The organism is Croceivirga lutea, from assembly GCF_014235875.1.
GTDB lineage: Bacteria > Bacteroidota > Bacteroidia > Flavobacteriales > Flavobacteriaceae > Croceivirga > Croceivirga lutea.
In genome coordinates this window covers 288358-346028 of sequence record NZ_JACJUK010000004.1, presented here as the reverse complement: position 1 = coordinate 346028, position 57671 = coordinate 288358, and the positions used below count along the sequence as shown (strand labels likewise).

Below are 57671 nucleotides of genomic sequence, written 5' to 3'. Positions count from 1 at the left end.
AATGAAACGGAACAAAAATTAAAAAACAACAAAAAGGAAAACGCTCTAGGTATAATAAGTAAATCACTTTTAAAATAGTTTGAATCAAATGTTTAATCTTAAATTTTTCAATTATGAGTAGTATCAAAAATCATGTACAGTTAATCGGAAATGTTGGACAGGAACCAACCATTACAAACTTGGAAAGCGGCAAAAAAGTAGCCCGTTTTTCACTAGCCACCAATGAGTATTACAAAGACTCAAAGGGGGAGAAACAAACGGAAACCAACTGGCACACCATCGTAGCTTGGGGCAAGACGGCTGAAATTATAGAGAAATATGCCGGAAAAGGCAAAGAAATCGGAGTTGTCGCTATTCTAGAATGACCTAATAATTTTGAAACTGTCTCAATGGGCATACCATTACTCAGCGTTACCGTTGTTGCAAAAGTATGTCTAGCGATATGAAATGTGAGGTTCTTTTGAATACCACATACATCTGCTATTTCCTTTAAATAGGAATTTAGCTTTTGGTTAGTGATTTTAGGGAATATGGTGTCTTGTGAAATAGATTTTTTATTGCTCTTATATTTTTCAACAATTTCAAGTGCTTTTGGTAATAATGGAACTCGAATAGGCTTAGTTGTCTTTTCTCGACGATAATATATCCAAAGTTCGCCATCTATTCCAATACATAGGTTTTCTCCGGTCAGGTTAATTACATCGATATAACTCAAACTCGTATAGCAACTAAAAACAAACAAATCCTTTACCAGCTGAAGTCTAGTTGTGGCAAAGGACTTTTCTTCTATTGCTTGAAGTTCGTCAAGTCTTAAAAAGCCTCTTTCCGTTTTAATATATTTTGATTCGAAGTTGATAAAGGGATCACGATGTATCCATTCCAATTTTAGAGAAAGGTTGATTAATTTTCTGAAATGTGCTATATGTTTCATCACAGTATTGTTACCCATTCTCTGTTGATGGTCTTCAGGTACGTAAGACCTTAGAAATTTTTCAAATTTTATGATAAAGTCATAGTCGAGTTCACTCAATTACATATCCGAGGACTTATAAGTTTTTAGTAGGAATTTGGAAACATATTTTTGTGTGGTGAAATAATTTTTTTGGGTTCCCCATTTTAACTTGCCCCTCATGTCCTCGTTATGGTAAGCAATAATATCCGTAACCGAACGATGGGCATCATCTACCCGAAGGAATCTTGCCTTAACTGCCTGTGCGGTAATTAGCTTATTATCAGTCTTTAAATCTCGGTAGCACTGAAATAAGTGATTATAGGTCTCGTCCAAATAGCTGTTAAGTATTCTCGATTTTTGGCTAGTCCCTTTAGCTCGGTTTTTATGCACATCCCAGCCCGATATTAAAATTTTCCGTTTTAAACTAATGACTGCCCGTTTACCATTTACGGTAATTCTAGCATAAAGTGAGGCCTGATTGTTTTTGACTCTGGAAAAATCTACCCAGAAGAGAATACTGAATGTTGAAGATGTCTTCACGATTTCGTCTTTTAATTAACATTTATTTTGTTATCAGACGAAAGTCAAATCACTTATAAAGATACATTTATTTAGTCAACGCATTTGGCTTTTTAACAAATAGGTCAACACTTTTACAGTTTTAAATTTGTTGACCGATTTGTTGACATTTCTATTAGGATTAAATGATATGTTTTGATATCCCTAAAAACGAAAAAACCTGATAATCATACGATTAACAGGTTTTTGCTATAGATTGATACTATAATTTGTCGGGATGACAGGATTTGAACCTGCGACCACACGGCCCCCAGCCGTGTACGCTAACCGGACTGCGCCACATCCCGAATTTTGGGATGCAAAAATAGCACTTAATTATGGATTTTTTAAAACTATCTGATTATCGATATAATGTAAAATGACCTACAAAACGTTGATTTCTGTCATCATTAGCATTTACTACATACCAATAGTCACCTGTTGGTAACGGTAGACCCTCATAGGTACCATCCCATTTTACTACCTCTCTTAAATGTGCAATTACACGACCGTAACGGTCATAAATCTTTACTTCAATATTGGGGAATAATTCGGCATTTTCTACACCCCAAAATTCGTTCAACACATCACCATCAGGCGTAAAAAAGTCGGGCAGTTCGGGCATTTCGTTAAATTCAAAAGGTACCATTAGCATAGCTACACAACCCATGCTATCTCTAACCTCAACTTCTACATCTTGTGTAATTATTGACTCAAATACATTATTAGAACCGTACGATTCACCATTGAAGAAATACTCATAATCTCCAAAACCTCCAGATGCAATTACGGTTATTGAAGTTGGGTCAATTTGGCCAAACTCTACCATTAATGGTTCATAAGCATCTATTTCAAATTCTGTAAATGTGGTACATCCATTTTTATGATAGACATATACGGTGTGTTTACCTGGTTCTAAATCACCAAATACCTTTTTATCACTTGCAATTGTAATATCATCTACATCTAAAGAATATAGAACATCGGCATACATACTTTCATCTGTGAGCGCTACTGTGGCCGTGTTATTTGGAAAAATTCCCTCGCACCCGTACGCTACTGTAGATTCTGCAACTAGGTCAACGCCAACCGGAATTTCTACCGTTATATTGGTATCACAACCTGCTTCATCTCTGATAAATATAACATAGGTTTCTCCTGCCTGCATAGTATCAAAAACGAGTTCTGTATTTTGCACAAAATCTGCTTCATCTACCGAGTTTACACTGGTGTAATATGGTGGTGTTCCGCCTATTACGTTAAGGGTAAATCCACCATCCATATCATTTAAACAGGTTTCTGGTGTCACCGAAGCAATTGAGGCTACTAGTTCTTCTGGCTGTTCTACGGTTACTGTTCTGGTAATGGTACAACCCAATTCATCTTGAATAATAATATCATACTGTCTTGGTGATAATCCATCAAAGGTTTTTCTATTCGGATTAGTAGCGTCATCACCTTCAAAAAACTCACTCAACGTATCAGAAATAGAATACCGTATTCTACCTGTTCCACCACTTGCTTCTAACACTATTTGACCGTTGGTTTCACCATAACAAGTTGGGGATTGCACATCTAAATACTCTAATACTAATGGTGGTTTTGGCTCTATAATGATTGGTGGTGAGATGGCTTCGCATCCTCCACTACGGGCATACACGTAATAGGTTCCTGGATTAAGATTTCTAAAGATTCCAGAATCTTGTTCTTCCCTAATTACGTTAGTTGCTGAAGGATTAGGTGGTGTGTCAGAATTTAACAAGGTATATCTGTAGTTACCAATTCCTCCAAAAGCCTCAGAACGAATAATTCCCGTTGCTTCACCTGCACAATTAATTGTAGCATTAGTTAAGTCTAAATCGATTACCAAAGGTGCTGCAGCATCCAGCGATATTTGATTTGAACGTTCGAACGGACAACCGTTAGAATTCTGAATATCATACTGAAATGGCCCCGCATCAACATTAATATCTGCCGTAATTTCTACACTTACATTACCTACCCCAAAAGGTTGAAAAGCATCTGTTGTACCAGAACGACGATAAAAATATTCTAAACCTGGTTCTGGATTGGCAATGGTGAGTTGCATTCTACCTATATCACCACATCCTGGAGGTTGTAATTCCACCAATTCTGCTTCAACAATTTCAGGGTCTTGAATTGTAATTGGCACTGTCGTATAACTACAATTCCATCCATCAAACACTGTAATGGTGTAATCACCGGCTGATAAATTACCAAATTGTGGTGTGGTTTGTAATCCGCTCGTAGAACCGTCTTCTAACCTAGTTAATTGGAATAAATAGTTACCTACGCCCTGACCACCAGAAATAGTAAAGGCTTCAATTACCCCGTCATTATCATTATTACAACGTAAAGGGCTTACTACCTGAATATCAGCATAGATTGCTGTTGGCAAGGATAACGTTATGGTTTCAGCATAAACACATCCGTTAATATCTCTTGTATTTATAGTATATGTTCCTTCTGATAAATCAGAAAAGATAGGATTGGTATTAGGAAAATCTACCAAAACGGTTACTCCATCTGGTGCTACTAGCTGATATTCATAGGTACCCCAACCACCGTCACCGGCTGCAGTAATTTCTCCTAATCCTGGCGTGTTACATGTAACTGCTGCGGTTTGTACCAAATTGGAAGTCAAAGGCCTATCTGGACTTCTAATAGTGGCAACGTTACTAAACACATCACAAAACGGAGCGTCTGTGGCTTCAATACGAACTACCATATTACCTGCTGGTAAGCCTGTGATAATTTCTGGAGAACTAATTGGGTTATTGGTATCAAAGCTTCCTACCACTCCTGTGCTCGTTTCTACGCCACTGTTGTCTCTTGAGAATACTTCGTAATTGTATTGACCTGAATAATTTGCGATTTCAATACTAATCTCACCATCATTACCCCCAAAACATGAAATGGGTTTTACTTCTGCTATGGTAGCTGCTATAGTATTATATTCTGGCATTGCTACAATTGAAGTTAAATACGTACAACCACCAGAATCTAAATTGGTAACGGCAAAAATATAATCACCAGGCGTTGATACGGGCCAATTTATAGTAGCCGTTCCGCCTGAACTTCTTGCTGGTTCTGAGCCCAAAGGCAGAATTTCAACTTCATAATTACCTGGACCTTGGTCAATGGTTATATCAATTGAACCAGGGGCTACACCAAAACCGCTCGCATCGCAATTAATAGGATTCACAGCAAAACTAAATGTCAAATCTGTTGGCGGCACCAAATTCACTGTTGATGTGCTTTCACAACCGTTTTGGTCTCTTGCTGTAATTAGTATCGTTTGAGGGGTTCCATTGTCTATTACCGTAAACTGATTACTGGTTTGAAAGTTGGTACCGTCAAATGCCGCGGTACCGTCATTCATACTAAAGGTGTAAGGTCCTGTACCTGTTGGTGTTCCACTACCATCTCCATTACTATCTACAAATGCTGTCAGCGTTGCAGTAGTGAATTGATTGCTAGACGGATTACAAACAAAATCTGTACTAATTACCGTTAAATCTAAAGCTGTTGGTTCTGTGATAATAATATCTGCTGAACGAACGGCACAACCACGGTAGGATACTACTTCAACCTGGTAAGTATTTGCACCTAGATTATCAAAAAATGAAGATGCTTGAGGTCCGGCAATGACTGTTGCGGTTGACCCATCATATAAATAATATTCTAAAGGCGTATCGGTAGCTGTTCCAGGTGCTAATTCTACGCTAATGGAACCATCGTTTGCTCCAGAACAGCTCACATCTGTTGAAGGAGTTGCCGAGATTACCGGATTGGTAACTGTAGAAACATTTACCACAGCAACATCTGAACACAACGGTAAAGTGTTAGAATTTAAATCGGTTACTAAAATGTTATAATCGCCAGGGGCAATATTGGTAAAGGTATTGGTATTCTGAGGTGGCCCAATAGGAAGCATTGTAGCATCGTCTCGTAACTGATACTCAAAATTTCCACTACCACCGGTGGTAGTTACGGTAATAATACCATCACCAGCATTACATGTTGGCTCTGAACTTGCTTGAGCTGATATGGCAAAGAAATCATACACCCTAGCAGTTACCGTTAGTGTACAACCATTACCATCACGAACAGTTATTCTATACACTCCTGCGTTAGGCACTACAAAATTTGGACTGTCTTGATAACCGCCTCCAATATCATATTGAAAGGTTTCTTCGGGTAAACCTGAACCCGTAGATAATGGTGCAGTAATATTAATTTGAAAACCGCTTGTTGCTACACATTGATTAATAACATCAATAGTTGGCGTAGGCATTCCTGGTTCTTCAGTCACGGTTACTGTGCTAAAGCTTATACAGCCATTGGCATCTTCAACATAAAAATCATAATCTCTCGGAAACGGACCCGAAAGCGTATAGGTTGTTTCCGAAGTAAATGCAGATGGTGCGGGGTCACCGTTTGGTACATAGGCAAAACCATAGGCTGGTGAACCTCCTGCACCACGTACCGTTACAATAGCACCTGAATTGCAGGTTGCTGGAACATTAGCTACCAATACTAATGAGGGTGAATTAACTTCAATTGCTGTTAAACTACTATCTGTACAACCACTTGCGGTATCATTAACAGTTACTTGATAATTACCTGGTGTAAGCCCGGTAACGGCTGCAAAAGGTCCAGAAGCGGACTCAGTACTTGGTCCGAAGACAACGGCGCCAGTATCGGTGTTGGTTACTGTTATTTCTACAGTGGCTCCTGTTGCTCCTGAAACTGTATAACTTAATTCTCCGCTACCTGCAACGCCACAAGTAGCATCGTTAGCAGTTACTTGTACATCTAAAGCGGATGGACCAGCGTATGGTGGAATATATTCTAAGTACAAACATCCTGTACCGGTATCTTCAACCTCAACAATATATTCTGTTCCAAAATCTAAACCTGTAAAAGTATGTGTTCTCGGAGGCGAATTTGGTGTGTATCTTGGTCCACTCTCCCCTACTAAACGAATTAAAAAAGGCCCTACACCACCATTTATGGTGATGGTTTCAGTTAAACCTGAAGTACATATAGACAAGGGGTCTGGCAACGGGGTTATAGTAACGGTATCCTCAGTTAATCTTAACGTATCTCTATCTTCACAGCCCGTAGCATCAGTGGTAACCACGGTGTAGTCACCTTGGGGCAAATTGGTGAAGTTCACCGTGGCACTTGGGGTGGGGCCAATAGTTGACACCACATTTCCACTGATATCCAAAAGTGTAAATTCATAAGGTGCAGAACCGTTACTTACAGTTACGGCTAATTCCCCTTCAACGTTTCCGGTTGAACAAACTGCTGGAGTAGGCGTTACCGTAGCGTCTATAGGGCTGCTTGATGCTATAGTTGCAGTCAAGGGTATACTCACACAACCTCTACTATCTCGTATAACAAAATCTGTATAGGTTCCTGGTGCGTAACCAGAAAATACATTTTGTGAACCAAAGGTTAATCCACCATCGTTACTATAACTAAATGGCGGTACACCTTGAGAGGTATCTGGAGTTAAGTACACAATACCGCTATTGAAATCACCACATTGGGTATCTGTTACGGTTACAAATCCGGCGATATTTTCCTGAGGAACTATACTAACTTCATTAGAAACATTGGTGCAGCCTTGACTATCGCTAACCATAAAACGATAGGTTGTTGGTGTGGTTATAGAACCATCATTTGGTACGGTGTAGGTAAAAGAATTTCCTGTAATCGGATTGCTATCTGAAGTAAAAGGTCCGCCATTAATACTTACTTCATAAGAATCGTAATTACTTCCGGCAGGGTACCCATCAGAAATGGTAACTTCAATCTGACCATCTGGCCCAGAACACTCTAATTCTTGAGTAATCTCTGCGGCCGCATTAATTTGTGGAGCAATTGTTATGGTTATAGAATCTCTACAATCATTAGCGTCTGCAACATCAATAGTATAAGTACCTGGTGTAAGATTTGAAAAACTCGAAGTTGCACTAAAAACCCCATTGTTTATTCTATACTCGTAAGGCGCTAATCCGCCGGTTGTGTTGAAGACTAGGGAAGCAGCGTCGAAAGCATCGTAACAAAAGTCCGACGCTGCATTGTCCACAGTCAAAATTGGTGCCCCTAGGGCATTAAGTGTAAAAGTATCGGTTTGGCTACATCCGTTTAAATCTGTAGCAATAACTGTATAGGTACCAGATTGTGAAAGCCCTGAAAAGTTTCGGCCACTTTTTGGCCCTCTTCGAGTTCCATCTGGTTGAATAAGTTCATAAGTTGTGCCACCCCAACCCCCAGAAGTATTTACCCGAACTGCGCCAATATTACCATTCTGACAATTCATGGGGTCAACATCTAAACTATCTAGATTAAATGCAGAAGCTGGTCCATCAATAATTAAAGTTGACGTGTCTGTACAATTGGTATCTTCGTCTGTAACAGTAATGGTATAGCTGCCAGCAGCTAAATTGTTAACTGTTATTACTCCATTAGTTTGCCCTGTTACAGCACTACCACCATCAATAGCATAGCTAAAGGTGTTACTAAAACTGTCAACTATAAAACGCCCCACTCCATTGGTATCTCCAAAACAAGTAATTGGACTTACTTGCTGGGCTTGCACACGTATTGAACTAATATCTGTAATAGCATAGCTTTCGTCATATGAACAGCCTGCGGCATCTGTAACTCTAAATATGTAGGAACCTAAACCCAAACCGCTAAAAACCGTATTGTTTCCGTTATTGATTGCAGCTGAGGCTGGAGAAATTATTTCATAGGTATACGGTCCAACGCCTCCAGTTTCACTAACTGTTACCGAAGCTGTTGTAGTTATACAGTCTAAACTAGAAATAGTAAATGATAAGTTTGTAGGTTTATCTAAGGCAGTAAAAATGATGTCTGAAAGTGTTTGCACACATCCATTGGCATCTCTTATTTGAGGGGTGTATGTTCCTATACCCAAATTGGTGAAGGTAGCTGTACTGCTAAAACCAGCTCCAATGCTAAACTCATAAGGTGCACTACCACCAGATACACCAGCTATTGAAATTTGACCTCCGTTTTCATTACCACAACTAGGGGTAGCATCTGCATTAGCTGTTGCAATGATATTTGAAGGTGTACCTACTGTTGCTGTCTGAGCAGGTGTTGTACAAGTAAACGAATCTTGTGTATAGCGCAACATTACATCATAACTACCGGGTGCTAAACCCGAAAAAATATTACTTACCTGATAAGATGCTCCATTATCAATACTGAATTCAATATTGTAACCGTATCCGTTAGTTACATTGACCGCAACTTGACCGTTATTAGTTCCACCGCAACTTGCATCTTGAGCCGTAACATTAAAAACAGGAGGTGGAATATTTTCAACGGTAACTGAGGCATCTCTTTGACATCCGTTAGCATCTTCCACTGTTATCGCATATGTGCCCGCACTTGCTACAGAAAAGGTAGAGCTATTGGTATATGTAGAACCAAAAGCCCCGCCATCAACACTAAATCTGTAAGGCGCCGTTCCACCCGTTGTATTCACAGTTACATCAACAGATGATGCGCCACAACCAAAACTATCACTAGCAGCCGTGGATACGTTTAACGGACTAATTCCACTACCAATCTCAATAGGGTCGCCATTTACATCTGTATCAATGGTGATATCACAATCGTTAGTTTGTACTCTTACCGAATACGTGCCCGTTACCACGCTTGCAAATGTGTACGAATCTGCATTATTAGGGCCAAAGGTATCTACCGTAACCCCGTTTTTAATTAAGCGATACGTATAAAATCCTGGAACACCACTTACGTTTACGGTTACGCTTCCTTGCTCACCGCTACATAAAATATCAGTTTTAGCAACACTTACAGCTATATCTAAATCTTGTATATTAACTGTGTTCGATGGGAAAAGACAAGCCGTAGAAGACACATCTTTCAAACGCACATAAACGGTATAATCTCCGGCTGATGTAATGTCAAAAAATGGGTCGTCTTGAAAAGGACCCGAAGCACTGTTTAAACTATATTCATATCCGTTTGGTACGTTGGTCACTTCTACCCTTCCCGGATTTCCACAAATAATATCCTCATAAACTAATTGTGGATTTAACGGATTCTGAGTTACTTTAAAATAATAAAACTGACCAGAATTAACTCTTACACGATATTCACCAGGCGAATCTAAATTATAAGTAGGGTCACTACCAACTGTATTCCATGTACAAGTAGTATTGATAGTAGGGCAATCATCAACCACCGTAGGTGCACAAGTATTGGGGTCTAATTTCTGCCAATCATATGAGCTACCTGTTTGGTTTAGGGTAAGCGTTCGTACATCACTGGTTCCACATAGAAAATACTTAGCCAAGGTACTACCGTCATTTGGGCACACCGCCTCCTCATTAGCACCTTGTAAAATTGTTGTAAAATATGGCGCACTTTCAAAACCAACCTCAGCTGTTTTTGAGACAGTACTCGCCATTTCCATGGGCTTATCGACTTTTGGTGTTTTAGCGATTTCTTTATTTTCAAGAAAAACACCTAAAACAACATTTGTTGCGACCGCCGAATAACTAAATACTGATGTTACTACCACCAATAGCAAGGCAATTACGAACTGCCTGGTTTTTCGTGAGGACATAGGTTAAGTCTGGTTTTTTGAAAAATATGGAGATTTGGGAGCCCTATATTCTTCTGATTGTAATTTTGTTACTTATAATTTCTATTTACCTTTAAACTTCAATTCAACTATAAAAAGTATCATTTCATCGTTAAAATTATGAAAAACTGTGCGATTTATCTTTATTTTTTCGTTGTACTGCTTAGTACAGCTTGTGGTCAATCTGTTGACAAAAACATTAAATCGCCTGTAAAACCCCTAGTTTCAGAGGAATTAGTGGTGTCAGGACTACAAAATCCATGGGGGTTCGATTTTCTTCCTGATAACTCCATTTTGGTTACCGAAAAGTCAGGAAAGCTATTTCTTGTTAAAAATGGAAAAAAAACAGAAGTTAGTGGATTACCTGAAATTAAAGTACAAGGTCAAGGCGGGCTTTTAGATGTTACCGTGCATCCAAAATTTAGTCAGAATAACTTCATTTACATCTCTTTTGCTTCGCCTGAAGGTGAAGGTCGTGGCGCGAATACAGCTATTGTGAGGGCAAAATTAGAAGGATATGCACTTACCGATAAAAAAGTACTTTATAAAGCAAGCCCCAATACCGGAAAAGGGCAGCATTTTGGGTCACGTATTATTTTTGATAAAGAAGGCTATCTGTACTTTTCGGTAGGTGACAGAGGAAACAGAGATGAAAACCCGCAAGATATTACGAGAGACTGCGGTAAAATTTACCGTTTACATGACGATGGTAGTATACCAAAAGATAATCCGTTTATAAATGAAGTTAATGCCAAAAAAGCCATATGGAGTTACGGTCATCGAAATCCGCAGGGCTTAACTATAAACCCGTTTACTAACGAAATATGGGAACACGAACACGGACCCAGAGGTGGAGACGAATTAAATATTATTGAAAAAGGAAAAAATTACGGCTGGCCTGTAATTACCTATGGTATTAATTATAGTGGTACTTCTATCACCGATGAAACGTCTAGACCTGGAATGGAACAACCTATACATTATTGGGTGCCTTCTATTGCCCCATCTGGTATGGCGTTTATAACATCAGATAAATATCCCGGCTGGAAAGGGAATCTTCTGGTGGGCTCTTTAGCTTTTCAATATTTGGAACGTCTAGAATTGGAAAAAGGAACCACAGTTAGCTATCGTGAAAAGGTGCTCGATGGTATTGGTAGGGTACGTAGCGTTAAACAAGGACCAGATGGTTTTATTTATGTTGAGGTAGAAGGTAAAGGTATTTATAAGCTATTGCCGAAGTAAGAATTACCTTCTTTAGCACACGCTTGGAATTGGGCCGTAAGGTATCTTTGAGTTTTACAGTTATTGTTTTTTCGCTGTAGCCTAACTACTACGGAGCAGGGGTATTTTTAATAAAACGTTTATGGCATGTTTTTAATGTTGCAAATACACGGATTGCAAATCCGCGCTATCGGGTTCGTGATTCAAACGCTAAAAAAGCGTATGCTTAGAAGCTCGGGGCAATCAATTTTTTGTTGTTGAACCTGCCTAGGTTAATTTTACTGTTTTTGGGATTTTTAGAAGAATACTCTACTGTAAATTTTTTACCCTTACAACCTGGTGTGCCGTCGTCACACTTAAAATAATCGGTGGATTCAGCATTTCGATATATTTTTCCATCAACAGTATACTTATACTCTACCAAATAATTATTGTTACTGAAGCTGAAATCCGTTATCTCACCTTGGACAGTAGCTTTATTTTTGTATAAATCTTCTTTCATCATTGAGTTGTAAATGACTCCTCCTAAAATAAAAATGCCCAAGGCAATAAAAAAGACTGTTTTTTTCTTTTCTTCTGTCATAAGTTAATTGCTTAATTGTGATGAAACCCCAAGAACCCCAGAGGTAATCCCCGACCTGATAGCGCGGATTTGCAATCCGTGCGTTTAACTAAAACAGCATTTCGGTCAGTACGATTACCTCAATTTCACTTTCCAATAAGGCATAATTTCTCGCAGAACTAAAAATATAGTCCTCAGCGTTTTCAACTATTTTATCCTTAACGGGATTGCTATGAATATAGTTTATCTTTTCTTTTATAAAATTGTTTGAATACGCAATCGCTGCATGGTAACCATCTTGCCAAACTTTATATTGTTGTGGTCTTTTTAAATGTTGGCATGCCTTTTGAAAATGTTCTAAAAGCCATTCTCTTCTACTTTCAGGCTGTTCATTAATTTGTTTAATTATTTGTTTTGAGGTGAATTTTTTAAAATCACGAATTATATCAGACATTACAAAACTATCTGTTGCTTTGGCTAAAAGATGTAGATGACTAGGCATCAAACAATATGCATACAATTAAAGACCTTTGTTCTCTTGACAATAGGTAAGGGCATCTGTAATTATATATTTCTGTTGTAAACGGGTAAAAAGGTCTATCCAATCAACAACAGTTATCGTCATAAAATAGCAATCGTCTGTTGTTGTGGCTTTGTGTTTGGTTGACATCTTTACAAGATAGCATTTTTGATAAAACGTTTATGATATGCTTTTAATGTGTTAAATGCACGGATTGCAAATCCGCGCTATCGGGTGTAAATGACATTTAACCCGCTAAAAGTAGTTTTTCAAATTTTAGTTGGCATTTATTGTAATCAAAAATATATAATAGAGTAGTTTCGTATATTTCACCTTCCTCATAAAAACTTATATATACTGTAAATTTTAGGTGCTTATCTGAATTAGAATAATTGGAAACCATAAAATAAGTTTCAATCAAATTATCGTTTCTATCCTTTTTTGAAATTTTACTAGAACTTTGAATACCAATTTCTTGAAGACTATTAATATCTACTGAGGATAATAATTCTTTAAAACCCTCGGGAAAAAAGTTATTATAGTATTCATGAAAGTCATATTTCGAAAAGTCTTTATTCGAATCATATTCGGCACCTTCCGAATTTAGATAAACCAAATGCCAAGCATCACTATTTTCAAGAGGAAACTTAAAGTATGTTTCTAAGTCTTCTACTTCTCCCTTAAGAATGTTTTTCCTTAATTTATTAAAATCATGAAAAAAGTCACATTGCTCTTTATCAACAATATTGAAATTTTCAATATGATTTTTCTTTGAATCTTCTTTTTTTAGCTGTAAATCACCTTTACATGAAAAAACAGTAATGTAAAAAAGATAGAGTAGTAATTTACTTCCTTGTTGAATCATTAATCTTTAATTTTCAGTTACTATTCCATTTTCCACTTCTAAAGTTGGCAAATCATAATTAGGTATATACCCTGATAGCGCGGATTTGAAATCCGTGCATTTAACTAAAACAGCATTTCGGTCAGTACGATTACCTCAATTTCGCGATAGCTTCCCTAACAGAACCGTATTTTTTCAAAGCTAACCTGATAGCGCGGATTTGCAATCCGTACATTTAACTAAAACAGCATTTCGTTCAGTATGATTACCTCAATTTCGCGATAGCTTCCCTAACAGAACCGTATTTTTTTAAAGCTAATTCCGCTTCCTTGTAATCTATATCCAGTGCTTCTACTAAATAACGAGTACCACGGTCTACAAGTTTAGTATTAGTCAATTGCATATCCACCATTTTATTCCCCTTAACACGACCAATTTTAATCATTAAGGCAGTAGAAATCATATTCAACACCAATTTCTGACTGGTTCCAGATTTCATACGAGTGCTACCTGTTACAAATTCTGGACCAACATCTACCGCAATACCAATTGATGCTTGGGTTGCTAATGGTGAACCCGGATTGTTAGTAATTCCGGCAGTGAGAATACCATTTTCATTCGCTTCTCGTATCCCTCCTAATACATAAGGTGTTGTACCAGAAGCGGCAATACCAACTAATACATCATTTGCATTAATATTGTGCTCTTGCAAGTCTTTCCATGCTTGTAAGGTATTGTCTTCTGCAAACTCTACTGCTTTGCGTATAGCACCGTCACCACCAGCAATAATACCTATTACTCGGTCAAATGGCATTCCAAAAGTTGGGGGTATTTCAGAAGCATCTAAAATTCCTAATCGCCCACTTGTTCCCGCTCCTATATAAAACAGGCGCCCACCTTTTTTAAAACGTTCAACGGCAGCATCAACTAATTTTTCTATTTGCGGAATTACCTCGCCTACAGCTGCTGCAACTTTTTTATCTTCTTGATTAATACCTTGCAATAAAGCAAGGGTAGATTGTTGTTCTAGGTGGTTATGCAAAGAAGCTTGTTCAGTGATTTTGGTAAAATCTGCCATTAGAGTAAACGTATATTTTGTTTTCTAAATGTAGTTAAAAGTGCGTGTTCTGGTGATAACTCGGTTACCAAGGTGTCTATTTGATTTAAACTACACGTTTTATAACGGTGTTTTGAATTTAGTTTTTCTGAAATACAAAGTAAAATTGTTCTTTTTGAAGCTTCAATGACAGCTTTTTTTGTTTGAACAATGTCCCAATCAAATTCTGTTAAGCCGTAAATAGCATCTACATAGCCCGTGCCAATAAATCCGTAATCAACTGTAATTTCTGATAGATTATTAATAGTATTAGCACCAATGGTAATCTGTGCATCTTTAGATAAGCGGCCACCAATAAATATAACTTCTACATTGGGTTTATGCATAAGTTCTTGTGCCACAGGTAAACTAAGTGTAAAACAGGTGAGGTTTATATTAGTAGGCAGTAGACGGGCCAGTTCTAAACAAGTGGTACCACCATCTATTAAAATTGCACTACCCTCTTTGACGAGTTTTGCAGCTTTTTCTGCTATTGCTGTTTTTTCTTGCAGTTTATAGATGTTATTACGAGCCGGACTATAATTTGAAAAACCTAGACTAATAGCACCACCATGAACTTTTCGTAGTTTATTGTCAGTATCTAGCTCTTTTACATCTCTGCGAACGGTGTCTATAGAAACATCAAGCTTGTCAGCCAAATCTGTTAACTGCACCCGGTTGTGTAACTCAACTTCTTTAAGAATAGCTAATTGCCGCTCTTCTTTAAGCATATATTGATTTTAATTTTCAAAGATAAGGAATCCTATTTATTGCGTTTTTACGCTATTTAAAGGTGAATTTAATGTTATTAAACGCATAAAACAGCATATTAAAATGCATAAAACAGCAATTTTGGAAATCTTTTTTTACCTTTGTCTTGTTAAAACAAACAAAATCATGTCTAAAGCCATCGCAGAAATTGTTCCAAAGACCAATCCGGACCATGAGGGTGTTCGAAAGTTTGAAAAGGTAAATACTTTAATTCACGATAGCTCTGAAGCTGCATCTAACTATGTTGCCCATGAGATTGCCAAATTGATTAGAGAAAGACAAGCAAAAGGTGAAAACGCTGTACTCGGACTAGCAACGGGTTCTACACCAACTAAGGTTTACGATTTTTTAGTACAGCTGCACAAAAATGAAGGATTAAGCTTTAAAAACGTTATCACCTTTAATCTTGACGAGTACTACCCTATGCAGCCAGAGTCAATTCACAGCTACGTTCGTTTTATGAATGAACACCTGTTTGACCATATTGATATACCCGCAGAAAATATTCACATTCCTGATGGGAGTATTGCTGAAAGTGAGGTTAAAAGGTATTGTCAAGAATACGAGCAAAAAATTGAAAACGCTGGCGGTTTAGACATTCAAATTTTAGGTATAGGTAGAACGGGTCATATTGGGTTTAACGAACCTGGCTCTTCTTTACAAAGTAAAACAAGAATGATACGCTTAGACCGTGTTACCAAACTAGATGCGGCGAGCGATTTCTTTGGTCAAGAAAATGTTCCTAGTAGAGCTTTAACTATGGGGGTTGGTACCATAATGAATGCTAAAAAAATCTACTTGATGGCCTGGGGTGAAGGTAAAGCACCCATTATTAAAGATGCTGTTGAAGGTGAAATTAGAGAATCTGTACCAGCTACGTTTTTACAAATTCATCCGAATTGCGATTACATTTTAGACGATGCTTCTGCTCAATTTTTAACTAGAATTCAAACCCCTTGGTTGGTGGGTGATTGTGATTGGACAGACCGCCTTATAAAAAAGTCTACCATTTGGCTTTCTGAGAAATTAGGAAAAGCCATTTTAAAACTTACCAATGAAGATTATAACGAATATGGTATGGGTAGTTTGGTGGCAGAAATTGGTTCCGCAGAACAAATCAACCTTAAAGTTTTTAACGAGTTACAAGCCACCATTACGGGTTGGCCTGGTGGTAAACCCCATGCTGATGATGAAAGAAGACCAGAACGTGCCTTCCCCTACCCTAAACGTTCACTTATTTTTAGTCCGCACCCAGATGATGACGTTATCTCAATGGGGGGCACTTTACTTAGGTTGGTAGACCAAGGGCATCAGGTACATGTAGCCTATCAAACTTCTGGTAACATTGCGGTTTTTGATGATGAAGTCATTCGTTTTCTAGATTTTGCTGCAGATGTTCAAAAAGATAATGAAGGTTTAAAAGAAAAACTTCAAAATGTAAGGCAGTTCTTAAGTGCAAAAAAACCTGGAGAAATTGATAGCTTAGAGATACAAAGTTATAAAGGCCTAATCCGAAAAGGAGAAGCACTATCGGCTTGCCGATACTGCGGTGTTGAAGAAGAAAATGCGCATTTTTTAAACCTTCCGTTTTACGAAACGGGTGCTGTTAAAAAGAAACCGCATTCTGAAGAAGACATTCAGATTACCTATGATTTATTACAAAAAGTGCAACCGCATCAAATTTTTGTAGCAGGAGATTTATCTGACCCTCATGGCACCCACCGAGTTTGCTTGCAAATTGTTTTTAAAACCTTAGAACGCTTGGTTGAAGAGGGTGCAAAATGGCTTGATGATTGCTACGTTTGGATGTATAGAGGTGCATGGCAAGAATGGGATATTGCAGATATGGAAATGACCGTACCTATTGGACCACGAGACATGACCAGAAAAATAAACGCCATATTTAAACACCAATCGCAGAAAGATGCCGCTATGTTTCCTGGAAATGATGAACGCGAATTCTGGCAAAGAGCGGAACAACGTAATAAAGAAACTGCAAGAAAATATAATGACCTAGGCTTAGCTGAATATGAGGCTATGGAAGGTTTTGTGCGTTATCATTTTAAATAAATTAAATACTTTTAATACACTTAAATAACCAACCTTTTAAATTATACCTATGTACCGCTTTTCTGTTCTAGCTATTTGTCTTTCTGTAATCCTGAGCTGTAAAGAAAAATCAACGAAAAAAGCAGAAGAAGTAGAAGCTATACCTACCCAAGTTTCGTTACGAGAAAAAATTGGTCAAATGGTAATGGTGGGCTTTCGCGGTTTAGATGCTCCAAAAGGTTCATCTATTTACACCATGGTTGATACGTATAAAATTGGTGGTGTGGTTTTATTTAATCGCGACTTACCTTCAAAAGAAACTTTACCTAGAAATATTAGTAGTCCAGAACAGGTAAAACAACTAAATATTCAATTACAAGAAATAGATACCGTACCCCTATTTATTGCCATAGATGAAGAAGGTGGATTAGTATCTAGATTAAAAGCAGCAGACGGGTTTCAAAACCATAAATCTCACCAAGAAATAGGACAGCTAAACAATCTCGATTCTACTCGAGTTTGGGCAAGTACTATGGCTCAAGAACTTGCCGATTTGGGTTTTAATGTAAACTTTGGTCCTGTGGTAGATTTGAATGTAAATACTGAAAATCCCATTATCGGAGGTAAGAAAAGAAGTTTTTCAAATAAAGTTGAGACCGTTATAAATCATGCTCAAATCTTTATACAAGAACATGCTAAAAGAAACATTTTAACCGTACCGAAGCATTTTCCTGGCCATGGTAGTTCTAAAAATGATACACATCTTGGCTTGGCTGATGTTACAGATACTTGGAGTAATGAAGAACTAATTCCCTTTAAAGAAACCATCAATAAAACTGGATTTATTATGACTTCTCATGTCTACAATGCAAATTTAGACACCTTACCTGCAACTATTTCACCTAAAATTATTCAAGGTGTTCTCAGAGAAGATTTTGGTTTTGAAGGTGTAATTGCCTCTGACGATATGCATATGAAAGCTATCTCTAATTTTTACGATTTTGAAACTAGTATTGAGAAAGCCATTATAGCCGGAGTAGATATGTTGGTTTTCGGGGGCAACGTTTATCCTTGCCCAGAAAATGATGCTGACTGTATAGAAGTGCCCTTTAATCCAAACATGGCTAAAGATGCCGTTGAATATATTGAACAATTGGTTAATGAAGGTAAACTAACAGAACAACGAATAGAAGAAAGTTATAACCGTATTATGCGGTTAAAAGAAAAGCTTTAACTTTCTTTACGTAATGCCAAACAAAATATTTAAAGTAATAGGATTAATGTCTGGCACCTCATTAGATGGACTAGACATTGCGTACTGTCATTTCTGGAAAGAAGCGGATAAGTGGCAGTTTGAAATGCGTAAAACAAAAACAGTTGTTTACCCTAAAGAACTTTTTAAACTTTTACAAAATGCCGTAAATCTTTCGGATGCAGCGCATGAAACTCTTCACGAATCTTATGGCAATTGGTTGGGTGAAGAAGCAAAACAATTCATTGTTGAAAAAAATATCGCAATTGATTTTATAGCTAGTCACGGGCATACCTCTCATCATCAACCGCATTTGGGCATAACTTTTCAGTTAGGTCATGGTCAAAAAATAGCAAATGCCTCTGGTTGTAAAGTAATTTGTGATTTTAGAACACAAGATGTAAAACTAGGTGGCCAAGGAGCTCCTTTAGTACCTATTGGAGACAAACTACTTTTTCATGAATATGATTTCTGTTTAAATCTTGGGGGTATAAGTAATATTTCTTTTGATAAGGATGGAAAACGTTTAGCTTATGATGTTGGTATGGCTAATATGCCGCTCAACTATTTGGCGCAAAAAGCAGGATTGGCTTTTGATAAAAACGCAGAATTGGCTAAAAAGGGAAAGCTCAATCAACCATTATTTGATGCTTTAAACGAATTGGCTTATTATAAAAAAAGCTATCCAAAATCTACAGGTTATGAATGGTTTGTAGCTAAAGTGGTTCCGTTATTAAGTGCCTGTAAAAGTATAGAAGATGCTTTATACACGGTAATTCACCATAATTGCAAGGTGTTGACTGATGCAATTAAAAAAGAAAATCCTTTAACGGGCAGCCGAATGTTAGTAACAGGAGGTGGAGTTTTAAATCCCTTATTCATAAACACTTTAGAAGCCCAATTAAAAGGTATAGTAGAAGTGGTAATTCCACCTCAAAAATTTATTGAATTTAAAGAAGCGCTAGTTTTTGCTTTTATGGGTGTATTGAAAGAGTTGAACCAAATTAATGTTTTAAAATCGGTTACTGGAGCAGCAAAAGATAGTTGTAGCGGAATTGTATTTGTACCTAAAAAGTAATTAGGAGTTTTGTAGCACAGCCGCTTTGCGTGTAAATCTTCGTGTTACTACAATAATACTTACGGCTAAAAAACCACAGATAGCTAATCCTGCAAAAAGAGGCAATGCCGTATTCTTTAAAAATGCGCCAATAAGTGAAGCTATAGGTACAGAAATCATGGTAGATACAAAACCATTAATTGCGGCCCCTATCCCCGCAATATGACCAATAGGTTCCATGGCAATAGACCTAAAATTTCCCCACATAAAGCCTAAACAGAAAAATTGGAAAAATAGAAAAGCTACTAATATAATTACGCTTGGGTTAGGAGAGTTCCAAAACAATATCACGTAAATTAACGCAATACTACTAAAGGCTATCGTTGCGGTTAACGATAATTTTCGCATTCCGTAACGCAGAACCATGGTACCATTGGTAAACGTTGAAGAACCTATACTTACGGCTAATCCTGCAAATATGAATGGAAACGCATCTCTCATTTGGTATTGGTCTTCAAAAATATGCTGAGCAGAACTTAAATACACTAAAAATGCACCAGTGATTAAGCCAGAAACAAAGGTTAAAGCAACAGTTTCTGGATATTTCAACATTTCTTTAGTACCCGAAACAAAGCTTTTTAGAGAAAACTTAATCTTATATTCAGGATGCAAGGTTTCTGGTTGCCTTTTCCAGAACCATATCCATAACAAGATGGCTAATCCTAAATGAACATAAAAAATAGTCTGCCAATTAAATAATTCTAAAATAAACTTTCCAATAGCCGGAGCTACTACAGGTACTAAAATGAAAAAGGCCGTAATAAAAGACATTATTCTTGCCATATAATCGCCTTTATAAGAATCTCGTATTATTGAGATAGCAATTGTTCTATGCGCTGACAGGCCAATGCCTTGCAATACTCTACCAACAACCATTACTTCTAAAGAGCTTGCAGCTAAACAGATAGCACTTGCTATAGCAAAAACAATAAAACCGGCATAAACCATAGGTTTTCTGCCATATTGGTCTGATAATGGCCCAAAAAATAACTGACCAACACCAAGACCTAAAAAAATCATGGTTACAAAAAGTTGGTGCTCAGCAGGGTCAAAACTATTTACTGTTCTACCAATATCTGGAATTGCAGGCAATAAGGTATCAATAGCCAACGCCACAATAGACATTAAACTGGCCATTAATGCTATAAACTCAAAATTTGGTTTTGGCTCAGAAGTTAGATTGTGATGCTCTGATTTTTGCATCTGGCAAAGGTACGCCAGCTTTTAAATTTATAACTAAAAAGTAATGTGATTGTTTTGTTAAGAGGGAGACAATGAAGTAATTTATTACTAACTACTTCATTGTCATATTTATACACTTTTATAACGGTATGTTACCGTGTTTTTTAAATGGGGTTTCTACTTGTTTATTTTCAAGCATTGCAAAAGTTTTTAATAGCTTTCTACGAGTATTCTCTGGTAGAATAACCTCATCTATAAATCCTCTGCGAGCTGCTCTAAACGGGTTAGCAAATTTGTCAGCATATTCCGTTTCTTTTTCTTTTAGTTTGGCTTCTGGGTCATCTGCTGCAGCAATTTCTTTTCTAAAAATAATTTCACTAGCACCCTTAGCGCCCATAACAGCAATTTCAGCTGAAGGCCATGCAAAATTAAAATCTGCCCCAATGTGTTTAGAATTCATTACATCATATGCGCCACCATAAGCTTTTCTGGTGATAACAGTTACTCTTGGTACCGTAGCTTCACTAAGTGCGTAGAGTAATTTAGCTCCATGCATAATAATTCCAGACCATTCTTGGTCTGTTCCTGGTAAAAATCCTGGTACATCAACCAATACCAATAGCGGTATATTAAATGAATCGCAGAATCTGGTAAATCGAGCTGCCTTGGTGGAACTTTTCACATCTAGAACTCCGGCTAAGAACATAGGCTGGTTGGCTATAATACCAACACTACGTCCTCCTAAACGAGCAAAACCAGTAATTATATTTTCAGCATAATCTTTATGTATTTCATAAAAAGACTCTTCATCTATAATGCCCGAAATTACCTCATGCATATCATAAGGTTTGTTAGGATTGTCTGGAACAATAGCTTTTAATTGGTCTCTTACCTCATCACCTAATTCATAGGGTAAACTAGGTGCTAACTCTTGATTGTTTTGGGGTAAATAGGATAAAAGCGATTTAATATCTTCTAAACAAGCTGCATCATTGGCTGATGTTTTATGGGCTACGCCCGATTTGCTCGCATGGGTTTCTGCACCGCCTAACTCTTCTGAAGTAACATTTTCGTTGGTTACCGTTTTAACCACATTTGGCCCTGTAACAAACATATAACTTGTTTGCTCTACCATTACAATAAAGTCTGTCATTGCAGGAGAATACACGGCCCCACCTGCACAGGGCCCCATAATAGCAGACAATTGCGGAACCACCCCACTAGCCTGAACATTACGATAGAAAATATCGGCATACCCCCCTAAAGATTTTACTCCTTCTTGTATACGCGCACCACCAGAATCATTTAAACCAATTACAGGTGCACCTACCTTCATGGCTAAATCCATCACCTTACAGATTTTCTCAGCATGGGTTTCTGAAAGTGCACCGCCAAAGACAGTAAAGTCTTGTGCAAAAACATAAACCAAACGGCCATTGATGGTACCATAACCTGTTACCACACCATCACCAAAATAGATTTCTTTGTCCATTCCAAAATCGGTTGTACGGTGTGTTACCAAAACTCCCATTTCCTCAAAGGAACCATCATCTAACAAATAGTCTATACGTTCTCGAGCGGTTAATTTCTTTTTGGCGTGTTGCTTTTCAATACGTTTTTCGCCTCCACCTAAATGGGCTAGGGCAACACGTTCTTCTAGTTTTTTTATTTTATCGTTCATAAAACGGTAGTGTTTTAATCTTCAGTTACTGAACCCCAATTTTCACCTGTTTTAATGCGGTATAATTGCATCTCTGAAATACCAAATTGCTTGGCAATCATTTTTAAACGGGTACGCCTATTGGGGTCGTTCAGTTTTCTTTTAATTAGTTTGACTTTAGTTTCTGTTAGCTTTGAATACGTACGTTTTCTAGGCTTGTTTTTATATTCCGGATTACTAAATTGATGCTCTTCTTTTTCTTTTTTAGTAGCCCATTTTAAATTGGCAACTCTATTATCAGTTTTATCATAATTCAAATGAATTACATAAATACCTTCTTGTTGTTCTAAAAAGTGTTGTGCTACTAATTTATGTACATACCTACAAGTAGATTTTTTATTACCGCGTTGCTTTAACGTAATGGTTATATATCCATTTACCGTTGCATAAGCTACCAAAACATCTTTTTCTCCTTTGCAATTAATAATTCGTCCGTAATTGGATATTTTAAACTTTTCTTTCTCTGAAATTTTATCATCAAAAACAACTGTTTTCCAGTGTTCATTTCGGTAACTTCTTATTCCCTTTTCCATGATAAAATTCTTAGAATAATTATTGTGGTAATTTAATAGTGTTCTTGTCTTCTAAATACTTTTTAAGCGCTACCATAGCGGCTACTTTGGCCTCCTCTTCTTGACTCTTTTTTATGATTGCTGTATCGTAAAAGTGTTTAACAAAATGCGTATCAAAATTACCTGTTGTAAAGGCTTCATGCTGCATCACAAATGCACCAAAAGGTAAGGTTGTTTGCACACCTTCTATCTGGTAGTCAGCAATTGCAGAAATCATAAGCGCAATAGCTTCTTCTCTAGTTTTACCATAAGTAATTAACTTAGCTAACATAGGGTCATAATAAATTGGTACCTCCATGCCCTCTTCAAAACCATTATCTACTCTAATACCTTCTCCAACTGGTAATCGATAGCGTTCTAAAACCCCTACGCTGGGTAAGAAATCGTTCAATGGGTCTTCGGCGTACACCCGTAGTTCCATAGCATGACCATTAATAGATAAGTCTTCTTGTGTAAAAGGTAAGTGTTCTCCTCTAGCGACCTTTATTTGAAGTTCAACTAAGTCTACTCCTGAAATTAATTCGGTTACTGGATGTTCAACTTGCAATCTAGTATTCATTTCTAGAAAATAGAAATTATGGTCGCCATCTAACAAAAACTCTACGGTACCAGCTCCAACGTAATCACATGCTTTTGCCACTTTACAAGCCGCTTCACCCATTTTAGCACGTAATTCTGGTGTTAGAACGGCTGATGGGGCCTCCTCTACTACTTTTTGATGTCGTCTTTGAATACTACATTCGCGTTCAAAAAAATGAACGGTATTGCCATGTGTATCTGCCATTACTTGAATCTCAATATGTCTTGGTGAGGTTACATATTTTTCAATAAAAACTGAACCATCTCCAAAGGCTGAAGTAGCTTCACTTATGGCGCGCTTCATTTGAGATTCTAAATCTTCTTCTTTTTCTACTACCCGCATACCTTTACCGCCACCACCAGCAGAAGCTTTAATCAAGATTGGAAAGCCTATTTCTTTGGCAATTTGTTTTGCTTTTGCTACATCTGTTATAGCTTCATCTATACCAGGAACCATTGGAATATTGTAGTCTTTTACGGCATCCTTAGCCGCTAATTTGCTACCCATTACTCTAATAGCGTGTGATTTAGGACCAATGAAAACGAGTCCATTCTTTTCTACCGCCTCCGCAAAAGTTGCATTTTCACTTAAAAATCCATACCCTGGATGTATACCATCAGCATTCAGTTTTTTGGCTTCTTCTATAATTTTATCGCCCAATAAATAGGATTGATTTGAGGGTGGTGGTCCTAATAATATAGCTTCATCAGCAAATCTAACATGTGGGGCATTTCTATCGGCTTCTGAATACACAGCCACAGTTTTAATGCCCATCTTTTTGGCGGTTCTCATTACCCTAAGGGCAATCTCACCTCTATTGGCAACTACAATTTTTTTCATGCTTACGCTTCAAAGGTTATTAGAAGTTGTTTTTTGTTTACGGCATCTCCTTGAGCAACATCAATAGATTTTATGATACCAGCTCTTGGAGAAGAAATAACATTTTCCATCTTCATTGCTTCTAAAATTAAAAGCGAATCACCTTCATTTACTTCTTGACCAACAGTGACAGAAATTTCTAAAATAAGGCCAGGCATAGGAGCTTGTATATTGCTTACCATACTTGCTGAATTTAATTGAAATCCCATTTCTTCAATACGTAAATCAACAGCGTTTTTGATAGCAACAACGTATTTGTTGTTGTTTACTATAACTTCATAAGCACGCTTATTAAAGTCTTCATTCTCAAAACTTATATGGTAATTTTTTTGGTCTTTAACCAAATGATATGTTGAATTAGAAAGCGGTAATAAGTCTAACCCTTCAAGGTCTTCTTTGGTCAACAATACCTCAAAATCGGTATTGGCAACTACCTTGTATTTATTTTTCATATAAAGTGAACTTAAAGGCCTAAATTTAAGGATACCGTAGAGAATACATTATGAATTAAGTCATGTTTTTTTATACAAAATACTCCTAACTATGCCATTTAGTATTGCATTTGAGTTGACAAAAGATGCGGTCAAATGCGTACTTTTGAAACAAAATTTAGCCAATGCTCATCATCGGAATCGCTGGTGGAACCGGTTGTGGTAAAACAACCGTTGTAAATCAAATTGTTAACGAACTACCTGAGAACGAAGTTGTGGTGATTTCTCAAGACTCGTATTACAATGATTTGTCTCATATGACAAAAGAAGAACGTAATGCGGTAAACTTTGACCACCCCAATTCTATTGATTTTGATTTGTTAATGGAACATTTGAAACAATTGAAATCTGGAAAATCAATTGAAATTCCGGTATATTCTTTTGTGGAAGAAACCCGTTTGCCGCAAACACAGAAAACTGAACCTAAAAATGTGGTGATTGTTGAAGGTATTCTTGTTCTTGCTAACCCTGAATTACGAAAACTATTTGATATTAAAATCTTTGTTCACGCAGATTCTGATGAACGTTTAATTAGACGTTTACAGCGCGATATTAAAGAACGTGGTCATGATTTAGAAAAAGTGCTTCACAGGTATCAAACAGCAGTAAAACCTATGCATAATCAGTTCATAGAACCTTCTAAAGAATTTGCAGATATTATTATACCTAACAACCATTACAATACCGTAGCGGTAGATATTGTCAGAACAATTGTAAATCAAAAATTGTTGAATTAATGGGTTGGTCTGAGTTAAAAAAGAAAAAATGGTTCAAAATAGTAACCAACACTTATATCTTGGTACTGACCATTTTTGTGATTTGGATGACTTTTTTTGATACCAATTCATTTTTAATTCATAGAAAATTGCAGAAAGAAATTGACAAATTAGAAGAGCAAAAACAATTTCTTAAAACTGAAATTGATAAAGATAAAGAAACCCTCAAAAAGCTCTCTAACCCCAAAGAGCTAGAAAAATTTGCTCGTGAGAACTACTATCTTAAAAAGGATGGAGAAGAAATCTTTATTATAGAATACGAAGACAGCACAGCGAACAAAAATTAATAGAATTATGTCTAAAGACACTTTGTTTTCAGAATTTTCACCCGTTTCCAAAAAAGAATGGAAACAGAAAATTCAGTTTGATTTAAAGGGTGCTGATTATAATGAAACCTTGGTTTGGGAAGCTCTGGAAGGTATTAATGTAACACCGTTTTACCATAAAGAAGATATTGCTAATCAAGCAAGTTTTAAACTCCCTAAAATTCATAATTGGACTATTTGTGAACGTATTTATGCAGGTAATTCAAACCAAGCTAATACCAAAGCGGTAAGTGCTTTAGCAAAAGGAGCCCATTGTCTCTGGTTTTATAAGTTGTCTAATACCTGTAATTGGTCAGACTTGCTTACAAATATTAATCTGGCTACTACAACCATTCATTTAGAATTTGATTCATTTTCAGACGACCTTATAGAAAATCTGATTTTGTATACAAAAGACAAAAAAAATTCTATCTACTTACACCTAGATATTCTTGGCAATTTAGCCACTACTGGTAATTGGAAAATATCAAAAGATGAAGACCATAAAAGAGTAGCTGATGTACTTAAAAAAGCCGCACCAATATTTACATCAATTCTAAGTGTAAATGTTGGTAATTATCAAAATGCTGGGGCAAATACCATTCAACAACTTGCCTATGCCATGGCGCATGTAAATGAATACCTTAATCATTTTAGCTCCATTGAAAAATCAATTGTCTTTAAAGTAGCAATTGGTGGCAATTATTTTTTTGAAATCTCAAAACTACGCGCACTTCGTTGGTTATTTTCAAGTTTAGTTGAAGCCTATGATTTACCACTTACCTGTGAAATTTTAGCTTTTCCAACAAATAGAAATAAAACAATTTATGACTACAACGTAAATATGCTACGAACTACTTCTGAAAGTATGGCAGCAGTTTTAGGTGGAGCTAATGCAGTATGTAACTTTAGATATGACGAAATCTATAATAAAGACAATGAGTTTGGTGAACGTATAGCCCGAAATCAATTGCTATTATTAAAAGAAGAAAGTTATTTTGATGATGCTCTGTTTGCCGCTGAAGGCAATTATTACATTGAATGCTTAACCAAAAAGTTTGCTGAAAAAGCCTTAGAACTATTCAAGCAAATAGAAGATAGTGGCGGATTTTTAAAACAACTAAACGAAGGTACCCTACAACGTAAAATAAAAGAAAGCGCGGTTAAGGAACAACAATTGTTTGACGAAGGAAAGCTTATTGCTATTGGCACTAACAAGTACCAAAACAGTCAAGACCGTATGAAGGATAATTTGGAGCTGTACCCGTTTTTAAAAACAGATAAACGACAAACGGTAATTGAACCCATTTTACCAAAACGACTTGCTGAAGAAATTGAACAAAAAAGACTGAAAGATGAGTAGAAAAAATATCCAAAATCTACAGTTATCGAGCTTAGAAAAATCCTCAAAGGATGTTCCAAGTTTTGAACATGAGAATTTTGCGGCGGGTATTGCTCCTTTTCTGAGAGGTCCATACTCCACCATGTATGTTCGTAGACCTTGGACAATAAGACAGTATGCTGGTTTTTCAACTGCTGAAGAAAGTAATGCGTTTTATCGCAGAAATTTAAAGGCCGGTCAAAAAGGACTGTCCGTAGCTTTTGATTTACCTACCCATAGAGGATATGACAGTGATAATGAGCGTGTTGTAGGTGATGTTGGTAAAGCGGGTGTTGCTATAGATTCCGTTGAGGATATGAAAATTTTGTTTGATGGTATTCCGTTAGATAAAATGTCTGTTTCTATGACAATGAACGGTGCTGTAATTCCTGTTATGGCATTTTTTATCGTAGCGGCCCAAGAACAAGGTGTTGCCGTAAATCAGCTTACAGGCACTATTCAAAATGATATTTTAAAGGAGTTTATGGTTCGTAACACATATATTTATCCTCCTTCACCCTCCATGCTTTTGATTGCCGATATTTTTGAATATACCAGTAAACATATGCCAAGATTTAACAGCATTAGTATTTCTGGTTATCATATGCATGAAGCTGGAGCTCCTGCCGCTATTGAGATTGCTTACACACTGGCTGATGGTATTGAATATATTAGAACTGGCCTAAAAGCTGGTTTAAAAATAGATGATTTTGCACCACGTTTATCCTTCTTTTGGGGTATAGGTATGCATCATTTCACTGAAATTGCTAAAATGCGCGCTGCACGCATGCTTTGGGCAAAATTGGTTAAACCATTTCAACCTGAAAATCAAAAATCACTTATGTTAAGAACTCACTCACAAACTAGTGGATGGAGTTTAACAGAACAAAACCCTTTCAATAATGTAGCTAGAACAACTATAGAAGCTATGGCAGCAGCTTTTGGCGGTACTCAAAGCTTACACACCAATTCGTTAGATGAAGCAATTGCACTGCCAACCGACTTTTCAGCCAGAATAGCTCGAAACACACAGCTTTTTCTACAAGAAGAAACTCAAATTTGCAGAACTGTTGACCCTTGGGCAGGCAGCTATTATGTTGAGGCGTTAACTGAAGAAATAGCAAATGAAGCCTGGAAACTTATTGAAGAAGTTGAGCAACTAGGTGGAATGACAAAAGCCATTGAAGCCGGAATACCTAAAATGCGTATTGAAGAAGCCGCTGCACAAAAGCAAGCTCGTATTGATAGTGGTGAAGAAACTATTGTAGGTGTAAATAAATATGTCTTAGAAAACGAAGATGAGCTACAAACTTTAGAGGTAGATAATGTTAAAGTTAGAAAGCAACAGATTGAACGTTTACAAGCCATAAAAAGTAGTAGAATTCAAGAGGAGGTTGAAGCCGTATTATCAAAAATAACAGAGGCCTCTAATGATAAATTAAATGGTAAGAATAGTGCTAATTTACTAGCTTTAGCTGTTGAGGCTGCCCAAAAACGTGCAACGCTTGGTGAGATTAGTCTTGCCATGGAGGCCGCTTTTGGTAGACATAAAGCACAAGTAAAATCAATTTCAGGGGTGTATTCTAAAGAGATTAAAAAAGACGAAAGCTTTCTAAAAGCGGTAGAAATGGCTAATACCTTTGCTGAAAATGAAGGTAGAAGACCGCGAATAATGGTAGCGAAAATGGGACAAGATGGTCATGACCGTGGTGCTAAGGTGGTGTCTACAGCCTACGCTGATTTAGGTTTTGATGTAGATATAGGTCCCTTATTCCAAACTCCTGCCGAAGTTGCCAAGCAAGCGGTCGAAAACGATGTTCACGTACTCGGAATTTCTTCTTTAGCTGGTGGTCACAAAACTTTAGTACCAGAAGTTATTTCAGAGTTAAAAAGTTATAACAGAGAAGATATTTTAGTAATTGTTGGTGGTGTAATTCCTAGAAAAGATTACGATTATTTGTTTGAAGCTGGTGCTTCTGCGGTATTTGGTCCAGGTACTAAAATAAGTGAAACTGCAATTGAGATATTAGAATTACTATCATAATTCTATGTATTTCATTTGAGTTTAGAAGTAAACTTTAACTGGTTTTAACGTTACTAACCTCGGTTATACACGGTCTGTTAACAAAATACGTTTTTTCTAGCCAGAATTAATCGTATTTTTAGCCCCTAACTCAACTTATGTTATGGGCAAAATAATTGCTATAGCTAATCAAAAAGGTGGTGTAGGTAAAACCACTACTTCGGTTAACCTATCTGCCTCTTTAGGTGTATTGGAGAAAAAAGTACTATTAATTGATGCTGACCCCCAAGCAAATGCAACATCTGGTTTAGGAATCGATGTTGAAAGTGTAGAGCAGGGCACCTACCAATTGTTAGAGCATACCAAATCACCAAAAGAGGTTGTCGTTAAAACAGAATCGCCAAACGTAGATATCATACCTGCGCACATAGACCTTGTTGCTATCGAAATTGAATTGGTAGATAAAGACAATCGGGAATATATGCTTAAAGAGGTAATTAGAGACCTAGCTAGCGAATACGATTATATTTTAATTGATTGTGCACCTTCTCTTGGTTTGCTTACCTTAAATGCATTAACCGCTGCAGATTCTGTTATCATTCCAATTCAGTGTGAATATTTTGCACTAGAAGGCTTAGGTAAATTATTAAACACGGTTAAAAGTGTTCAAAAAATACATAACAACAATCTAGATATAGAAGGTATGTTGTTAACAATGTATGATTCAAGACTTCGATTGTCTAATCAGGTAGTAGAAGAAGTTAAAAAGCATTTTGGTGATATGGTTTTTGAAACCATCATTCAACGTAATGTAAAACTTAGTGAAGCACCTAGTTATGGCGAAAGTATTATCAAATACGATGCTAGTAGCAAAGGAGCTGCCAACTATTTGAATTTGGCTAACGAAATTTTAAATAAAAACAAGGAAAAAGTTTAATGGCGAAAGCACAAAAAAAACAGGCCCTTGGAAGAGGGCTTTCCGCTCTTTTAAAAGACCCAGATAACGATATAAAATCGGTTGGTGATAAAAATGCAGACCAAGTAATTGGTAATGTAATAGAATTGGATATTACTGCGATAGAAGTAAATCCTTTTCAACCACGAACTAATTTCAATGATGAAGCGCTAGAAGAACTGGCAAGTTCTATAAGAGAATTAGGTATTATTCAACCCATTACAGTTCGTAAGCTAGACTTTAATAAATATCAATTAGTTTCTGGTGAACGTAGGTTTAGAGCATCTAAATTGGTTGGTTTAGAAACTATACCTGCTTATATTAGAATTGCTAACGACCAAGAATCGTTAGAAATGGCGCTTGTAGAAAATATTCAGCGTCAAGACTTAGACCCTATCGAAATTGCACTTTCATATCAGCGATTAATTGATGAGATTGATATAACTCAAGAAAAACTGAGCGATAGAGTTGGTAAAAAACGTTCAACAATAACCAATTACCTACGCTTACTTAAGCTTCAGCCAGAAGTTCAAACCGCCATGAGAGATGGTCATGTTAGCATGGGGCATGGTAGAGCATTGGTAAACATAGAAAATGAAGACGACCAAATTTTCATTTTTCAAAAAATTGTAAATAACGGTCTTTCTGTAAGAGCTACTGAGAATTTGGTAAAGTCTTATAAAGAAGCTAACAATACCGTTCCTACCCAAGAAAATACACCAATCGAGAAAAAACTACCAGATTTTATTTCTAAAAACATCGATGCCATTAATGAACGTTTAGACACTGAGGTAGCTATTTCAGCTTCTGCCAACGGAAAAGGTAAAATTACCATTCCGTTTTCGTCTGAAAAAGAATTTAAGCGGCTTAAAAAAATTCTCACTGGTGCGTAAATTATGCTTATTTGTTTGTGTTCTTGTTCTTGGCCTTTCAACTAGTTTAGCTCAAGAAACAGATTCTATTCCTCCTACTAAAAAAGCGGATTCTTTAAAAGCGAATTTAAAACAAGAGGGACTTGTTATTGAAGAAGTTACCTACCAAGAAAATCCTATAAATCCGTTAGCTCCTAGTAAAGCTGCTTTTTTATCAGCTATGTTACCAGGCATGGGACAAGCCTACAATAAAAGATATTGGAAAGTTCCTATAGTTTTGGCAGCAATGGGTACGTCTATTTATGCGTATTCTTTCAACAATACAGAATATAGACGAGTAAGAACCGCCTTCAAAAGAAGGTTGGCAGGTTTTACAGACGATGAGTTTTTTGATTTAAATGGTGATGGTATTGGTCCAGATTTTTCAGAAGATGCATTGCAAGATGCACAAGAACGGTATCAAAGAGATAGAGATTTAGCCCTGTTAATAACCATTGGGCTGTATGCACTTAATATTATAGATGCTAATGTTGATGCACATTTAAAACAATACAACGTTAGTGAACAACTTGGAATGGATATTAAACCATTTCTTAATTACAACCAAGCCAATGGTCAACCTTATTACGGTTTGGCCATGCAAGTAAAATTTTAGTAAATGAAAATTGCACTTTTCGGTTACGGAAAAATGGGCAAAATGCTTGAAAAAATAGCCCTTGACCGCAATCATGAAATTGTAGCCAAAATAGATGTAGACACCACTCAAATCGACTATAATTCTATTGATGTAGCTATTGATTTTAGTACTCCAGATGCTGCATTCGAAAATATTACCAATTGTTTTAGAAATCAAGTTCCAGTAATATCAGGAACTACAGGTTGGCTACAGAATTATGATAAAGCAGTTGCAGTTTGTAAAAAAGAACAATCTGCTTTTATATACGCCTCCAATTTTAGTTTAGGTGTAAATTTATTTTTTGCATTAAATAAAAAATTGGCAGCAATGATGAATGGTGTTGCGGATTATAAAATTTCAATGGAAGAAATTCATCACACACAAAAGTTAGATGCACCTAGTGGTACTGCTATTACCTTAGCAGAGGGTATTTTAGAAAATTCTGTCTTAACAGCATGGAAACTAGATGCTAATGAAGAAGGTGTTCTTCCTATTCATTCAATCAGAGAAGGTCAAGTACCTGGAACACATACGGTTAATTATGACAGTGCTGTAGATTCTATTCAAATAAAGCATACCGCCCATGGTAGAGAGGGTTTTGCCCTTGGAGCCATCATTGCTGCTGAATGGATACACGGTAAAACTGGAGTATATAGTATGAAAGATGTGTTAAATCTAACAGAATAAGTAACAAAACCTATCTTTGAAGGTCTAATACCGAAAATTTCCTTTATGAACAGTACACAGTGGTTAATTTTCATCATTATAGTTCAAGTAATTCATTTTGCCGGAACTTGGAAACTATACGTCAAGGCTGGTAGAAAATCTTGGGAAGCTGCAGTACCAGTTTACAATGCCATCGTATTAATGCAAATTATAAAAAGACCTAAATGGTGGGTTATTCTGCTGTTTATTCCAATTATAAATTTGCTGATGTTTCCCGTTATTTGGGTGGAAACCATTAGAAGTTTTGGTCAAAATAAAACTTGGCAGACTTGGGCAGTGATTTTGTCTTTAGGTTTTTACATCTATGTTGTTAACTACACCATGGATGTTACCTATATTGAAGACCGAAGCCTAAAACCAAGAACTGGTGTTGGAGAATGGGTGAGTTCTATTGTATTTGCTGTAGTTGCAGCAACCTTTGTTCATACCTACTTTATTCAACCTTACGTTATTCCAACAGGTTCTTTGGAACGAACTTTACGTGTGGGAGACTTCTTGTTTGTAAGTAAATTTCATTACGGTGCTCGGGTACCAATGACTACCGTTGCTGCTCCCATGGTTCATGATACCTTACCTCTTGTAAAAACTAGGTCTTATCTAAACAAACCTCAGTTACCTTATATGCGGTTGCCAGGATTTGAACAACCAGAAAAAAATGATATTGTAGTTTTTAGTTGGCCCGCAGATACAGTACGTCAATTTTTTGTAAAAGAAAAGGGAGTTAAAAAACCCATTGATAAAAAATCTAACTACGTTAAGCGCTGTGTAGGTACACCAGGAGATTCTTTGGAAATTAAAGATGGAATTGTTTTTATAAACGGTAAAGAACTTCAACTTTCAGATAGGGCACGCGTAATGTACGACCACATAGTATACGCTAATAATGGTGTTTCTACACGTATTTTAAATAAAGAAACTGGTGTTGGAGCTTCAGATTATATGCGTAAGTATATAGCGGCTAATATTAACCAAACACAATACCAACAACTAACACCCTTTTTGGTAAACGTAAATCAAAGAGGTGATGGTAAAATAGAATTGTATACTCGTGAAACTGGTATTCCTACTGAAGCTATTAGAGCATTAGGGCTATCGTTAACCGAAGAAACTCCAAGACAACGTCAAGTAAATTTAACGTTGGCAATGGCTGAAGAATTACGTAAAAATCCGGCTGTGGATTCTGTGGTTGTAGCGTTAGAAAAGGCCGGTGTAGCTGGTGGTAATATTTTTCCTCAAAGCTCTATTTACAGTTGGAATAATGATAACCTAGGACCAATTTACATTCCAGAAGAGGGTAAATCTGTTAAGCTTACTCCAGAAACTTTGCCGTTATATAAAAAAATTATACGTGATTATGAAGGCAATGCTGTGGCCGTAAAAGGTAATCAGGTTTTTGTGAATGATGAAGCTGTAGATTCGTATACTTTTAAAATGGATTACTACTGGATGATGGGTGACAACAGAGACCACTCTGAAGATAGTAGAACTTGGGGTTATGTTCCCGCTAACCACATAGTTGGTAAACCTGTTTTTATCTGGATGAGTTTAGATAATTTTCCTGACGGAATTCGTTTTAACGAAAAAATTCGTTGGGATAGGGTATTTACCACAGTTAACGGTGATGGTGAACCTACCTCCTACTTTAAATACTTTTTAATAGCTCTAGCCGGTTGGTTTGTCTTTGATTTCTTTAGAAAAAAGAAAAAGCAAAAAGCTTAAGATTTTACTTTGAAAACGTTAGTGCATCCAACATATTTTCCAAGTATTGCTAACATGGCTGTTTTGGTTCAAGCGGATGTTGTTTGGGAATATCATGATAACTTTCAAAAACAGACCTATAGAAACCGTTGTTATGTCTGCACTGACCAAGGCAAGCATATGCTCAATATTCCTATTCAACATATAGGAGAAAATAACGGAAGACAACTTTACAACCAAGTACAACTAGACCACAGCACTTTTTGGAAAAAAACCCATTTAAAGACTTTGCAAACGGCTTATCGCACGTCTCCGTTTTTTGAATTTTATGAAGATGATTTGTTACCCGTTTTTGAGAAAAAATATGATTCGTTAATGGATTACAACTTTGCAACTATTGCATTTTTATGTGAAGCCATTGGTGTTGATTTTCCACAAGAAAAAACAGAATCTTTTGAACTTGAAACTACTCAGTTTAATGATGCTAGACACTTGGTAAATGCCAAAAAGCCTGTTTCTATTGTACAAGAAACTTATACCCAGGTTTTTGATGATAGGCATGATTTTGTGCCAAATTTGAGCGCATTAGACCTGTTGTTTAATAAGGGACCAGAATCTTTAGAATACCTTCAGAATATAAAGTTACCCATTAAAAATGCTTAGGTTTTTAGTGCATTATGGCATTCACTTTTTAGTGCCATTTGCGGTTGCATTACTCTTCTATAGAAAACAATGGTTTAAAGTTGCTTTGATTTTATTAGCAGGTATTCTAATAGATGTAGACCACGTTTTTGCGAATCCTATTTTTGACCCTAACCGATGCAGTATTGGTTTTCACCCCCTGCATAGTTATGTAGCTATAGCTGGCTATGTTTTGCTTTTTTTATTAGAAAAGACAAGAATTGTAGGTTTGGCTTTGCTCATTCATATTCTTGCAGATAGTGCTGATTGCCTATTGCTGAGACTTTAATTTCACTGTAGCTTTAACCGGAAAGTGGTCTGAATACACCTCAGTGAAATTTTGATGGTTTATAATGTTAAACTGGTCATCAGCTAATACAAAATCTATACGTATAGGAATGCCAAACAAACTATATGTTCTTCCAAACTGACTCCCCTTTTCTAAAAAACTGTCTTGTAAAGAACTGGAAATTGTTTTGTAAACATTAGAAAACTGAGTGTTATTAAAGTCACCAATAACAAGTACAGGAAAAGGACTAGCATCAATATAATCTCTAATTATTTTAGCTTGTGTTTCCTGTTTAATTATCGCTTGGTTTATACGTTTTACTAAACGTTTAGAATCTTCTTTCTGAAGATTGTTTACATCTGGTATTACATTATACGATTGTAAGTGTAAATTAAAAATACGTATAGTGGTTCCGTTATAATCTAAATCAGCGTAAAAAGCACCGTTATGACTATTCGGAAAAACAATACGCTCTTTATGCAAAATGGGGTATTTTGAATATAAAGAACTTACTACTCTTGCTCCTTTATTTCCGCCATCTTCAACGTCAACATATTGGTAGGGATATTCTTGTAAAATAGGATACACCTTTGATGCATATGTAGCTTCTTGTAAACAGATAATATCAGTATTCTGCTCCTCTAAAAAATCAACCACCGGAGGTCTAAACCCTTCTTTCTTATCTTCTGCTTTTATACCATAAAAATGCTTCACATTATAAGACAAAATACTTAAGCCGTCTGCATTTGTTGTTTTAGAAGATAATTTATAAAATGGCCCCATACATAAATAACCCAACAAAAGCGGTAAAACGGGTATAATAGCGTACTTACGGTCTTTGTAAAGCCAAAAAATAACTGCAAACAGATTAAGAAAAATAATGAGCTGAGTAAAAAGACTTAAAAAAGATAAGCTCGGCAAAATAGATTGTGATAAGTAATACTGCAGAACTAAGAATACTAGAACTAAAGCAATACCTATGCTCACAATTAATACGAGCTTTTTTAAAAAGGAATGTTTTTTCACCCTCTAATTTTCTTTACCAGCTTTAAACAAAAAGTCTTTTTCTGCCTTTGATAAACTCTCATAGCCAGATTTGCTAATCTTGTCTAAGATGGCGTCAATTTTCTTTTGTTTAGCAGCTTTTTCATAAGCTGCGCTAGATTTATTTTCGGTTTTTTTGTTTCTGTAAACCGTTTTTAAGGGGGATTTTTTTTCGCGTTTCTTGAATATGGAAGCAAAACTGCTCATCATGTTTTCAAAACCGCTTCCGATATCTTTACCATTAAGTAATTGTCTGGCATAAAAATAACCTAAAAAGGCACCACCAAGATGTGCAATTCTACCACCAATGTTTTCTCCGGAACCTATTTGAATTAAATCGACCAGAACAAAAAACGCTCCTAAATACCATAATTTAATATTGATAAGACCAAATAAACGTACTTCTTGGTTTGGTATATAGGCACAAATAAAAATAAGTACAGCGGTAACACCAGCAGATGCCCCTATTAAAGCGGTATTAGCACCGACCAAAGTTGGAAAAATGTTATAACTAGCTAAAAACAATAAGCCCCCTAAAATTACACCTAAGAAGTAAACGGTTAAAAAACGTTTACTATTAAAGAGATTTAGAAAGATTCGCCCGGTAAAATATAGCATAATCATATTCCAGAATACATGCCAAAACCCGGCATGAAAAAAGGCATAAGTAACTATTGACCACGGCTGGGTTAAAAAAGAACCAAGGTCTTTGGGCAACTCGAACCACGTAATTAATCCATCAAAACCTAATAATGCAGCAGCTAACCTTGCTAGAATAAATAGCACAAAATTAATGGCTATTAACTTTTCAGCAATATTTAACCGTGCAAATTGATATTGAAGATTCCCTGCCATAATTAATCCCAACGATTTTGGTTAAACTGATTCTTTTTCCAATACCACATCATTATAAAACCTATTAATGCACCACCAATATGAGCAAAATGAGCTACACCAGTATTTACACTGCTAAAACCAAAAAATAAATCGCCCAGTATAATTAAAGGAACAAAATATTTTGCTTTAATAGGAATTGGTAAGAATATCAGCATTAATTCTGCGCTAGGATACATAAAAGCAAAAGCTACCAAGATGCCATAAACCGCACCTGATGCACCTACTGCAGGTATATTAATTACCTCTGTAAAGCCCTGGCTTAAAAAATAATAGTTAGCCGCAGTATGTATTAAGGCTGCACCTATACCTGCAGAAAAATAAAAGAATAAAAACTTATTATTGCCCCAGATACGCTGTAACGGCGAACCAAACGCCCAAAGCGCATACATATTAAAGAGAATATGAAATATTCCTCCTGAATCTCTTACACCTTTTGGAAAATCATGCAAAAACATATGAGTCACCAACTGCCATATTCCAAAATTCTCATTTTCTGGAAACCACAATGCCCCATACTTATAAAACAATAGGCCAAAACCCATTGTACAAATGACAAATACTATTACATTTATTATAATGAGATGCTTAATAGCACCGCTTAATCTTCCCATTTAATTAAATCTATTTTCTAGCTCATTGTCTGCCATGGTAATATATGTTCGTTTTTTAAACGGACTTAATTGTGGTTCTTCACAACCAAAAAGATTATTTACCAAGGCTTCTTGAGCTTCTTGTTCTAAAGCTTGACCATTTTTTATAGCCATTGATTTTGCCAGATGCTTTGCTGTTAATTCTATATTAGAAAAATTGGTCTTTAGTTCCTTACTATCAAAATCTTTTATCATAGTACCTAAAACCGTACCAATATTTGCTTCGGTAAGTAAGCTAGGTATTGCACTTACAACAAGTTCTTTTTCTCGTATTTTTTGTTCTATTTTAAACCCTATTGCTGACAAGTTGTCAATAATTTCAGAAAATATCAACATTTCTGGGTCTGTAAATTGCAAACTAACAGGGAATAATAATTCTTGACTTACTACTTTACCATTAGTTAAGGTCGTTAAAAAGTTCTCGTATAACACACGTTCGTGTGCTCGATTCTGATTGATAACTACCAGAGCCGACTTAATACGAGTAACTATAAATTTATTTTTTAATTGAAAGGTAATAGCACCTCCTCCAATTTCTTTATCCTCAGATTCAAATAATTGTGTTTCTGGTAAGCTTGACTCAAATTGTACACTAGAAAAAGATGAGGACTCACCCTTAGCAACTTCGAACAAATCTTCCCATCCTTTTGATGTAGTTGTTGCTGATTTAAATGAAGTACTTCTAGGAGAAGCTTTTGAACTTGTATCTGAAAACGGATTAAAAGTTGGGTCTACCGAAACTTTTGGAAATACCGCTTGTTTCTGTTGAAATTTATACGGGGTATCTAAATTACCATCGCGTTCAAAATCTAAAACTGGCGCTACATTAAACTGACCTAAACTATGCTTAACTGCCGAACGTAAAATAGCATACAATGTCTGTTCATCATCAAATTTTACTTCGGTTTTTGTAGGATGAATATTAATATCTATTGAGCCTGTGTCTACTGTTAATTGTAAAAAATAGCCTGGTTGAAGTTCAGAACGCATGAGCCCCTCGTATGCTGCAGAAATTGAATGATGTAAATACGGACTTTTAATAAACCGTTGGTTGGCAAAAAAGAACTGCTCTCCTCTACTCTTTTTAGCATATTCTGGTTTTATTACAAAACCTTCAATTTTTACTACCTCAGTATCTTCTTTTACAGGCACCAGCCTCTCGTTCATTTTAGTTCCAAAAATGTGAACAATACGCTGTCTAAAGTTTTCTTGCGGAAGGTTAAATAATTCGCTCCCATTATGGTAATAACTAAAAGCAATATTTGAATGAATTAAAGCTACCCTATGAAATTCATCTGTGATATGTTTTAATTCAATTTGATTTGATTTTAAGAAGTTTCTTCTAGCAGGAATATTAAAAAACAAGTTTTTTACTGCTATAGAAGTTCCTTTTGGGGTTACTGCAATTTCTTGTGAAACTACGGTACTACCTTCTATTTTTAACTGCGAACCAACTTCATCAACTTCTCTTTTACTTTGTAAATCTACATGTGCAATGGCCGCAATAGAGGCAAGAGCTTCTCCTCTAAAACCTTTAGTATGTAATTGAAATAAATCTTCAGCAGATTTTATTTTTGATGTTGCATGTCTTTCAAAAGCTAAGCGTGCATCGGTCTGGCTCATGCCTAGCCCATTATCTACAACTTGTATTAATGTTTTACCGCCATCTTTTACAATAAGTTTAATCTCTGTTGCACCTGCATCAATTGCGTTCTCAAGCAATTCTTTAACTACAGAAGCTGGTCTTTGTACCACTTCACCTGCAGCAATTTGGTTGGCAACGTGGTCTGGTAAAAGTTGTATGATGTCTGTCATTAAGTTGTAAAAAATATAGACAAGTCAAAATCAATGATGAAAAGAAAACCCAGAATTAGAATTAAAATAATAACCAAAAGCCGAATTCTCATGTTTTTATCTCCTTCGCGTTTTAAATCATCAACTGCATTTGAGAATTTTCGTTTTAAGCCTCGATTACTATCTGCTGTCGTTCTAAATTGGTCAAATTTATGCTCCAGTTTATACGGACTACCCTCTCCTTTGTAGAAGCGCGGAGAATAATCAAAAGAACGGTTTTTTCTAAGTTTTAAGGGATTTCGCATACCATCATAGTCAACATTCTCAAATTTAACAATTTTGTGTGTTTGCACTTGCCCGCACATCACAAAAATTGTTAACCAAATAAATGAAAGTTATTGTGTTATGCTCCTAAACCAGCCATTTTTATTGCTGCTATAGCAGCTTCAACACCTTTATTGCCATGAACTCCGCCACTTCTTGCTTCTGCTTGAGCTAAGGTATCATCTGTGAGTACACAAAAAATTACTGGAACATCTTGCGAAACATTAAGCTCCATAATCCCCTGAGCAGTTGCTGAACAAACAAAATCAAAATGGCTAGTTTCTCCACGAATTACGCTACCAATGGCAACAATGGCATCAAAATTGTCTGATTTAAGCATTCTTCTACAGCCAGCTGGTAACTCAAAACTACCGGGAACACTCCATCGAACTATATTCGATTTTTTTACACCTACTTCTTCTAGCGCTGCTTTTGCACCATTGTACAAATTTTCAGTGATGTTAGTATTCCATTCAGAAACTACTAAACCTATTTTAAGGTTTGTTGCATCTGTTAGATTCTCTGCATCAAATTCAGATAGATTTTTTAGGCTTGTGGCCATATACTTTTAGTTTTTGGCCATTCCAATTAAAGCATCAGCATTAGCTGCTTCTGAGGAATTTGGAAATTCTTCTTTAATACGTTCAAAATACGATACGGCCTTAGCCTTCTCGTTTGTATTCATTGCAATAATACCTGCTTTATACAAAAACTTAGGTGTAGTAAAATCGTTCTCACTATGACGTATAGCTTTTTCATAATAATCTAAAGCTTCACTAGGTTGCTCTAATTGTGAAAAAGCATCGCCAATAGCTCCTTTTGCCAATGCGCCTAATATGGCATCGTCAGAAGAAAACTCCTCTAAATATGCAATAGCTTCTTTATAATTTTGTTGATTTAGGTACGCCATACCCGCAGAATATTTAGCCAAGTTCGCAGCTTTGGTACCTTTATATTCACTAATAATATCTAAGAAACCGTATTTACCTTCAGCACCTTCTAAGGCAAGATTTAATAATGAATCTTTTTGAGCCGAATTCTGCATAGCTTCATCAAAAAATTGTTGTGGATAATACAACTCATTAGAAGCTTCAATTTCTTTTGGCTCTTGTATAAACTTGGTATACCCAAGATAGCCTAAAACGCCAAGAGCAATTGCGCCTATAACTCCCAAAATGTAGTTTTGGTTTTTAGAAACCCATTCTTCAGATTTAGAAGCACTTTCATCTAAACTACTGAATACTTCAGCAGTTGTGCTGTTTTCCTCTTCAACAATTTGTTTCTCAACTTTTGTTTTGGGTTTGTAGCCTCTCTTTTTGTATGTTGCCATCCTTAGGTTTTTAATCGCGCAAAAATAAAGCTTTTATCAAAAAAGAAAAGGTTATTTATTCTTTAATTTTGAAAGCCTAAAAATGAATCCTCAACAAAAGAAGGCTACAACTAAATGCTCATAAAACATTTATCCTTAGTTAATTATAAGAATTTTGCATCAAAAGAGTTAGAGTTTGCTACCTCTATAAATTGTTTTGTAGGAAAAAACGGCGTGGGTAAAACCAATATTTTAGATGCAATTTATCATCTTTCTTATGGCAAAAGTTATTTTAACCCTGTAGCCACCCAAAACATAAAACACACTGAAGATTTCTTTGTTTTGGAAGGAGAGTTTGAAAAAAATGATAGAATTGAGAAAATTGTTTGCAGTTATAAAAAGGGTGCAAAAAAAGTAATTAAACGAAATGGTAAAGCGTATGAGAAGTTTTCTGAACACATTGGACTTTTACCAGTAGTACTAATTTCTCCAGCTGATAGAGATTTAATCTTGGAGGGTAGTGAAACCCGTAGAAAGTTTATAGACGGGGTAATCTCACAATCAGATAAAGCTTACTTATCTACTCTAATTAAGTATAACAAAGTTTTGGCGCAGCGTAATTCGTTATTAAAATACTTTGCCGCCAACCATACTTTTGACCAAACCAATCTTGAAATTTACAATCAACAGTTAGCGGAATACGGTAGCCAAATTTATCAAAAGAGAAAATTGTTTTTAGACATATTTATACCCATATTTAAAGAACAATACCAACTAATTTCTAAAAATGTTGAAGAAACCAATATTGGTTATCAAAGTAAGCTTTCTCAAAAATCTTTAGCTGAATTACTTTTAGAAAATAGCGCCAAAGACCGTGCGTTACAATATACCTCTGTGGGTATTCATAAAGACGATTTAGAGTTGACCATTAATGGCTATCCTGTTAAAAAGTTTGGTAGTCAAGGGCAACAAAAATCATTTTTGATTGCCTTAAAACTTGCGCAGTTTTATTTCATTAGCAAAGAAGCCAAAACTACTCCTATTCTATTGTTAGACGATATCTTTGACAAATTAGACGAGCAACGCGTTTCGCAATTGGTATCTTTAGTAAATAAAGAAGAATTTGGTCAGCTATTTATAAGTGACACCCATGCTGAACGAACTGAACATGTAGTAAAACAGATTGAACAAGAGTATAAAATTTTTACACTGTAAAATGAAAATTAAAATTGGATTTTTTTTACTATTGATACTAGTTACAGGCTGTAATAAACCTAGAGAATATGCGGTAAGTGATTTTCAAAACTTGAACGGTTATTGGGAGATTACCGAAGTAATTTATCCTAACGGAGAAAAGAAAAAATACAGTATAAGCACTACTGTAGATTACATTAAAATTGATAGCTTAATTGGCTACCGTAAAAAAGTGCAACCCAAATTAGACGGTACATTTACCGTTAGTGAAGACCAAGTTAATTTTCGTATTTTAAAGAAGTCTGACAAAGGCTATTTTTTCTCCTACCAAAACGGAATAGATTCTTGGCAAGAAGGTGTTAATTTTCTGGGTGTTGATTATTTTTCTGTAAAAACTATTGATGGCCTAGTATATTGTTATGACCGTTATAAACCCATAAATATAACTAGTGATGGCAAAACGACAGAATGAACAACTACACCTTAGTGATGCCTTAAAAGAGTTTATTAAAGAAAATAAACTTGAAAAAGGCATGAATAAAGTCAATGCCCGTGAAGCATGGAAAAATCTTATGGGTAATGGTGTTAACAATTACACTACTCAAGTTGAGCTAAAAAATGACACGCTTTATGTTTCGCTATCTTCTTCGGTTTTACGAGAAGAGTTATCTTACGGCAAAACAAAAATTATAAAAATGCTCAATGATGATATGGGCAAAGAACTGATTAAAAAAATTGTTCTACGGTAATAAAAAAAGCCACCTTAATGGGTGGCTTTTTTTAAATAAGTTTCTTTTTTCTTAGAAAATTTCTCTTCCTGCAAAGTGGAAATTACTTTCTATGCCTGCATTTTCATCACTATCAGAACCGTGAACCGCATTTTCTGCCACACTTGAAGCGTACAATTTTCTAATGGTACCTTCAGCTGCATCTGCAGGGTTAGTAGCACCAATTAAAGCTCTAAAATCTTCAACAGCATTGTCTTTTTCTAATACCGCTGCAACAATTGGTCCTCTGGTCATAAATTCAACTAATTCTCCAAAGAATGGTCTTTCTTTATGTATAGCATAAAAAGTTTCTGCATCTCTTTGACTTAGTTGTGTATATTTCATAGCCACGATTTTAAAACCAGCAGCAGTGATTTTTTGTAGAATAGCACCGATGTAACCTTTTTCAACGGCGTCTGGCTTAATCATGGTAAACGTTCTGTTTCCTGTCATTTTTTGAAATTTTGCGCAAAATTACGTTTTCAAGCTGCATCATACAAGCTTTAATACATTTGTTTGTATTGCTCTAGTATTTGTTCATTATCTCCCATTATTTTAAAAACCACTTCTTTAGATTTTAAATTAAGCTCAACTATACCATAACTTGTTGTTGAAATTACCTTACCTACTCTATACCTATTTGGCTCTGAAGTAAAACTGGTATAAGCATGTGTTAGTCCGCTACTTGTAAAATCTACTAACGGATTAGCAAAATTTTTATCAACTGAAAATTCAGAAATATGGCGGTCACCAGATAAGATTATTACTCCTTTTGCTTTGCTCTTTTTAATGATGTCTTTCAATTTTTCAACCTCTTTTGGAAAGTTCGCCCACTTTTCAAAACCATGTTCACTTGATAGAAATTGAATGCTCGAAACTAAAATATTGAATTCTGCAGTTGAGTTGGTAAGCTCTCTTTCTAACCATTTCCACTGTGCATCTCCTAGTATAGTTTTGCTAGGGTCACTATCAGCCTCATATCTTTTACCTTTTACTTCACTTTGTTTTAAGGTACTTCTAAAATAGCGGGTATCTAAATTTAAAATTTTAACCGCTCCAAAATCTTTTTGGATACTAACCGTAGAATAAGTTCCTTCTTTTTTACGCCATTTGTCATTTTTTGCTAACCCCATAAAGTCATAGAAGGCTTCTTGACTTTCTTTTTTGGCTTCAAATTCAACACCCCCATCATTTAATCCGTAATCATGGTCATCCCAAACGCCAGTTATGGTAACATTTTCTTTCAATTTCGCATAGGCAGGAATAGCATTTTGAGCCCTATACATGGCTTTAAGTTTAACCATGTCATCTGTATCTGCGTAAATATTATCACCGCCCCAAATAAAAATATCTGGTTGGTAACGTAAAATATCATCCCAAAAAACATTGGTCACATCATGCTTGTTACAAGAGCCAAAAGCAATCTTAATTATTTGTTTAGAATTTTCTTCAACGGCATTTTCAATTTTACCTGAAAGTTGATTTGATTTACAGGAAACTAGAAGGATTAAAAAAGAAAAAGCATATTTAAATTTAGACATTGCGTACTGTTTAAGACTGTAAATTTAAAAAGTGTAAGTTAATGGCTATGTTATATTATTGTATTTTTGACGTATGCTTGAAAGTCAAATTGCAGCGGTAAAATCTTACTTGTCGCAACCTAAAAAAATTGTAATTGTAGTTCATAAAAATCCAGATGGTGATGCCATTGGCTCTGGTTTGGGTTTAAAACATTTCTTGCAAAAACAAAATCATGATGTAAATCTTATTGTGCCCAATGAGTATCCTAAGTTTTTAAAATGGGTACCGGGTAATAAAGATATTGTAAATTATGAATGGGAGAATGGCAAATCTAAAGGGCTCATTCAAACCGCTGATTTAATTTTTACGCTAGATTTTAATCATTTTTCAAGAACTGGAGCCATGCAAACTGATTTGGAAAAGGCTTCAGCTGATTTTATAATGATTGACCATCATCAACAACCCGATGATTACGCTAAGGTTACCTATTCTGATGTTAGTATGAGCTCTACATGTGAAATGGTATACAACTTCATTGAAGCGTTAGATGGCTTACCTGCAATAGATGAAGCAATTGCCAGCTGTTTGTATACAGGAATAATGACAGATACTGGCTCTTTTAAATTTGCAAGCACAACAAGTAGAACACACCGAGTTGTTGCCGATTTAATCGACAAAGGCGCCAAAAACACTTTAATTCACCAAAGCGTATTTGATTCAAACTCTTTTTCAAGATTGCAGCTGTTAGGCATTGCACTTAACAACTTAACGGTAAATGAAGATTTGAGAACGGCTTATACCTTTTTATCTCAAGATGAACTTAATAAACATAGCTTTTCTAAAGGAGATACAGAGGGGTTTGTTAACTATGGACTCACACTTGAGAATGTTATTTTTGCTGTAATATTTATAGAAAATAAAGACGAGAATATTATCAAAATATCGTTTAGATCTATTGGTGATTTTTCTGTAAACGAGTTTGCCAGAGCCCATTTTAATGGTGGAGGCCATAATAATGCCGCTGGGGGCAGAAGTGATGATAATCTTCAAAAAACTATTGATAAATTTGTGGCCTTATTACCGCAATACAAAGAACAATTGACTAAATGAAGTCTACATTCATCCTTCTATTTTTAACTATACTTCTAGTTTCTTGTAATGAAATTGAACCCAGAAGACCCGTGCAAAAAAAGTCAGGCTCTTTTATAGAAGCTTCGGTAGAACGTAGTAAAAAACTTTTAGCTCAAGAAGAAAGCTACATAAAATCTTTAATCGAAAAAGATACCGTAAATACCTACCTAAGTAGTAATTATGGTTTTTGGTATTACTACAACCAAAAAGTTGATTCTCTTACCTATTTACCTCAACCAGATGATGAGGTGGTTCTTAGCTATAATCTTCTCAGCCTGAAAAATGATACTATTTATAGCACTGATGAAATTGGTGAAACTCAAATTATGGTTGATAAATCTCAACTCTTTCCTGGCCTTAGAAATGCCTTAAAATTGCTCAAAGAAGGTGAACAAGCAACATTTTTATTTCCCTCGTCTACAGCTTTTGGTTATAAAGGAGATGATAATAAAATAGGGCCTAACACGCCCCTAAAAACAAATTTAGAAATAGTTAAAATCATAAAACAAAAAGATAGTTTAAACCCTAGTAGATAATGAAAAAATTAGTTTTTAGTTTAAGCCTAGTACTGCTATTAATCGCTGGTTGTAAAACAGCAAAGCATGCCGATTTAGGTGACGGAATTTTTGCTGACATTCAAACTAATAAAGGAGCTATTGTTGTGAAACTTTATCATAACGCAACTCCTGTAACCGTAGCAAACATGGTTTCTTTAGCAGAAGGTACCAACGAGTTTGTGAGCGATAGTTTAAAAGGCAAAAAGTATTATGACGGTCTTATTTTTCATAGAGTTATGAAAGATTTTATGATTCAAGGTGGTGACCCCCAAGGTACTGGAACTGGTGGTCCAGGATACCGTTTTGCTGATGAAATTGTAGATACCCTAAAACATGTAAAAGGAAAACTTTCCATGGCAAATGGTGGTCCAAAAACAAATGGCAGTCAGTTTTTTATTGTTCATAAAGACTCAACACCATGGCTAAATGGTATACATACTGTTTTTGGTGAAGTTGTTCACGGTTTTGAAGTGGTTGATAGTATAGCCAATGTACAAATAGGTGCTTCTAACAGACCTATTGAGAATGTGGTAATGAACCATGTTGAAATTATTAGAAATGGCAAAGAGGCTAAAAAATTCGATGCTAATTCTGTAATGGCTTCTTATTTTGAAGAAGAGAAAAAGGTAGAGGAAGCTCTTAAAAAATTGAAAGATGACTTTGTACTAGAAGTTAATGAACAAATAGAAAATGCCCAAGAAACCAACTCTGGTCTACGTATGCTAACTTTAGTAGAAGGCGAAGGAGAACAACCAAAAACAGGACAACAAGTTTGGGTAAATTATGTGGGCTACCTAATGCAAAACGGTAATTTGTTTGATACCAGTATTAAAGAAGTAGCTGAGAAATATGACAATTTTGCTCAAATAAATCAAATGCATAGAGGTAATTTTTCTCCTGCAAAAATGAATTACAGTCCAGATGCACAATTAGCTCCTGGTTTTAGAGAAGGGTTACTAAGTATGAAGGTAGGCGATAAAAAACGATTATTTATTCCACCTCATTTAGGTTATGGAGACCGTGATTATGGACCTATACCAGGTGGTTCTACATTAATTTTTGATGTTGAATTAATCGAAATTGTAGACTAAATTATATGAATCCAAAATTAAAGAACGGAATTGCATTAAGTCTTATTCCACAATTAATTTTGGTTAAATGGTTAAGCCACTACCCAGAAGTGGTAGAAGCATATTATTCTGAAGGAATTTATCCTGTTATCTCAAAGTTTTTGAGACTCTTAACAGGATGGGTTCCTTTTTCTGTTGGAGACTTGTTATATACCCTTTTATCAATCTTAGCAATAAGATATGTCTACCGCAGTTGGAAAAAAATAAAAAGTAAACCTCTTTTATTCTTAAGAGATATAGCAACCACTTTAGCAATAACGTACTTTGTTTTTCATTTATATTGGGGACTCAACTATTATCGTTTACCTATAAACGAAAAACTAAATTTCTCAGTAACATACACACAAGAAGAATTGGTGAATTTTACTATGAAAATTGCTGAGACCACAAATAGGTTACAAGAAGAAATAACTAAAGACACCACACTACCCGTAAAGGTACCTTATACCATACAAGAAATCTATCAAAAAACAGAGCATAGTTACGCCAGGGGGGCCAAAGTATTTCCGTTTTTTGAATACAAAAACCCTAGTTTAAAGTCTTCAATATATTCGTTGCCGCTAACGTATATGGGGTATGGTGGTTATTTAAATCCGTTTACCAATGAAGCTCAGGTTAACAAAAAAGTACCTGCTGTACGTTTACCTTCGATAAGTGGACATGAGGTTGGTCATCAATTAGGATATTCCTCAGAAAGTTCTACCAATTTTATTGGCTTATTAGTGACTTCGGCTAATGAAGATAAATACTTTCAATATGGAGCTCAACTTCACGGATTATCCTATTGTTTATCAGATTTAAAGCAAAAAGATGAGGCCGTGTTTAACGCTATTTTTGCCGAATTAAATAGTGGTGTAAAAAAGAATTTTGAAGAGCTTTATCTGTTTTGGGAACGGTATGAAAATCCTACCGAACCAATTTTCAAAGCCATTTTTAATAGCTTTTTAAAAGCTAACAATCAAAAAGATGGCATACAGAGCTATAACGCTGTAGTTGGTTTGTTAATAGGTTTTGATAGAGGGCCTAACTAACTACTTGTTCAATACTATCCTTTCCCCTACCTTTAGAATCAGACTAATTCAAAAATTCACTACATGAAAATGAGACTTTTAGCTCTCGCATTTTTGCTATGCGGGACCTTGGCATTCTCTCAAGACTACTTTCCTGAGAATGCAGGAGTAAAATCCAAAAACAACAATTATATGGCATTTACAAATGCCAAGATTTATGTAAGTCCTTCGCAGGTAATAAACAAAGGAACTTTACTTATTAAAGACGGCAAAGTTGTCGCTGTTGGCAGCTCGGTAACATTACCTGCCAATACCGTTACAGAAGACGTAACAGGCATGACCATTTACCCATCATTTATTGATGCTTTTACAGATTTTGGTATTGCTAAACCAAAACGTGCTGAAGGCGGTGGTCGTTCTGCACAGTATGAGGCTTCTAGAGAAGGTTTTTATTGGAATGACCATATTATGCCAGAAAATAATGCGGTTGAAAAATTTACTTACGATACCAAATCAGCAAAAAAATATAGAGAAGCTGGTTTTGGAGTAGTAAATGCTCATATACAAGATGGTATTGCCAGAGGCACTGGCGTTTTGGTAGCCTTAAATGATATGGGAACTGCTGGTGACCGTATTATAGAAGATGAATCGGGGCAATTCTTTTCATTTGATAAAAGCATAACTAGCAGACAATCTTACCCAACGTCATTAATGGGTTCTACAGCTTTGATGAGACAAGTATATCATGACTTAAAGTGGTATGAAAGTGGTAGTGTGGACACTAAAGACAGGTCTCTAAAAGCATTAGCTAAAAATAAAGGACTACCACAATTTTTTGCTGCGGGCGGGAATGGAAACATCTCAAGAGCAGATAAAATTGGGGACCAGTTTGGTATTAATTACATTATTCTTGGTGCTGGTGATGAATATGAAAGAATTGAAAGTGTAAAGAAAACGGGAGCTAAACTCATTGTGCCAGTTAACTTTCCAAAAGCCTATGATGTTAGTGACCCCTTTGCTGCTTCTTATGTAAATATTGCGGAAATGAGACATTGGAATTTAGCACCTTCTAACCCTAAAATTCTTGCAGATAATTCCATTGAATTTGCGTTAACTACGCATGAGTTGAGTTCCACTTCAGATTTTGGGGCAATGCTTAGAAAGGCAATTGAACGTGGGCTTCAGAAAGAGCAGGCTCTTGCTGCTTTAACTACAATTCCTGCTAATGTTTTGGACAAGTCTAATGAAATAGGAACACTTGAATCTGGTAAGTACGCTAATTTCTTAATTACTTCTGGTGATGTTTTTGAAAAAGAAACCACCATTTACGAGAATTGGGTGCAAGGGCAAAAACATCAATTAGCGGATAAAAATATAAAAGATATCAGAGGAGAGTATACCCTAAATGCTGGTGGTAACTCTTACAAAATGAGCTTAACTGGTAAACTTGAAAGTCCTTCCATAGAAATCAAAAAAGATACCGTTAAACTACCTTCTAAATTATCTTACAAAAACAATTGGATAAATTTTTCTTTCTCAACAGACGAGGGTAGTAAAAGTTATATTATGACAGGTTTGGTAACCAAAGGCAGTGATGCATTAAGTGGAAAACTAATTATGCCGAATGGTAACGAAACCACCTTTTTAGCTTCTAAAGTTGACCAGTTTTCAAGTGAAAAGAATAAAAATGAGTCATCTGAACAGGTAGCAAAACTTATGAATTTGACCTACCCTAATTTAGGCTATGGGTACAAATCTAAACCTACACCAAAAACAATGCTCTTTAAAAATGCTACGGTTTGGACAGGTTTTGAAATTCTTGAAAATACTGACGTACTAGTTAAAAACGGTAAAATTGCTAAAGTGGGTAAAGACCTCAACGGAGGTGGCGCTACTGTAATTGATGCAACTGGTAAGCATTTAACTTCTGGCATTATAGATGAACATTCTCATATTGCCGGATTATCTATTAACGAAGCTGGACATAATTCGTCTGCTGAAGTTCGAATGACAGATGTTTTAGACCCTAAAGACATAAATATTTACAGAAATCTTGCGGGTGGGGTAACTACTTTTCAGTTATTACATGGTTCGGCCAATCCTATTGGAGGACAATCTGCAATAATAAAATTAAAATGGGGTGAAGATGTTGACGGATTGGTTTTTCCAGACATGCCAAAGTTTATCAAGTTTGCTTTAGGTGAAAATGTAAAACAAAGTAACTGGAGCAGCTATTCTAGATTTCCGCAAACTAGAATGGGTGTAGAACAAGTAATGGTTAACTACTTTCAACGTGCTAAAGAATACGATGCGCTTAAAAAAAGTGGGAAGCCTTATCGCGTAGATGAAGAACTAGAAACCTTAGCTGAGATTTTAAATGGTGAACGTTTTATTAGCTGTCATAGTTATGTTCAAAGCGAAATAAATATGCTAATGAAAGTTGCTGAAAAATTTAATTTTAGAATTAACACCTTCACTCATATTCTAGAGGGCTATAAAGTTGCTGATAAAATGAAAGAACATGGTGTAGGCGGTTCAACTTTTAGCGATTGGTGGGCTTACAAATATGAAGTAAAAGATGCCATACCCTACAATGCAGCAATTATGGCTAGCCAAGGCGTTACTGTGGCTATAAACAGTGATGATAGAGAAATGAGTAGAAGACTTAATCAAGAAGCGGGTAAAACCATGAAGTATGGTGGTGTAGATGAAATTGAAGCTTGGAAAATGGTAACGTTAAATCCAGCGAAATTACTTCATATAGACAACAAGGTAGGTAGTATTGAAGAAGGTAAAGATGCAGATTTAGTGTTGTGGACAGATTATCCACTTTCTGTTTACGCAAAGGCAGAAAAAACTATTATTGATGGTGCTGTTTATTTTGATAAAGACTTAGATGAAGCTCAGCGTGCAGCAATTCAAAAAGAGCGAGCTGAATTAACACAAATGATGCTAGATGAAAAAGCAGGTGGTGCTAAAACACAAAAACCTGTACAACGTAAAAAGAGACACTTTGAATGTAACACCCTTTAATTTTAAAAAAATGAAAAATATTATTGTAATACTATCAATTTTGTGGGGTGGATTAATGCTTGCACAACAAACCCCGGCCGGTCCTCAAAGTGAACCTATGGCTATAGAAGGGGCAACCGCACATTTAGGCAATGGTGAAATTATTGAAAATGCATTGCTTATTTTTTCTGAAGGTAAGCTTACGTTTGTAGGTAGTGCCAATGCTAGAATTGCCAGACCTGCAAAAGTTATCAACGCTCAAGGTAAACACGTGTATCCAGGCATTATAGCTCCAGCAAAGTCTTTAGGTTTAATAGAAATTAACGCCGTTAGAGCTAGTGATGATGAAGATGAAATTGGAGAAATTATCCCTCATGTTCGCAGTTTAATTGCTTACAATGCAGAATCTCAAGTTGTAGAAAGTATGCGCCCAAATGGTGTGTTACTTGGGCAAACTACCCCTCAAGGCGGAACCGTTTCTGGCACCTCTTCTATTGTTCAGTTTGATGCTTGGAACTGGGAAGATGCCGCTGTTAAAGTTGATGATGGTATCCATTTACATTGGCCAAATGCGTTTAAACGCGGCCGTTGGTGGATGGGTGAAGACCCTGCTTATAAACCAAACAAGGATTATTCAGATGAAATAGAAAAGCTAAAAACTTTTATGGAAAATGCCGTAGCTTATAACAGCACGCAACCAGAAGAAAACAATCCAGCTTTTGAAGCTATGAAAGGTGTTTTTAATGGTGAACAAAAATTATTTATCTACGCCGATAGAGAAAAAGAAATTGTTGATGCTGTGGTAACAATAAAAGACGCCGGGGTTAAACACGTTGTCTTAATTGGTGGATACCAATCCTATAAGGTTACTGATTTTCTAAAAAAACATAACGTAGCGGTTTTAGTAAGACGAACCCATAGTCTTCCTGAAGCTGATGATGATGACTACGATTTACCGTATAAATTACCTAAACTTTTAACTGATGCCGGTTTATTAGTTGGCCTTCAAAACGAAGATGCCAGCAATTTTCAAACTAGAAATTTACCATTCTACGCCGGTCAAGTAGTTGGTCAAGGAATGGAAAAAGAAAAAGCATTACAATTAATTACGGGTAACAATGCCAAAATTTTAGGTATTGATGACCAATATGGTACGTTAGAAGTTGGTAAAAGTGCAACACTTTTTGTTTCAGAAGGTGATGCATTAGACATGCAAGGCAATCAGTTAAACCATGCCTTTATAGATGGAAGAGAAATCTCTTTAGAAACCCATCAAACAAAACTTTGGAAACGTTATATGGGTAAATACAACAGTCAAAAATAAAATCAATAGGTAACCATTTAAAAGCGCCACTTTGAAAACAAAGTGGCGCTTTACTTTTGAAAAAAGCTTTTCTTAATTCTCTTTTTCAAAATAAATAGCCCCTTCTGGTTTTTTATAAAAGTCTTTGGACATTGCCTCTGTTGATACCTGAATAGCTTCAAACTTTACCGTGTTTCTAACAGCAATTAATTTGTCATCTTCTACAGAATACCAAGAAATAGAATTTGGTAATTTAAGTGTGTTATATGTTCCCCAGTCGTTGTAACGAATCCAATTCACCTTATCTGAAGTCTCTCCTGTTCTGTATGTTACAGTATATCCTAACCATTCCATTTGATTGGTTTGACTATTATAATGCACATAATATTCATCTTTAGATGAAGTACCTACCCCATCATTAAAAGAAATTTTAATTCCAGGATATTGTATTCCTTCAAACTTAATAGGTTCCGTTGGCGTATAAATAATTCCATCATCTGCTAACACAAAGGGCATCGCAAAAAAATAGAACATTAAATTATGGTAGAAATCTACGTTACCTTCATAGTTCTCATCTTTTGCTAAAACCCAAGGTTTACTGCCATCGTATCCTAAATCAAAATCTTCAGAAGTTATTTTATCAAATCTTTTTATGAGGTCTATAGTATGCGTTTCTGGATTACCCGGTTTTGGTAAAATGTAAGAAAGTGTTTGTTGTTTTCTCCAATTATCAATTCCGCCGTGCGCTTCAAAAACATTGTGTATTGCTTCTGGATAATCTTGCGTACTTATTTCTTCTATTTTTTTGGATGTTTGGTCTGTTGTCTCTTGAGTTTTCTTTTGGTTGCAGGATAGCATACATACAGAAATAATAAAAAAGGCTATGGTATATTTCATCTTACTAATTTTGATTATAGTCGAGAAAAATAAAATTCATTACATTTTACATCAATTATGATTTCAAGCTAACATTATGAATAAATTATCACTGTTTTTATTTACATCCCTACTTTTTGGATATTCTTTTGCACAAGACAATTCCGGATTGCTTGCAGAAGACGCTGAGCTACAAGAAATAACGCAAGATTTTAAGTTTACTGAAGGCCCAATAGCTGACCCTTTTGGTAATGTATATTTTACAGACCAGCCCAATAACAGAATTTTAAAGTGGAATGCTTTAACCAATGAAGTTTCAACCTATTTAGAACCTTCAGGAAGAGCAAACGGATTGTTTTTTGACAAGCAAGGAAATTTATATGCATGCGCTGATGAAAAATTTGAACTCTGGAAAATAGCTCCTTCAAAAGAAATCACAATTTTAGAATCTAATTATAAAGACCAAAAATTTAATGGCCCTAATGACCTTTGGATTGATAATAAAGGAGGTATATACTTTACAGACCCCTATTATCAAAGACCTTATTGGAAGAGACAAACTGGTGAAATAGATGGTCAACATTTATATTACAGAACTCCAAACGGTGAGCTTTTAAAAGTTGAAGATTCTTTTGTTCAACCTAATGGGTTAATAGGTACGTTTGATGGTAAAAAACTCTACGTTGCTGATATTGGAGATAAAAAAACATACCGGTTTACTATTAATGCTGATGGTTCTCTTAGCAACAAAACACTATTTACAGAAATGGGTTCAGATGGTATGACTATTGACAATAAAGGCAATATATACCTAACAAATGAAAATGGAGTAACTGTTTTCAACTCTAATGGCAAAGAAATTCTAAATATTCCCATACCTAAAAATTGGACAGCTAATGTTACCTTTGGTGGCAAATACAATCGAACGTTGTTTATAACAGCAATGGATGCCGTTTACACTTTAAAAATGAATGTAAACGGGGGCAATTCGGTTGAATAATTAAGCTTTTCTTGAATAATTTTATTGAAATAAGTAGTACTCAAAATCCTTTAGTAAAACAGGTCTTAGTTTTAAAGGATAAGTCTCGGGAGCGCAAAAAATCAGGGCTATTTGTTATCGAAGGTCAACGAGAAATTGAACTTGCTAAAAAAGGCAATTACATTTTTGACACCCTCTTAATCTGTACCGAAATTTTTGGAGATGATTTTACAGATTTTCCAGAGTGTAAGCACTACAGTATTACAAAAAACATATTTAATAAAATTGCGCATCGTGGCTCCACAGAAGGTATTATTGCTATTTGCCAAACAAAAAAACACAGCTTAGATACGATAATACTAAGAGACAATCCACTTATTTTGGTTGCAGAAGCGCCAGAAAAACCAGGAAATATTGGAGCACTCTTGCGTACAGCAGACGCAGCTAATATAGACGCCGTACTCATAGCTAACCCTAAATCTGATGTATACAATCCAAACGTTATTCGTTCTAGCGTTGGTTGTGTATTTACAACACAAATTGGCGAAGGGTCTACTAAAACTATTATCCAATTTTTAAAATCGAAAAATTGTAAAATTTACTGTGCGGCTTTAACAGCTTCTAAAAATTATATTGATGTCAATTTCAAAACCCCTTCAGCTATTGTTGTAGGTACAGAAGCCACTGGTTTATCAGATGAATGGCTAAACAATTCAGATGCTAATATTATAATTCCAATGGAGGGTGAAATTGATTCTATGAATGTGTCTGTCTCGGCAGCAATACTTATATTTGAAGCCAAACGCCAACGCGGATTTAGACTTTGAACAGCCAAACTTTATTCTACATTATTATCTGCATCTTGTTGTTGCAGTACGCCATTGATACCGTTTTAGACTACCTAAACGCAAGAAAATTCAATGACCCTATACCAACTGAATTACAAGGTATTTTCGATGAAGAAGAATACCTAAAATCGCAGTCTTACAAAAAAGAAAACTACAGATTTAGTTTAGTTAACGACACTTTTTCAACGTTATCTACACTACTCTTTTTGCTTTTTGGAGGTTTTAATTTGGTTGATAATTGGGTGCAAACCATCACTGAACACAGCATATTACAAGGATTATTATTTTTTGGCATATTAATGTCTGCTGCTAGTTTACTTAGTTTTCCTTTTGGCTACTATCAGACTTTTATAATTGAAGAAAAATTCGGTTTTAACAAAACATCCAAAAGAACATTTTTTAAAGATTTACTTAAAAATGGAATACTGAGTTTGATTTTAGGTGGGGTAATATTGTTTTTAATCTTTTGGTTTTTAAGTTGGGCAGGAACTTATTTTTGGTTGTATGCCTGGGGATTATTGGTGTTTTTAATGCTTTTTATAAACCTATTTTACACCAAATTAATTGTTCCGATTTTTAATAAACAATCGCCCTTAGAAGCAGGCAGTTTAAAAAATGCTATTGAGCAATATGCTCAAAAAGTAGGATTTAATTTAGATAATGTTTTTGTTATAGATGGTTCAAAAAGAAGTACTAAATCTAACGCCTATTTTTCTGGATTTGGTAAACAAAAAAGAGTAACGCTTTTTGATACACTTATTAACGACTTAAATCAAGATGAAATAGTAGCGGTTCTAGCCCACGAAGTAGGGCATTACAAGAGAAACCACATCATAATAAACATGATAATGAGTATTTTGGTTTCTGGTTTTACGCTTTACATTTTATCGCTTTTTGTTAATACCCCAGAGCTATCTTTGGCCATTGGGGTAGAAAGAGTAAGTTTTCATGCAGCATTAATTGGTTTTACCTTACTCTACAGCCCCATTTCTACGATAACAAGTTTGGTGTTGAATTTTTTATCAAGAAAATTTGAGTTTCAAGCTGATGATTATGCAAAAGAAACCTATGACGCCTCCCCGTTAATTTCTTCGCTAAAAAAGCTTTCTAAAAATAATTTAGGAAATCTTACTCCCCATCCATTGTATGTGATTATGAATTATTCTCATCCTCCTTTGGCTGAAAGAATTCGTAACCTTAAGGCATAATTTTTGTTGTTTCAATTGAAAGATTGTGATACATTTAATTTACAATGGCAGAATTAACACTGGAACAAGAAAATAAAGAAATTGCTAAGCAGTATAAAGAGCTACTTAGAATTAGCTATCAGACCTTAACAGATGAGGATAAAAAACTGATACGCTCAGCTTTTGATGTTGCAGTAGATGCGCACAAAGACCAGCGAAGAAAATCGGGTGAAGCCTATGTATTTCATCCTATCGCTGTGGCTAAAATTGTAGCTTCTGAAATAGGATTAGATGCAATTTCTATTGCTTCTGCCCTATTGCACGATGTTGTTGAAGATACACCATATACATTAGACGATATTGAACGTATGTTTGGTGAAACCGTTGCACGTATTGTTAACGGGCTTACTAAAATTGCACACCTTAATAAAGATAGAAATATAAGTCAGCAAGCAGAAAACTTTCGCAAAATGCTGTTGACATTACATGATGATGTTCGAGTAATTATTATAAAAATTGCAGACCGTTATCACAACATGCTAACCATGGATAGCATGCCTGAACACAAACAGGTAAAAATAGCATCAGAAACCTTATATATCTATGCTCCTCTAGCACATAGAATTGGGTTATACAATATAAAAACCCATTTAGAAGATTTAAGTTTAAAGTATACTGAACCTAACGTCTACAATGATATTTTCAATAAA

The 57671-nt window shown here is 35.8% G+C and carries 49 protein-coding genes, 1 tRNA gene and 3 pseudogenes (1 of these 53 running past the window's edge); 29 read left to right on the top strand and 24 right to left on the bottom strand.

Annotation, left to right across the window (positions count from 1 at the left end; all coding sequences use genetic code 11):
- Positions 1-113: 113 nt before the first annotated feature.
- A pseudogene (locus H5V42_RS15225) lies at positions 114-362 on the top strand (single-stranded DNA-binding protein); the annotation flags it as partial.
- 41 nt (positions 363-403) lie between these two features.
- Here H5V42_RS15225 and H5V42_RS09865 read toward each other — a convergent pair.
- The 4 genes and pseudogenes from H5V42_RS09865 to H5V42_RS09850 form a co-directional block, all read right to left on the bottom strand.
- Positions 404-1030, bottom strand: a pseudogene (locus H5V42_RS09865) (phage integrase SAM-like domain-containing protein); the annotation flags it as partial.
- A complete protein-coding gene (locus H5V42_RS15390) occupies positions 1031-1492 on the bottom strand; it encodes an Arm DNA-binding domain-containing protein (RefSeq protein ID WP_185782990.1) in 462 nt (153 codons plus the stop codon).
- Positions 1493-1743: 251 nt separating this feature from the next.
- A tRNA-Pro gene (locus H5V42_RS09855) sits at positions 1744-1818 on the bottom strand.
- Positions 1819-1871: 53 nt separating this feature from the next.
- A complete protein-coding gene (locus H5V42_RS09850; RefSeq protein ID WP_185782989.1) occupies positions 1872-10172 on the bottom strand; it encodes a T9SS type B sorting domain-containing protein in 8301 nt (2766 codons plus the stop codon).
- Positions 10173-10310: 138 nt separating this feature from the next.
- Here H5V42_RS09850 and H5V42_RS09845 point away from each other — a divergent pair, with 138 nt between their 5' ends.
- Positions 10311-11432: a PQQ-dependent sugar dehydrogenase gene (locus tag H5V42_RS09845; RefSeq protein WP_185782988.1), complete on the top strand. Its 1122-nt coding sequence runs from the start codon at positions 10311-10313 to the stop codon at positions 11430-11432.
- 205 nt (positions 11433-11637) lie between these two features.
- On the opposite strand, the gene H5V42_RS09840 is transcribed toward H5V42_RS09845, so the two are convergent.
- From H5V42_RS09840 to H5V42_RS09820, 5 genes and pseudogenes are all read right to left on the bottom strand, one after another.
- On the bottom strand, positions 11638-11994 hold the full coding sequence (locus H5V42_RS09840; protein WP_185782987.1) for a DUF3592 domain-containing protein: 357 nt from the start codon (positions 11992-11994) through the stop codon (positions 11638-11640).
- A gap of 88 nt (positions 11995-12082) precedes the next feature.
- Positions 12083-12643 (bottom strand): annotated as a pseudogene (locus tag H5V42_RS09835) (REP-associated tyrosine transposase).
- Between the two features lie 97 nt (positions 12644-12740).
- Positions 12741-13358: a hypothetical protein gene (locus tag H5V42_RS09830; RefSeq protein ID WP_185782986.1), complete on the bottom strand. Its 618-nt coding sequence runs from the start codon at positions 13356-13358 to the stop codon at positions 12741-12743.
- A gap of 244 nt (positions 13359-13602) precedes the next feature.
- Positions 13603-14415, bottom strand: coding sequence for an N-acetylmuramic acid 6-phosphate etherase (gene murQ / locus H5V42_RS09825; protein ID WP_185782985.1), 813 nt, complete (start codon positions 14413-14415; stop codon positions 13603-13605).
- Positions 14415-15164 carry a DeoR/GlpR family DNA-binding transcription regulator gene (locus H5V42_RS09820; protein WP_185782984.1) on the bottom strand — a complete coding sequence of 250 codons (750 nt, stop codon included), beginning with the start codon at positions 15162-15164 and terminating at the stop codon, positions 14415-14417. The genes murQ and H5V42_RS09820 overlap by 1 nt, the downstream gene beginning before the upstream one ends.
- A 166-nt stretch (positions 15165-15330) precedes the next feature.
- Here H5V42_RS09820 and nagB point away from each other — a divergent pair, with 166 nt between their 5' ends.
- Genes nagB through H5V42_RS09805 form a run of 3 tightly spaced genes read left to right on the top strand, consistent with a single transcriptional unit; the run spans position 15331 to position 19583 of the window.
- On the top strand, positions 15331-17274 hold the full coding sequence (gene nagB, locus H5V42_RS09815) for a glucosamine-6-phosphate deaminase (protein ID WP_185782983.1): 1944 nt from the start codon (positions 15331-15333) through the stop codon (positions 17272-17274).
- A gap of 49 nt (positions 17275-17323) precedes the next feature.
- Complete coding sequence (locus H5V42_RS09810; RefSeq protein ID WP_185782982.1) at positions 17324-18487, top strand: glycoside hydrolase family 3 protein; 1164 nt, start codon at positions 17324-17326, stop codon at positions 18485-18487.
- Between the two features lie 13 nt (positions 18488-18500).
- Positions 18501-19583 carry an anhydro-N-acetylmuramic acid kinase gene (locus H5V42_RS09805; RefSeq protein ID WP_185782981.1) on the top strand — a complete coding sequence of 361 codons (1083 nt, stop codon included), beginning with the start codon at positions 18501-18503 and terminating at the stop codon, positions 19581-19583.
- Here the strand turns inward: H5V42_RS09805 and H5V42_RS09800 are convergent, their stop codons facing one another.
- From H5V42_RS09800 to H5V42_RS09780, 5 genes are all read right to left on the bottom strand, one after another.
- On the bottom strand, positions 19584-20825 hold the full coding sequence (locus H5V42_RS09800; protein ID WP_185782980.1) for a multidrug effflux MFS transporter: 1242 nt from the start codon (positions 20823-20825) through the stop codon (positions 19584-19586). It lies immediately after the preceding gene.
- Positions 20826-20943: 118 nt separating this feature from the next.
- Positions 20944-22485, bottom strand: a complete 1542-nt coding sequence (locus H5V42_RS09795; protein ID WP_185782979.1) for an acyl-CoA carboxylase subunit beta — start codon at positions 22483-22485, stop codon at positions 20944-20946.
- 14 nt (positions 22486-22499) lie between these two features.
- Positions 22500-23057, bottom strand: coding sequence for an NUMOD4 domain-containing protein (locus H5V42_RS09790; RefSeq protein ID WP_185782978.1), 558 nt, complete (start codon positions 23055-23057; stop codon positions 22500-22502).
- A gap of 19 nt (positions 23058-23076) precedes the next feature.
- Positions 23077-24516 (bottom strand): acetyl-CoA carboxylase biotin carboxylase subunit, encoded by a 1440-nt coding sequence (accC, locus tag H5V42_RS09785; protein WP_185782977.1) that lies wholly within the window; start codon positions 24514-24516, stop codon positions 23077-23079.
- A 2-nt stretch (positions 24517-24518) separates the two neighbouring features.
- Positions 24519-25007: an acetyl-CoA carboxylase biotin carboxyl carrier protein subunit gene (locus tag H5V42_RS09780; RefSeq protein WP_185782976.1), complete on the bottom strand. Its 489-nt coding sequence runs from the start codon at positions 25005-25007 to the stop codon at positions 24519-24521.
- A 164-nt stretch (positions 25008-25171) separates the two neighbouring features.
- Between H5V42_RS09780 and udk the strand changes: the two genes are divergently transcribed.
- From udk to H5V42_RS09725, 11 genes are all read left to right on the top strand, one after another.
- Entirely contained in the window at positions 25172-25783 is a 612-nt protein-coding gene (gene udk, locus H5V42_RS09775) for a uridine kinase (RefSeq protein ID WP_185782975.1), read from the top strand.
- Entirely contained in the window at positions 25783-26109 is a 327-nt protein-coding gene (locus H5V42_RS09770; protein WP_185782974.1) for an FtsB family cell division protein, read from the top strand. Before udk ends, H5V42_RS09770 begins: the two co-directional genes overlap by 1 nt.
- A gap of 7 nt (positions 26110-26116) precedes the next feature.
- Positions 26117-27490 (top strand): methylmalonyl-CoA mutase subunit beta, encoded by a 1374-nt coding sequence (locus H5V42_RS09765; RefSeq protein WP_185782973.1) that lies wholly within the window; start codon positions 26117-26119, stop codon positions 27488-27490.
- Positions 27483-29552, top strand: coding sequence for a methylmalonyl-CoA mutase (gene scpA, locus H5V42_RS09760; protein WP_185782972.1), 2070 nt, complete (start codon positions 27483-27485; stop codon positions 29550-29552). Before H5V42_RS09765 ends, scpA begins: the two co-directional genes overlap by 8 nt.
- A gap of 142 nt (positions 29553-29694) precedes the next feature.
- Positions 29695-30468, top strand: coding sequence for a ParA family protein (locus H5V42_RS09755; RefSeq protein WP_185782971.1), 774 nt, complete (start codon positions 29695-29697; stop codon positions 30466-30468).
- A complete protein-coding gene (locus tag H5V42_RS09750) occupies positions 30468-31379 on the top strand; it encodes a ParB/RepB/Spo0J family partition protein (RefSeq protein WP_185782970.1) in 912 nt (303 codons plus the stop codon). Before H5V42_RS09755 ends, H5V42_RS09750 begins: the two co-directional genes overlap by 1 nt.
- The gene (locus tag H5V42_RS09745) at positions 31372-32013 is read left to right on the top strand and encodes a DUF5683 domain-containing protein (protein WP_185782969.1); all 642 of its coding nucleotides are present in this window, start codon (positions 31372-31374) and stop codon (positions 32011-32013) included. Before H5V42_RS09750 ends, H5V42_RS09745 begins: the two co-directional genes overlap by 8 nt.
- Positions 32014-32016: 3 nt before the next feature.
- The gene (gene dapB, locus H5V42_RS09740; protein ID WP_185782968.1) at positions 32017-32721 is read left to right on the top strand and encodes a 4-hydroxy-tetrahydrodipicolinate reductase; all 705 of its coding nucleotides are present in this window, start codon (positions 32017-32019) and stop codon (positions 32719-32721) included.
- Between the two features lie 45 nt (positions 32722-32766).
- Complete coding sequence (gene lepB / locus H5V42_RS09735; protein ID WP_185782967.1) at positions 32767-34479, top strand: signal peptidase I; 1713 nt, start codon at positions 32767-32769, stop codon at positions 34477-34479.
- Between the two features lie 9 nt (positions 34480-34488).
- Positions 34489-35121, top strand: coding sequence for a WbqC family protein (locus H5V42_RS09730; protein WP_185782966.1), 633 nt, complete (start codon positions 34489-34491; stop codon positions 35119-35121).
- Entirely contained in the window at positions 35114-35428 is a 315-nt protein-coding gene (locus H5V42_RS09725; RefSeq protein WP_185782965.1) for a DUF6122 family protein, read from the top strand. The genes H5V42_RS09730 and H5V42_RS09725 overlap by 8 nt, the downstream gene beginning before the upstream one ends.
- On the opposite strand, the gene H5V42_RS09720 is transcribed toward H5V42_RS09725, so the two are convergent.
- The 7 genes from H5V42_RS09720 to H5V42_RS09690 all read right to left on the bottom strand — a co-directional run bounded on the left by H5V42_RS09720 (position 35411) and on the right by H5V42_RS09690 (position 41467).
- On the bottom strand, positions 35411-36454 hold the full coding sequence (locus tag H5V42_RS09720; protein ID WP_185782964.1) for an endonuclease/exonuclease/phosphatase family protein: 1044 nt from the start codon (positions 36452-36454) through the stop codon (positions 35411-35413). The two genes, H5V42_RS09725 and H5V42_RS09720, sit on opposite strands and share 18 nt — an antisense overlap.
- Before the next feature lie 3 nt (positions 36455-36457).
- Complete coding sequence (locus H5V42_RS09715; RefSeq protein WP_185782963.1) at positions 36458-37327, bottom strand: rhomboid family protein; 870 nt, start codon at positions 37325-37327, stop codon at positions 36458-36460.
- Between the two features lie 2 nt (positions 37328-37329).
- A complete protein-coding gene (locus H5V42_RS09710; RefSeq protein ID WP_185782962.1) occupies positions 37330-37980 on the bottom strand; it encodes a rhomboid family intramembrane serine protease in 651 nt (216 codons plus the stop codon).
- Complete coding sequence (gene mutL, locus H5V42_RS09705; protein WP_185782961.1) at positions 37981-39834, bottom strand: DNA mismatch repair endonuclease MutL; 1854 nt, start codon at positions 39832-39834, stop codon at positions 37981-37983. It lies immediately after the preceding gene.
- Entirely contained in the window at positions 39834-40118 is a 285-nt protein-coding gene (locus tag H5V42_RS09700; protein ID WP_185783035.1) for a riboflavin synthase subunit beta, read from the bottom strand. The genes mutL and H5V42_RS09700 overlap by 1 nt, the downstream gene beginning before the upstream one ends.
- A 98-nt stretch (positions 40119-40216) precedes the next feature.
- The gene (ribH, locus tag H5V42_RS09695) at positions 40217-40699 is read right to left on the bottom strand and encodes a 6,7-dimethyl-8-ribityllumazine synthase (protein WP_185782960.1); all 483 of its coding nucleotides are present in this window, start codon (positions 40697-40699) and stop codon (positions 40217-40219) included.
- 6 nt (positions 40700-40705) lie between these two features.
- A complete protein-coding gene (locus H5V42_RS09690; protein WP_185782959.1) occupies positions 40706-41467 on the bottom strand; it encodes a tetratricopeptide repeat protein in 762 nt (253 codons plus the stop codon).
- A 114-nt stretch (positions 41468-41581) separates the two neighbouring features.
- Here H5V42_RS09690 and recF point away from each other — a divergent pair, with 114 nt between their 5' ends.
- The 3 genes from recF to H5V42_RS09675 are packed head-to-tail and all read left to right on the top strand — an operon-like array spanning position 41582 to position 43389.
- Complete coding sequence (recF, locus tag H5V42_RS09685) at positions 41582-42661, top strand: DNA replication/repair protein RecF (RefSeq protein ID WP_185782958.1); 1080 nt, start codon at positions 41582-41584, stop codon at positions 42659-42661.
- A gap of 1 nt (position 42662) precedes the next feature.
- Positions 42663-43112, top strand: a complete 450-nt coding sequence (locus H5V42_RS09680) for a hypothetical protein (protein ID WP_185782957.1) — start codon at positions 42663-42665, stop codon at positions 43110-43112.
- On the top strand, positions 43093-43389 hold the full coding sequence (locus H5V42_RS09675) for a DUF721 domain-containing protein (protein WP_185782956.1): 297 nt from the start codon (positions 43093-43095) through the stop codon (positions 43387-43389). The genes H5V42_RS09680 and H5V42_RS09675 overlap by 20 nt, the downstream gene beginning before the upstream one ends.
- A 51-nt stretch (positions 43390-43440) precedes the next feature.
- On the opposite strand, the gene H5V42_RS09670 is transcribed toward H5V42_RS09675, so the two are convergent.
- Both H5V42_RS09670 and H5V42_RS09665 read right to left on the bottom strand, forming a co-directional pair.
- The gene (locus tag H5V42_RS09670) at positions 43441-43860 is read right to left on the bottom strand and encodes a nucleoside-diphosphate kinase (RefSeq protein WP_185782955.1); all 420 of its coding nucleotides are present in this window, start codon (positions 43858-43860) and stop codon (positions 43441-43443) included.
- A 50-nt stretch (positions 43861-43910) separates the two neighbouring features.
- Positions 43911-44948: an alkaline phosphatase D family protein gene (locus H5V42_RS09665; RefSeq protein ID WP_185782954.1), complete on the bottom strand. Its 1038-nt coding sequence runs from the start codon at positions 44946-44948 to the stop codon at positions 43911-43913.
- 73 nt (positions 44949-45021) lie between these two features.
- Between H5V42_RS09665 and H5V42_RS09660 the strand changes: the two genes are divergently transcribed.
- The 6 genes from H5V42_RS09660 (at position 45022) to H5V42_RS09635 (ending at position 53092) form a co-directional block, all read left to right on the top strand.
- A complete protein-coding gene (locus H5V42_RS09660) occupies positions 45022-46038 on the top strand; it encodes a DHH family phosphoesterase (RefSeq protein ID WP_185782953.1) in 1017 nt (338 codons plus the stop codon).
- On the top strand, positions 46035-46595 hold the full coding sequence (gene gldI / locus H5V42_RS09655) for a gliding motility-associated peptidyl-prolyl isomerase GldI (protein ID WP_185782952.1): 561 nt from the start codon (positions 46035-46037) through the stop codon (positions 46593-46595). Before H5V42_RS09660 ends, gldI begins: the two co-directional genes overlap by 4 nt.
- On the top strand, positions 46595-47707 hold the full coding sequence (locus H5V42_RS09650) for a peptidylprolyl isomerase (protein WP_185782951.1): 1113 nt from the start codon (positions 46595-46597) through the stop codon (positions 47705-47707). Before gldI ends, H5V42_RS09650 begins: the two co-directional genes overlap by 1 nt.
- 5 nt (positions 47708-47712) lie before the next feature.
- Positions 47713-48777 (top strand): DUF3810 domain-containing protein, encoded by a 1065-nt coding sequence (locus tag H5V42_RS09645; RefSeq protein ID WP_185782950.1) that lies wholly within the window; start codon positions 47713-47715, stop codon positions 48775-48777.
- 63 nt (positions 48778-48840) lie between these two features.
- A complete protein-coding gene (locus H5V42_RS09640) occupies positions 48841-51789 on the top strand; it encodes an amidohydrolase family protein (RefSeq protein WP_185782949.1) in 2949 nt (982 codons plus the stop codon).
- 10 nt (positions 51790-51799) lie between these two features.
- On the top strand, positions 51800-53092 hold the full coding sequence (locus tag H5V42_RS09635) for an amidohydrolase family protein (RefSeq protein ID WP_185782948.1): 1293 nt from the start codon (positions 51800-51802) through the stop codon (positions 53090-53092).
- Positions 53093-53164: 72 nt separating this feature from the next.
- Here the strand turns inward: H5V42_RS09635 and H5V42_RS09630 are convergent, their stop codons facing one another.
- The gene (locus H5V42_RS09630) at positions 53165-53968 is read right to left on the bottom strand and encodes a DUF6503 family protein (protein WP_185782947.1); all 804 of its coding nucleotides are present in this window, start codon (positions 53966-53968) and stop codon (positions 53165-53167) included.
- 76 nt (positions 53969-54044) lie between these two features.
- On the opposite strand from H5V42_RS09630, the gene H5V42_RS09625 reads away from it, so the two are divergent.
- The 4 genes in view from H5V42_RS09625 to H5V42_RS09610 are tightly spaced (at most 44 nt apart) and all read left to right on the top strand, a layout consistent with a single transcriptional unit that may run on beyond the window.
- Complete coding sequence (locus H5V42_RS09625) at positions 54045-54947, top strand: SMP-30/gluconolactonase/LRE family protein (protein ID WP_185782946.1); 903 nt, start codon at positions 54045-54047, stop codon at positions 54945-54947.
- 11 nt (positions 54948-54958) lie between these two features.
- Positions 54959-55753 (top strand): TrmH family RNA methyltransferase, encoded by a 795-nt coding sequence (locus H5V42_RS09620; protein ID WP_185782945.1) that lies wholly within the window; start codon positions 54959-54961, stop codon positions 55751-55753.
- The gene (locus tag H5V42_RS09615) at positions 55750-56982 is read left to right on the top strand and encodes a M48 family metallopeptidase (RefSeq protein WP_185782944.1); all 1233 of its coding nucleotides are present in this window, start codon (positions 55750-55752) and stop codon (positions 56980-56982) included. The genes H5V42_RS09620 and H5V42_RS09615 overlap by 4 nt, the downstream gene beginning before the upstream one ends.
- Before the next feature lie 44 nt (positions 56983-57026).
- A protein-coding gene (locus H5V42_RS09610) for a RelA/SpoT family protein (RefSeq protein ID WP_185782943.1) crosses the window boundary here: on the top strand, positions 57027-57671 show its beginning. Its footprint extends 1560 nt past the window's final position; only the first 645 of its 2205 coding nucleotides appear in the window; it begins with the start codon at positions 57027-57029; its stop codon lies off the right edge, out of view.

Excerpts from the sequence above, each read along its gene's own strand:
- gldI (WP_185782952.1), top strand. The coding sequence starts at position 46,035 with ATGAAGTCTACATTCATCCTTCTATTTTTAACTATACTTCTAGTTTCT.
- H5V42_RS09820 (WP_185782984.1), bottom strand. The coding sequence starts at position 15,164 with ATGCTTAAAGAAGAGCGGCAATTAGCTATTCTTAAAGAAGTTGAGTTA.
- H5V42_RS09660 (WP_185782953.1), top strand. The coding sequence starts at position 45,022 with ATGCTTGAAAGTCAAATTGCAGCGGTAAAATCTTACTTGTCGCAACCT.
- H5V42_RS09750 (WP_185782970.1), top strand. The coding sequence starts at position 30,468 with ATGGCGAAAGCACAAAAAAAACAGGCCCTTGGAAGAGGGCTTTCCGCT.
- H5V42_RS09710 (WP_185782962.1), bottom strand. The coding sequence starts at position 37,980 with ATGGGAAGATTAAGCGGTGCTATTAAGCATCTCATTATAATAAATGTA.
- recF (WP_185782958.1), top strand. The coding sequence starts at position 41,582 with ATGCTCATAAAACATTTATCCTTAGTTAATTATAAGAATTTTGCATCA.
- H5V42_RS09675 (WP_185782956.1), top strand. The coding sequence starts at position 43,093 with ATGGCAAAACGACAGAATGAACAACTACACCTTAGTGATGCCTTAAAA.
- ribH (WP_185782960.1), bottom strand. The coding sequence starts at position 40,699 with ATGGCCACAAGCCTAAAAAATCTATCTGAATTTGATGCAGAGAATCTA.
- lepB (WP_185782967.1), top strand. The coding sequence starts at position 32,767 with ATGAACAGTACACAGTGGTTAATTTTCATCATTATAGTTCAAGTAATT.
- H5V42_RS09805 (WP_185782981.1), top strand. The coding sequence starts at position 18,501 with ATGCCAAACAAAATATTTAAAGTAATAGGATTAATGTCTGGCACCTCA.
- H5V42_RS09840 (WP_185782987.1), bottom strand. The coding sequence starts at position 11,994 with ATGACAGAAGAAAAGAAAAAAACAGTCTTTTTTATTGCCTTGGGCATT.
- H5V42_RS09765 (WP_185782973.1), top strand. The coding sequence starts at position 26,117 with ATGTCTAAAGACACTTTGTTTTCAGAATTTTCACCCGTTTCCAAAAAA.
- H5V42_RS09700 (WP_185783035.1), bottom strand. The coding sequence starts at position 40,118 with ATGCGAAATCCCTTAAAACTTAGAAAAAACCGTTCTTTTGATTATTCT.
- mutL (WP_185782961.1), bottom strand. The coding sequence starts at position 39,834 with ATGACAGACATCATACAACTTTTACCAGACCACGTTGCCAACCAAATT.
- H5V42_RS09795 (WP_185782979.1), bottom strand. The coding sequence starts at position 22,485 with ATGAACGATAAAATAAAAAAACTAGAAGAACGTGTTGCCCTAGCCCAT.
- H5V42_RS09755 (WP_185782971.1), top strand. The coding sequence starts at position 29,695 with ATGGGCAAAATAATTGCTATAGCTAATCAAAAAGGTGGTGTAGGTAAA.
- H5V42_RS09780 (WP_185782976.1), bottom strand. The coding sequence starts at position 25,007 with ATGAAAAATAAATACAAGGTAGTTGCCAATACCGATTTTGAGGTATTG.
- H5V42_RS09845 (WP_185782988.1), top strand. The coding sequence starts at position 10,311 with ATGAAAAACTGTGCGATTTATCTTTATTTTTTCGTTGTACTGCTTAGT.
- H5V42_RS09790 (WP_185782978.1), bottom strand. The coding sequence starts at position 23,057 with ATGGAAAAGGGAATAAGAAGTTACCGAAATGAACACTGGAAAACAGTT.
- H5V42_RS09640 (WP_185782949.1), top strand. The coding sequence starts at position 48,841 with ATGAAAATGAGACTTTTAGCTCTCGCATTTTTGCTATGCGGGACCTTG.
- H5V42_RS09830 (WP_185782986.1), bottom strand. The coding sequence starts at position 13,358 with ATGATTCAACAAGGAAGTAAATTACTACTCTATCTTTTTTACATTACT.
- H5V42_RS09630 (WP_185782947.1), bottom strand. The coding sequence starts at position 53,968 with ATGAAATATACCATAGCCTTTTTTATTATTTCTGTATGTATGCTATCC.
- H5V42_RS09625 (WP_185782946.1), top strand. The coding sequence starts at position 54,045 with ATGAATAAATTATCACTGTTTTTATTTACATCCCTACTTTTTGGATAT.
- H5V42_RS09715 (WP_185782963.1), bottom strand. The coding sequence starts at position 37,327 with ATGGCAGGGAATCTTCAATATCAATTTGCACGGTTAAATATTGCTGAA.
- nagB (WP_185782983.1), top strand. The coding sequence starts at position 15,331 with ATGTCTAAAGCCATCGCAGAAATTGTTCCAAAGACCAATCCGGACCAT.
- murQ (WP_185782985.1), bottom strand. The coding sequence starts at position 14,415 with ATGGCAGATTTTACCAAAATCACTGAACAAGCTTCTTTGCATAACCAC.
- H5V42_RS09650 (WP_185782951.1), top strand. The coding sequence starts at position 46,595 with ATGAAAAAATTAGTTTTTAGTTTAAGCCTAGTACTGCTATTAATCGCT.
- H5V42_RS09725 (WP_185782965.1), top strand. The coding sequence starts at position 35,114 with ATGCTTAGGTTTTTAGTGCATTATGGCATTCACTTTTTAGTGCCATTT.
- H5V42_RS09645 (WP_185782950.1), top strand. The coding sequence starts at position 47,713 with ATGAATCCAAAATTAAAGAACGGAATTGCATTAAGTCTTATTCCACAA.
- H5V42_RS09690 (WP_185782959.1), bottom strand. The coding sequence starts at position 41,467 with ATGGCAACATACAAAAAGAGAGGCTACAAACCCAAAACAAAAGTTGAG.
- udk (WP_185782975.1), top strand. The coding sequence starts at position 25,172 with ATGCTCATCATCGGAATCGCTGGTGGAACCGGTTGTGGTAAAACAACC.
- H5V42_RS09800 (WP_185782980.1), bottom strand. The coding sequence starts at position 20,825 with ATGCAAAAATCAGAGCATCACAATCTAACTTCTGAGCCAAAACCAAAT.
- accC (WP_185782977.1), bottom strand. The coding sequence starts at position 24,516 with ATGAAAAAAATTGTAGTTGCCAATAGAGGTGAGATTGCCCTTAGGGTA.
- scpA (WP_185782972.1), top strand. The coding sequence starts at position 27,483 with ATGAGTAGAAAAAATATCCAAAATCTACAGTTATCGAGCTTAGAAAAA.
- H5V42_RS09670 (WP_185782955.1), bottom strand. The coding sequence starts at position 43,860 with ATGACAGGAAACAGAACGTTTACCATGATTAAGCCAGACGCCGTTGAA.
- H5V42_RS09770 (WP_185782974.1), top strand. The coding sequence starts at position 25,783 with ATGGGTTGGTCTGAGTTAAAAAAGAAAAAATGGTTCAAAATAGTAACC.
- H5V42_RS09665 (WP_185782954.1), bottom strand. The coding sequence starts at position 44,948 with ATGTCTAAATTTAAATATGCTTTTTCTTTTTTAATCCTTCTAGTTTCC.
- H5V42_RS09635 (WP_185782948.1), top strand. The coding sequence starts at position 51,800 with ATGAAAAATATTATTGTAATACTATCAATTTTGTGGGGTGGATTAATG.
- H5V42_RS09850 (WP_185782989.1), bottom strand. The coding sequence starts at position 10,172 with ATGTCCTCACGAAAAACCAGGCAGTTCGTAATTGCCTTGCTATTGGTG.
- H5V42_RS09810 (WP_185782982.1), top strand. The coding sequence starts at position 17,324 with ATGTACCGCTTTTCTGTTCTAGCTATTTGTCTTTCTGTAATCCTGAGC.
- dapB (WP_185782968.1), top strand. The coding sequence starts at position 32,017 with ATGAAAATTGCACTTTTCGGTTACGGAAAAATGGGCAAAATGCTTGAA.
- H5V42_RS09680 (WP_185782957.1), top strand. The coding sequence starts at position 42,663 with ATGAAAATTAAAATTGGATTTTTTTTACTATTGATACTAGTTACAGGC.